The 55,903-nt window shown below is 70.7% G+C and carries 52 protein-coding genes and 3 pseudogenes (1 of these 55 cut by a window edge); 21 read left to right on the top strand and 34 right to left on the bottom strand.

All coding sequences use genetic code 11. The features are described 5' to 3' along the window. The 5 genes from F9B16_RS53845 to F9B16_RS02335 all read left to right on the top strand — a co-directional run. A protein-coding gene (locus tag F9B16_RS53845; RefSeq protein ID WP_318839212.1) for an SDR family NAD(P)-dependent oxidoreductase crosses the window boundary here: on the top strand, positions 1-299 show its 3' portion. 199 nt of this gene lie to the left of the window's left edge; the window shows 299 of its 498 coding nt (coding positions 200-498); its start codon lies off the left edge, out of view; it ends in the stop codon at positions 297-299. Beyond that, the gene (locus F9B16_RS53840; RefSeq protein WP_318839211.1) at positions 223-762 is read left to right on the top strand and encodes an SDR family NAD(P)-dependent oxidoreductase; all 540 of its coding nucleotides are present in this window, start codon (positions 223-225) and stop codon (positions 760-762) included. Before F9B16_RS53845 ends, F9B16_RS53840 begins: the two co-directional genes overlap by 77 nt. Before the next feature lie 1,174 nt (positions 763-1,936). Next, positions 1,937-2,584: an FMN-dependent NADH-azoreductase gene (locus F9B16_RS02345; protein ID WP_151538135.1), complete on the top strand. Its 648-nt coding sequence runs from the start codon at positions 1,937-1,939 to the stop codon at positions 2,582-2,584. 134 nt (positions 2,585-2,718) lie between these two features. Further along, a complete protein-coding gene (locus F9B16_RS02340; RefSeq protein ID WP_151538134.1) occupies positions 2,719-3,780 on the top strand; it encodes an LLM class flavin-dependent oxidoreductase in 1,062 nt (353 codons plus the stop codon). Further along, positions 3,777-4,391, top strand: a complete 615-nt coding sequence (locus F9B16_RS02335) for an NAD(P)H-dependent oxidoreductase (protein ID WP_151538133.1) — start codon at positions 3,777-3,779, stop codon at positions 4,389-4,391. The genes F9B16_RS02340 and F9B16_RS02335 overlap by 4 nt, the downstream gene beginning before the upstream one ends. Before the next feature lie 180 nt (positions 4,392-4,571). Here F9B16_RS02335 and F9B16_RS02330 read toward each other — a convergent pair whose 3' ends face one another. The 9 genes and pseudogenes from F9B16_RS02330 to F9B16_RS02295 form a co-directional block, all read right to left on the bottom strand. Beyond that, a complete protein-coding gene (locus F9B16_RS02330; protein ID WP_151538132.1) occupies positions 4,572-7,145 on the bottom strand; it encodes a CehA/McbA family metallohydrolase in 2,574 nt (857 codons plus the stop codon). Further along, complete coding sequence (locus F9B16_RS02325; protein ID WP_192808576.1) at positions 7,142-8,620, bottom strand: APC family permease; 1,479 nt, start codon at positions 8,618-8,620, stop codon at positions 7,142-7,144. Before F9B16_RS02325 ends, F9B16_RS02330 begins: the two co-directional genes overlap by 4 nt. A 124-nt stretch (positions 8,621-8,744) precedes the next feature. Then, positions 8,745-10,214 (bottom strand): PucR family transcriptional regulator, encoded by a 1,470-nt coding sequence (locus F9B16_RS53495; RefSeq protein ID WP_151538130.1) that lies wholly within the window; start codon positions 10,212-10,214, stop codon positions 8,745-8,747. Positions 10,215-10,261: 47 nt separating this feature from the next. Beyond that, positions 10,262-10,621 carry a cupin domain-containing protein gene (locus F9B16_RS02315; protein WP_151538129.1) on the bottom strand — a complete coding sequence of 120 codons (360 nt, stop codon included), beginning with the start codon at positions 10,619-10,621 and terminating at the stop codon, positions 10,262-10,264. 13 nt (positions 10,622-10,634) lie between these two features. Next, complete coding sequence (locus tag F9B16_RS02310) at positions 10,635-12,248, bottom strand: N,N-dimethylformamidase beta subunit family domain-containing protein (RefSeq protein WP_225991272.1); 1,614 nt, start codon at positions 12,246-12,248, stop codon at positions 10,635-10,637. 16 nt (positions 12,249-12,264) lie between these two features. Beyond that, the gene (speB, locus tag F9B16_RS02305; protein WP_151538127.1) at positions 12,265-13,227 is read right to left on the bottom strand and encodes an agmatinase; all 963 of its coding nucleotides are present in this window, start codon (positions 13,225-13,227) and stop codon (positions 12,265-12,267) included. Between the two features lie 38 nt (positions 13,228-13,265). Next, on the bottom strand, positions 13,266-14,717 hold the full coding sequence (locus F9B16_RS02300) for an aminobutyraldehyde dehydrogenase (protein WP_151538126.1): 1,452 nt from the start codon (positions 14,715-14,717) through the stop codon (positions 13,266-13,268). 200 nt (positions 14,718-14,917) lie between these two features. Further along, positions 14,918-15,074, bottom strand: a pseudogene (locus F9B16_RS53995) (IS256 family transposase); the annotation flags it as partial. Positions 15,075-15,191: 117 nt separating this feature from the next. Next, positions 15,192-15,938 (bottom strand): phosphotransferase enzyme family protein, encoded by a 747-nt coding sequence (locus tag F9B16_RS02295; protein WP_151538125.1) that lies wholly within the window; start codon positions 15,936-15,938, stop codon positions 15,192-15,194. A 167-nt stretch (positions 15,939-16,105) separates the two neighbouring features. On the opposite strand from F9B16_RS02295, the gene F9B16_RS53990 reads away from it, so the two are divergent. Continuing rightward, positions 16,106-16,375 carry an ATP-binding protein gene (locus tag F9B16_RS53990; RefSeq protein WP_404800473.1) on the top strand — a complete coding sequence of 90 codons (270 nt, stop codon included), beginning with the start codon at positions 16,106-16,108 and terminating at the stop codon, positions 16,373-16,375. A 16-nt stretch (positions 16,376-16,391) separates the two neighbouring features. On the opposite strand, the gene F9B16_RS02285 is transcribed toward F9B16_RS53990, so the two are convergent. Then, complete coding sequence (locus tag F9B16_RS02285) at positions 16,392-17,006, bottom strand: helix-turn-helix domain-containing protein (RefSeq protein WP_151538124.1); 615 nt, start codon at positions 17,004-17,006, stop codon at positions 16,392-16,394. A 367-nt stretch (positions 17,007-17,373) separates the two neighbouring features. Here F9B16_RS02285 and F9B16_RS53985 point away from each other — a divergent pair. Further along, positions 17,374-17,550, top strand: a pseudogene (locus F9B16_RS53985) (tyrosine-type recombinase/integrase); the annotation flags it as partial. Between the two features lie 150 nt (positions 17,551-17,700). Then, on the top strand, positions 17,701-17,979 hold the full coding sequence (locus F9B16_RS02275; protein ID WP_151538123.1) for a hypothetical protein: 279 nt from the start codon (positions 17,701-17,703) through the stop codon (positions 17,977-17,979). A 562-nt stretch (positions 17,980-18,541) separates the two neighbouring features. Here F9B16_RS02275 and F9B16_RS02270 read toward each other — a convergent pair. Continuing rightward, the gene (locus F9B16_RS02270) at positions 18,542-19,120 is read right to left on the bottom strand and encodes a TetR family transcriptional regulator (RefSeq protein ID WP_151538122.1); all 579 of its coding nucleotides are present in this window, start codon (positions 19,118-19,120) and stop codon (positions 18,542-18,544) included. A gap of 92 nt (positions 19,121-19,212) precedes the next feature. Between F9B16_RS02270 and F9B16_RS02265 the strand changes: the two genes are divergently transcribed. Then, positions 19,213-20,265 carry an NAD(P)-dependent alcohol dehydrogenase gene (locus F9B16_RS02265; RefSeq protein WP_151538121.1) on the top strand — a complete coding sequence of 351 codons (1,053 nt, stop codon included), beginning with the start codon at positions 19,213-19,215 and terminating at the stop codon, positions 20,263-20,265. Positions 20,266-20,785: 520 nt separating this feature from the next. On the opposite strand, the gene F9B16_RS02260 is transcribed toward F9B16_RS02265, so the two are convergent. The 4 genes and pseudogenes from F9B16_RS02260 to F9B16_RS02245 all read right to left on the bottom strand — a co-directional run bounded on the left by F9B16_RS02260 (position 20,786) and on the right by F9B16_RS02245 (position 23,627). After that, positions 20,786-21,850, bottom strand: coding sequence for a CU044_5270 family protein (locus F9B16_RS02260; RefSeq protein WP_151538120.1), 1,065 nt, complete (start codon positions 21,848-21,850; stop codon positions 20,786-20,788). Beyond that, positions 21,850-22,323, bottom strand: coding sequence for an RNA polymerase sigma factor (locus F9B16_RS02255; RefSeq protein ID WP_151538119.1), 474 nt, complete (start codon positions 22,321-22,323; stop codon positions 21,850-21,852). The genes F9B16_RS02260 and F9B16_RS02255 overlap by 1 nt, the downstream gene beginning before the upstream one ends. A 70-nt stretch (positions 22,324-22,393) precedes the next feature. Beyond that, a pseudogene (locus F9B16_RS02250) lies at positions 22,394-22,735 on the bottom strand (helix-turn-helix domain-containing protein); the annotation flags it as partial. Between the two features lie 139 nt (positions 22,736-22,874). Further along, the gene (locus tag F9B16_RS02245; RefSeq protein ID WP_151538118.1) at positions 22,875-23,627 is read right to left on the bottom strand and encodes a DeoR/GlpR family DNA-binding transcription regulator; all 753 of its coding nucleotides are present in this window, start codon (positions 23,625-23,627) and stop codon (positions 22,875-22,877) included. 328 nt (positions 23,628-23,955) lie between these two features. Here F9B16_RS02245 and F9B16_RS02240 point away from each other — a divergent pair, with 328 nt between their 5' ends. Next, complete coding sequence (locus F9B16_RS02240; protein ID WP_225991270.1) at positions 23,956-25,035, top strand: glycoside hydrolase family 76 protein; 1,080 nt, start codon at positions 23,956-23,958, stop codon at positions 25,033-25,035. Between the two features lie 64 nt (positions 25,036-25,099). Here F9B16_RS02240 and F9B16_RS02235 read toward each other — a convergent pair whose 3' ends face one another. Continuing rightward, positions 25,100-25,699 (bottom strand): TetR/AcrR family transcriptional regulator, encoded by a 600-nt coding sequence (locus F9B16_RS02235; RefSeq protein WP_151538116.1) that lies wholly within the window; start codon positions 25,697-25,699, stop codon positions 25,100-25,102. Between the two features lie 129 nt (positions 25,700-25,828). On the opposite strand from F9B16_RS02235, the gene F9B16_RS02230 reads away from it, so the two are divergent. Together F9B16_RS02230 and F9B16_RS02225 are read left to right on the top strand one after the other, a co-directional pair. Continuing rightward, on the top strand, positions 25,829-26,578 hold the full coding sequence (locus tag F9B16_RS02230) for an SDR family NAD(P)-dependent oxidoreductase (protein WP_151538115.1): 750 nt from the start codon (positions 25,829-25,831) through the stop codon (positions 26,576-26,578). 143 nt (positions 26,579-26,721) lie between these two features. Further along, on the top strand, positions 26,722-27,471 hold the full coding sequence (locus tag F9B16_RS02225) for an SDR family oxidoreductase (protein ID WP_151538114.1): 750 nt from the start codon (positions 26,722-26,724) through the stop codon (positions 27,469-27,471). Positions 27,472-27,741: 270 nt separating this feature from the next. On the opposite strand, the gene F9B16_RS02220 is transcribed toward F9B16_RS02225, so the two are convergent. The 6 genes from F9B16_RS02220 to F9B16_RS02200 form a co-directional block, all read right to left on the bottom strand. Continuing rightward, entirely contained in the window at positions 27,742-28,599 is an 858-nt protein-coding gene (locus F9B16_RS02220) for an alpha/beta fold hydrolase (RefSeq protein ID WP_151538113.1), read from the bottom strand. Next, positions 28,596-29,960: a zinc-binding metallopeptidase family protein gene (locus F9B16_RS02215; protein WP_151538217.1), complete on the bottom strand. Its 1,365-nt coding sequence runs from the start codon at positions 29,958-29,960 to the stop codon at positions 28,596-28,598. Before F9B16_RS02215 ends, F9B16_RS02220 begins: the two co-directional genes overlap by 4 nt. Then, positions 29,960-30,115, bottom strand: a complete 156-nt coding sequence (locus F9B16_RS50615) for a hypothetical protein (RefSeq protein WP_192808575.1) — start codon at positions 30,113-30,115, stop codon at positions 29,960-29,962. Before F9B16_RS50615 ends, F9B16_RS02215 begins: the two co-directional genes overlap by 1 nt. After that, positions 30,105-31,313, bottom strand: a complete 1,209-nt coding sequence (locus F9B16_RS02210) for a Rieske 2Fe-2S domain-containing protein (RefSeq protein ID WP_151538112.1) — start codon at positions 31,311-31,313, stop codon at positions 30,105-30,107. Before F9B16_RS02210 ends, F9B16_RS50615 begins: the two co-directional genes overlap by 11 nt. A gap of 68 nt (positions 31,314-31,381) precedes the next feature. Beyond that, positions 31,382-32,155 carry an SDR family NAD(P)-dependent oxidoreductase gene (locus F9B16_RS02205; protein ID WP_151538111.1) on the bottom strand — a complete coding sequence of 258 codons (774 nt, stop codon included), beginning with the start codon at positions 32,153-32,155 and terminating at the stop codon, positions 31,382-31,384. Further along, positions 32,152-33,171, bottom strand: a complete 1,020-nt coding sequence (locus F9B16_RS02200) for an LLM class flavin-dependent oxidoreductase (RefSeq protein WP_225991269.1) — start codon at positions 33,169-33,171, stop codon at positions 32,152-32,154. Before F9B16_RS02200 ends, F9B16_RS02205 begins: the two co-directional genes overlap by 4 nt. A 271-nt stretch (positions 33,172-33,442) precedes the next feature. Between F9B16_RS02200 and F9B16_RS02195 the strand changes: the two genes are divergently transcribed. Both F9B16_RS02195 and F9B16_RS02190 read left to right on the top strand, forming a co-directional pair. After that, entirely contained in the window at positions 33,443-34,135 is a 693-nt protein-coding gene (locus tag F9B16_RS02195; RefSeq protein WP_225991268.1) for a TetR/AcrR family transcriptional regulator, read from the top strand. Positions 34,136-34,410: 275 nt separating this feature from the next. Continuing rightward, complete coding sequence (locus F9B16_RS02190; RefSeq protein WP_151538109.1) at positions 34,411-35,355, top strand: DODA-type extradiol aromatic ring-opening family dioxygenase; 945 nt, start codon at positions 34,411-34,413, stop codon at positions 35,353-35,355. 69 nt (positions 35,356-35,424) lie between these two features. Here F9B16_RS02190 and F9B16_RS02185 read toward each other — a convergent pair whose 3' ends face one another. Together F9B16_RS02185 and F9B16_RS02180 are read right to left on the bottom strand one after the other, a co-directional pair. Further along, complete coding sequence (locus F9B16_RS02185) at positions 35,425-36,243, bottom strand: alpha/beta fold hydrolase (protein ID WP_151538108.1); 819 nt, start codon at positions 36,241-36,243, stop codon at positions 35,425-35,427. An 81-nt stretch (positions 36,244-36,324) separates the two neighbouring features. Next, positions 36,325-37,269: a PDR/VanB family oxidoreductase gene (locus F9B16_RS02180; RefSeq protein ID WP_151538107.1), complete on the bottom strand. Its 945-nt coding sequence runs from the start codon at positions 37,267-37,269 to the stop codon at positions 36,325-36,327. 272 nt (positions 37,270-37,541) lie between these two features. Between F9B16_RS02180 and F9B16_RS02175 the strand changes: the two genes are divergently transcribed. After that, positions 37,542-38,870: an MFS transporter gene (locus tag F9B16_RS02175; protein WP_151538106.1), complete on the top strand. Its 1,329-nt coding sequence runs from the start codon at positions 37,542-37,544 to the stop codon at positions 38,868-38,870. A 74-nt stretch (positions 38,871-38,944) separates the two neighbouring features. Continuing rightward, entirely contained in the window at positions 38,945-39,757 is an 813-nt protein-coding gene (locus F9B16_RS02170) for an alpha/beta fold hydrolase (protein WP_151538105.1), read from the top strand. A gap of 35 nt (positions 39,758-39,792) precedes the next feature. On the opposite strand, the gene F9B16_RS02165 is transcribed toward F9B16_RS02170, so the two are convergent. From F9B16_RS02165 to F9B16_RS02145, 5 genes are all read right to left on the bottom strand, one after another. Then, positions 39,793-40,935: an FAD-dependent monooxygenase gene (locus F9B16_RS02165; protein ID WP_192808574.1), complete on the bottom strand. Its 1,143-nt coding sequence runs from the start codon at positions 40,933-40,935 to the stop codon at positions 39,793-39,795. 29 nt (positions 40,936-40,964) lie between these two features. Then, positions 40,965-41,801, bottom strand: a complete 837-nt coding sequence (locus F9B16_RS02160) for a carbohydrate ABC transporter permease (RefSeq protein WP_151538103.1) — start codon at positions 41,799-41,801, stop codon at positions 40,965-40,967. Beyond that, a complete protein-coding gene (locus F9B16_RS02155) occupies positions 41,798-42,748 on the bottom strand; it encodes a carbohydrate ABC transporter permease (protein WP_225991267.1) in 951 nt (316 codons plus the stop codon). The genes F9B16_RS02160 and F9B16_RS02155 overlap by 4 nt, the downstream gene beginning before the upstream one ends. Positions 42,749-42,833: 85 nt before the next feature. Continuing rightward, positions 42,834-44,123 carry an ABC transporter substrate-binding protein gene (locus F9B16_RS02150; RefSeq protein WP_192808573.1) on the bottom strand — a complete coding sequence of 430 codons (1,290 nt, stop codon included), beginning with the start codon at positions 44,121-44,123 and terminating at the stop codon, positions 42,834-42,836. 196 nt (positions 44,124-44,319) lie between these two features. Beyond that, the gene (locus F9B16_RS02145) at positions 44,320-44,826 is read right to left on the bottom strand and encodes a PhzA/PhzB family protein (RefSeq protein WP_151538101.1); all 507 of its coding nucleotides are present in this window, start codon (positions 44,824-44,826) and stop codon (positions 44,320-44,322) included. A 227-nt stretch (positions 44,827-45,053) separates the two neighbouring features. Between F9B16_RS02145 and F9B16_RS02140 the strand changes: the two genes are divergently transcribed. Next, positions 45,054-45,728, top strand: a complete 675-nt coding sequence (locus F9B16_RS02140; RefSeq protein ID WP_151538100.1) for a TetR/AcrR family transcriptional regulator — start codon at positions 45,054-45,056, stop codon at positions 45,726-45,728. A gap of 100 nt (positions 45,729-45,828) precedes the next feature. Here the strand turns inward: F9B16_RS02140 and F9B16_RS02135 are convergent, their stop codons facing one another. From F9B16_RS02135 to F9B16_RS02120, 5 genes are all read right to left on the bottom strand, one after another. Further along, positions 45,829-48,531, bottom strand: a complete 2,703-nt coding sequence (locus F9B16_RS02135) for a beta-glucosidase family protein (RefSeq protein WP_151538099.1) — start codon at positions 48,529-48,531, stop codon at positions 45,829-45,831. Positions 48,532-48,978: 447 nt separating this feature from the next. Further along, entirely contained in the window at positions 48,979-51,276 is a 2,298-nt protein-coding gene (locus tag F9B16_RS02130; RefSeq protein ID WP_225991266.1) for a CaiB/BaiF CoA-transferase family protein, read from the bottom strand. Then, positions 51,273-51,446, bottom strand: a complete 174-nt coding sequence (locus tag F9B16_RS50610) for a hypothetical protein (protein WP_192808572.1) — start codon at positions 51,444-51,446, stop codon at positions 51,273-51,275. Before F9B16_RS50610 ends, F9B16_RS02130 begins: the two co-directional genes overlap by 4 nt. A 1-nt stretch (position 51,447) precedes the next feature. Continuing rightward, entirely contained in the window at positions 51,448-51,768 is a 321-nt protein-coding gene (locus F9B16_RS02125) for an indolepyruvate ferredoxin oxidoreductase subunit alpha (protein ID WP_151538098.1), read from the bottom strand. A 1-nt stretch (position 51,769) separates the two neighbouring features. Next, complete coding sequence (locus F9B16_RS02120; RefSeq protein WP_151538097.1) at positions 51,770-52,798, bottom strand: NAD(P)/FAD-dependent oxidoreductase; 1,029 nt, start codon at positions 52,796-52,798, stop codon at positions 51,770-51,772. A 147-nt stretch (positions 52,799-52,945) separates the two neighbouring features. Between F9B16_RS02120 and F9B16_RS02115 the strand changes: the two genes are divergently transcribed. The 4 genes from F9B16_RS02115 to F9B16_RS02100 all read left to right on the top strand — a co-directional run bounded on the left by F9B16_RS02115 (position 52,946) and on the right by F9B16_RS02100 (position 55,708). Continuing rightward, positions 52,946-53,962: an ABC transporter substrate-binding protein gene (locus F9B16_RS02115; RefSeq protein WP_225991265.1), complete on the top strand. Its 1,017-nt coding sequence runs from the start codon at positions 52,946-52,948 to the stop codon at positions 53,960-53,962. Continuing rightward, positions 53,959-54,477, top strand: coding sequence for an FAS1-like dehydratase domain-containing protein (locus tag F9B16_RS02110; RefSeq protein WP_225991264.1), 519 nt, complete (start codon positions 53,959-53,961; stop codon positions 54,475-54,477). Before F9B16_RS02115 ends, F9B16_RS02110 begins: the two co-directional genes overlap by 4 nt. Further along, entirely contained in the window at positions 54,467-54,874 is a 408-nt protein-coding gene (locus tag F9B16_RS02105; RefSeq protein ID WP_151538095.1) for a hotdog family protein, read from the top strand. Before F9B16_RS02110 ends, F9B16_RS02105 begins: the two co-directional genes overlap by 11 nt. A gap of 81 nt (positions 54,875-54,955) precedes the next feature. Continuing rightward, the gene (locus F9B16_RS02100) at positions 54,956-55,708 is read left to right on the top strand and encodes an SDR family NAD(P)-dependent oxidoreductase (protein WP_151538094.1); all 753 of its coding nucleotides are present in this window, start codon (positions 54,956-54,958) and stop codon (positions 55,706-55,708) included. The last annotated feature ends 195 nt before the right edge of the window (positions 55,709-55,903 follow it).

Raw genomic sequence — 55,903 nt, 5'->3', positions numbered from 1 at the left:
GGTTGGATCTGCTGGACCCGGCCTCCGTCGACGCCTTCACCGACCGCTACCTGGACTCCGGCCGCCCGCTCCACATCCTGCTGAACAACGCCGGCATCATGGCTCCCGCCGAACGGATCCTGGACGCGCGCGGCTGCGAGATACAGTTCGCGACCAACCACCTGGGCCACTTTCAGCTGACTCTTTGCCTGCTGCCCGCACTGCGCGGCCGGCGGCGCCCGCGTGGTCAACACGGCCTCCGGCGCGACCCGCATCTCCGACATCCGGTGGGACGACCCGCACTTCGCCACCGGCTTTGACGGCCACCTCGCCTATGCCCAGTCCAAGACCGCCAACGTGCTGTTCGCCGTCGAACTCGACCGCCGGTGGTCGCCCGATGGCATCCGCGGCTACGCCGCACACCCGGGCATCATCGTCGGCACGAATCTGGGCAACTCGATGCCCGCGGATCAGGTGCAGGCCATGAACCTGGCCATGGGCCTGGTCGACGAGTCCGGCCGGCCGATCATCGACCCCGAGAGCGGGAAGAAGACACCACAACAGGGAGCCGTCACCATCGTGTTCGGGGCCACCAGCCCCCTGCTCGCCGGCACCGGCGGCGTCTACCTGAGGGACAACGACATCTCGCCGCTGGACGCCGCCGCCGATCCCACCGCCCAGGGCGCCGACCTGATCCGATCCCAGAACGTCGTGCCGCACTCCATCGATCCCCTGTCCGCGCAGCGCCTGTGGGGGACGAGCGAACAGCTGATCAAGGTCTGAACGCTCGCTCAATGCTCTCCGGTGGCTGGGTTGCGACTGGCCTCGAGGGCGTCCAAAGGCCTGTCCGTCGCTCGGCCCTCCACAAAGAGCGCAACGTGGTCGAACGCCGCATCAGACGGCTTGAGCGTTGCCGCGGCATCGCCAGCCGGTTCGACGAACCTCGCCCGCACCTGGAGCACAGCGGCCGCGACGGGCGCAGCAGATCGCGGTCATGCTGACCGTCGGGCAGGAGACGCGCGTCGGGCTGGTCGCTCGGGACGAGGACGCGCTCGCGCGGACGGCGCACGAGCTCGGCGGGGGCCGCACGGCGAGGCTTCACGGGATGTGCTGGAAGACGTGCTCGGCGGAACGGTGCGCTTGCCGAGCAGCTCACCGAGGCGGCCGAAGCGGAGTTGGGGCCGTCGGAGGGGTGGTGATCAACGCGGTGGACGGCTCAGCGCACGCCGAGCATCTTGGCGGTGAGGACCGGGCTGCCGAGGGCCCCAGGGGGTTCTTCGTTCTCGCCCCGCTCAGGCGGGCGCCTCCTCGCGCAGCGAGATCCGGGTGCGCACCTGGGAAACCGCCGTCCGGCCGTGGCCCGGCCTCGACCTCGCCGCCGAACACCGCGCCCTCCGCCGTCGAGTGGGTCGCCGATCCGCTGACCGTGCCCTACCTGGTATTCCTCGCCCTGATGGCGGCCAGCGCGGTCGTGCTCGCCCCGACCCCGGGCGCACCCCGGACCTGGCCGACCGGCCCCGCTACCACCCGCAGGGGATCACGGCCCCGACGCAGGCCCGCGCGGCCTTCATCGGCGCCTTCGTCGCCTTCGCGGCCCTCGCGTTCTTCATGTCCCCGGTCCGATGGTCCTCGCCGGGCCGCCGAGGCATCCTCACCCGCCCTGGCCGGCGCCGCGGACTTCCTCGTCTTCGCCGCGACGGCGGCGGCCCCTGATCCTCCCCGCTCGTCCTCTTCGACCGGCGCCGCCGATTCGGGGCGTCCTCAGGGTGCCCTCAGGCCGTCCAATCCGGCCGTAAAGAGCCGGGACGGGGCGGAGATCGTACGGCCCCACGGTCGAGACCGGCGGGCTCGGCCGCTCGGCGATGTCCGCGTGGCCTGCCTCACAGCGACCATGACGGCCGCGGCGCGTATAGTTGCCTGCATAGGCAACTAGATTTCGTCTGAAGGGGCTCTGACCATGGCACGGCTACTCCACATCGACTCCAGCGTCCAAGGTGACGGCTCGGTCAGCCGGCGGCTCACCGCGCGCGCCGCCGACGTATGGCGCGCCGCCCACCCTGGAGGCACCATCGTCTACCGCGACCTCGGTGCCGACCCGGTTCCCCATCTCGATGCCGTCGCCGGCATCAGCAGGCTCGTTCCGCCCGAGCAGCACACCGAGGCGCAGGCCGCGTCCTGGGCCCTGACCGAGCGGCTCGTCGGCGAGGTCGCCGCCGCCGACACGATCCTGCTGGGGCTGCCGCTGTACAACTACGGCGTGCCCAGTTCGGTGAAGGCGTGGGTCGACCATCTGATCGCGCCCGGCCTGTCGTACCACCCGGAGAGCAGGGAGGGCCTGCTGGGCGGCCGCGACTTCGTCGCGATCGTCTCGCGGGGCGGCGGCTACGGCGTCGGCACCCCGAAGGAGGGGTGGGATCATGCGACGGCCTGGCTGCCGCACGGTCTCTCCCTGACGGGGCTGGAGCCGCGGTTCATCACCGCCGAGCTCACGCTCGCTCCAGAAAAGCCCGCGATGTCGAGTCTCGTCCCGCTGGCCGAAGAGAGCCGCCGCCAGGCCGAGGCCGCGATCGACAAGCTCTGGCCCCCCGCGGTGACCGGCGTCTGACCCGAACGCGGGGGACCGGCACCCGGTTTCGCTATCGGCGTCCCGAGGCGAGATGACGGTGGATACCCGGGGGCATCCACCGTCGCCTCGGCCACCGCTCGCACGGACTCACGGATTGGAAGAAGGAGAACACCATGTCGTTCGAGATCGGCATCATGACGTTCGGGGAGCTCACCGAGGACCAGGCCACGGGGGCCCTGCCGTCCCCGCGGCGGCGGGTCCGGGAGACGATCGAGCAGGCGCGGGTCGCCGACCAGGCGGGCCTGGACGTCTTCGGCGTCGGCGAGCACCACCGCTCGGACTTCGTCGGATCGGCGCCCGCCATCCTGCTGGCGGCCGCCGCCGAGAAGACCGAGAACATCAAGCTGACGAGTGCGGTCACCGTCCTCGGCTCGGAGGACCCCGTGCGCGTCTGGGAGCAGTTCGCCACGATCGACCTGCTGTCGGCCGGCCGCGCCGAGATCATCGCCGGCCGCGGCTCCTACACCGAGTCCTTCCCGCTGTTCGGCTACGACCTGAAGGACTACGCGGACCTCTTCCGCGAGAAGCTCGACCTGCTGCTCAAGATCCGCGACCAGAACCCGCTGACCTGGCAGGGCCGCTTCCGCGCCCCGCTGGTCGACGCCGACATCGCGCCCCGCGCCGACGGCGGCACCCTCCCGATCTGGGTCGGCGTCGGCGGATCACCCGCCTCGGCCGTCAGCACCGGACGCCTCGGCCTGCCCATGGCACTGGCCCTGCTCCTCGGACCGATGACCTACCACCAGGAGACCGTCGAGCTGTACCGGGCGGCCGCGGCCGAAGCCGGGCACGACGCGGACGCGCTGCCGATCAGCATCAACGTGCACGGGTTCGTCGCCCGCACCAGCCAGCGCGCCCGCGACGTCATGTACCCCTACTTCGCCAAGGGCATGATGGACAACAACCACCAGCGCGGCCGCGGCTTCCGGATGCCCCGGGCCGCGTTCGACGCGCAGGCCTCACCGCGGGCCGGCCTGCTGGTCGGCAGCCCGCAGGAGATCATCGACAAGCTCCTCGGCTACCACGAGCTGTACGGCCTCGACCGCGCCCTCCTCCAGATGGGCTTCGGCGGAGTGCCGCAAAAGGACCACCTCGAGGCGATCGAACTCCTCGCCACCGAAGTCGCGCCCGTCGTACGCCGGGAAGTCGCGCTGCGCCACAGGAGCGCGGCATGACCATCGCCGAGCAGGAGCGCACCGCCGAACCGGCCCCCCGAACCCCGGCCCTGCGGGTCGTCATCGTCAACGGCAGCCCCAGCCGTCCCTCCAAGACCATGGGACTCGTCGACGTCATCCTCGACACCCTGAAGGACATGCTCCCCATCGAGGCGTCCCGGGTCGACGTGTACCACCTGGGCGCCGGTTTCACCGGGGCGATCGAGCGCGAGGACGTCACCCCGGAGGTCGCCGAGGCGCTCCGGCTCGCCGAGAACGCCGATCTCCTCATCGCCGCCGCACCCGTGTTCCGCGGCTCGTACCCCGGCATGTTCAAGCACTTCTTCGACCTCGTCGAGCAGTACGCGCTCGCGAACAAACCCGTCCTGCTCGCCGCCACGGGCGGAGGCGACCACCACGCGCTCGTCCTGGAACACGCCATGCGGCCATTGTTCGGCTTCTTCCAGGCATTGACGATCCCGGTCGCGCTCTTCGCATCCGCCGGGGACTTCGACGGCACGACACTGCTCAATCCCCGCGTCCACGGGCGCATCGAAATCGGGCTCACCGACGTCGTGGACCTTCTCCGGGCCCGTGCCACGGGCGCGCCTTGGACGCGCGCCTTCGAGTGACGTTGGGAACCGCGTTCGACGAGTTCACCAGCCTTGCCATGACCACAGCCTTTGAGGACCTGGACGGACCGGTGCGCTCGCTAAGGCTGCTCACCCGCCTGTGGTCGGCTCTGACCGGTCGGCCGGGCCGGTACGGACCGGCCGCGCCATGACAGCACTCATCTCAACCCGGTCATTCCGTTAGGAGCTCTTAGGCGCGTCTGATTCGTTACCGGCGCGGTTGGTTCGGCGTACGGAGGCGGGTTCGGCAGGGCCGGTCATCGAGGATGCTCGGATCGCCTGTCTTGCCTCGGCCAGCGGTGCGAGCAGGTACCGGGTGTGGTCGGACGTCCCGTGGCGGTGGCCGACGGGGCCCGGCCACACGGTCCTGGCGCGGTGGCGGATGTGCTCCTCCACGCCGTCGATGAGGTGCAGCATCTCGGCGAGGACGCCCTCGTCGGTCCGCCGGTACGCGTCGTCGGCGGCGAGGTAGACGGGGGAGGTGTGGGCCATGATGGGCCGCTCCCAGACGTCCCGGTGGCGGGCGATGCCGTCGCCCGGCCCGTAGCACCGGGCCGCGACCCACGAGGACTCCTCGACCTGCAAGTCGAAGTCGAGCGAGCCGGTCAGGACGGGCTCGTCCCAGCGCCGCGATTCGACGACCGTGCCGTCGACCACGATCTCCAGGCGGTCGATGGGGAAGATCGAGCGGAACTCCGCCGCGCCGTGCACGGTCCTGCCGCCGGTGCCGGTGAGCACCGAACCGGGCGGGGCCTCGTCGACCGACAGCCGCAGGTGGGGGCCGCTGGTGACGACGGTGTCGCCCGAGCGGACGGCCTCGCACCAGTCCCAGTAGTCCATCGTCGCCGGGTCCGTGACGCGGGCGTAGGTGCGGACGAGGCCGATCGGCACCTCGCTGCTCATCTTGTCGGTGCCGCCGACGAGGGTGAGGCGGTATCCGGCGTTGAGATAGCGGTAGTACTGGGTGATGTTGTAGTCGTCGTAGGCGATCATCTCGACGCCGTCGAGCCGTCCGGTGGCGATCAGGGCGGCGGCCTCGCCGTTGGGGACGGGGAAGTGCGCGAGCAGGACGGTCCCGCCCTGGGCGTGGCACTCGTCGGCCCAGTGGGCGAGGGTGGTCTCCAGGCCGCCGCCGAGGTCGGACTCCTCGGCGCCGCCGGTGCACCAGGGGCGGATCGGCGCGCGCAGGCCGAGCAGGTTGATGTGGCCCAGCATCGCGGTCCGGTTCTCCTGGCCGGTGTGGACGTGGGTCGCGCCGTCCGCGGAGGTGTGCGGGTGCCCGGTGAAGTCCTCGACGTTGGTGTGCAGGTGGCCCCACTGGCTCAGCAGGAGGTTGGTGACCCGCACTCCCTCGCCGCGCGCCTCGAGCTCGGCGCCGTGCGTCGAGACGAAGTGGACGTGGGTGTCCCCGGCGACGTAGCCGTCCGCCTCCGGGTCGTGGAAGCGTTCGAGGCGCAGTTCGAGGGTTCGCTGCCCCGGCCGGATCGTCAGCTCCTCGCGCAGCGGGACGTAGTCGAAGCCGTGCGCGGCCTCGACGATGACCCGCCCGTGGGGCAGCCACCCCTCGAACTCGCCGTCGATGTAGGCGTACGTCCGCTGGCCGAGGCGGACGTCGCCGCCGATGTCCAGGTTCCAGGTGTTGCCGTCGGAGTTGATGTGCGCGTGGTGCCCATAGGGCGCGAGCGGGATGCCGTCGGGGGTGTGGAAGTGCAGGCGGCAGGTCAGCGGCTCGCCGGTGGCGGCGTCGACGACCGTCCCCCTGATCCAGGCGCGGCCCGGCTCGGTCAGCCGCCATTCGGTGCCGTCGCCGGTGGTGATCCGGCCCTGTTCGAGGAGGTCGCCCCAGGTGAAGCGGGCTTCGACGGTTCCGGCGACGTCGAGGGCGACGGTCGCGGACGGTACCGCGGCGACCCGGACGTACCCGGTGCGCTCGCTGGTCGCGCCTCCCCACGCCGGCGGGGTCGACAGGCCGGCGTCGTCGACCGTCCGGTAGGCGTAGGTGGCGGTGCCGCGGTCGACGGTCACCGCGACGTCCTCGTCCACCGATCCGCGGGCGAGCGAGAAGATCAGCTCGCGGGAGACCGTCCGGCCGAACGGCTCCTCGGCAAGCCGGCTCAGCGTGATCGCGCCGATCAGGACGGCCGGGCCGGCGGTCTCGATCTCGAGGGCGGCCGCCCGGCGCCCCGGGTGAGGGTTGCGCCACGGCCACAAGTAGAAGCGGTAGGGCAGGACGTAAGGGGAGCGCGCCTGCGGGTCGTCGATGTCGACGTACCTGGCCCCGGCGGCGTCGTAGCGCCCGCAGGTGCGGTGCATGAGGCGGTGCTGCGCGTCGGGCAGGGCGAGGAAGGGGGTCTGGCCCCAGTCCAGCGGGAGCGGGCGGCCCTCCCACAGCCGCGGGGTGGGGCCGATCTCGAACCGCTGCCGCACGGGGACGCTCTCCGCGCCGCCGTCGGTGTACCGGAGGGTGTAGCGGGCGACGGTCTCGCCGACCGGGGCGCCCTCGAAGAGGCTCGGTTCCTCGATGGCGTGGGCGAAGAGGATCCACTGGCAGTCCTCGTCCACGGGGATCACGGCCGGGGCGTCCTGCGTCACCCGGACGAGGGACGCACCGTCGAGGTCGGTGCCGAAGCGGAAGGGCAGGCCGTAGAGCGTCCGCTCCCCGGTGAAGGAGGCGTCCACGTCGTCGAGCAGGGTCAGGGGGGCGTTCCAGGACGCCGCCAGGTCGAGGGCCCGGTAACCGCGCTGCCAGGTCACGCGGGCTCCACGGCGACCGTCTCGGCGGGCTCGTCGACGCCGGCCTCGGCGAGGACGGCGTACCGTTCCGGGGCCCGCGAGCGCAGCGACAGCGCCGAGGCGATCCCGCCCGCGAACGCGAGCACGCCGAGGCCGAGCAGCACCGCGTTGGTCACCGTGCCCGCACCGGTCAGCAGCGAGACGTTGGCGAGCGCGAGGACGAGGATCACGCAGAGGGCGGCGAAGCTGAGACCGGGGGCGATCAGGGTGCGCCAGAGGCCCGCCTCGGGGGCGTTGCGCCGCAGGTAGGAGATCACGGCGAGGCAGCACAGGGCCCACAGGACGATGATCCCGAGGAAGCCGATCGCGCTGCCCCACAGCAGCAGCTGGAGGTAGGGGTCGAGGTCGAACGCGGCCCACAGCACCACGACGACGCCCGCCGCCGCCGTCTGCGCCGCGCCGGCCGCCAGCGGGGCCCGCGTGCGCGGGTGCGTGCGTCCGAACGCCTTCGGCATGAGCCCCTCGCGGCCCAGCGCGAACAGGTACCGGTTCGCCGCGTTGTGCAGTGCCAGCAGCGCGGCGAAGGCGCTGGTGAGCAGCAGGACCTGCATGACGGCCGAGACCCCGCCCGGGGTGTACCGGTCGAACACCCCGATGACCAGCCCGGCGGTGTCCTGGCCGGCGGCCGCCGCGATGCCGTCCGCGCCGACGGCCTGCACGATCGTCCAGGTGATCAGCGCGTAGAAGACGGCGATGAAGCCGACCGCGACGTAGGTCGCGCGGCGCACCGTCCGGATCCCGCCGCGCGCCTCCTCGCTGAAGATCGCGGTGGACTCGAACCCCATGAACGCGCCGAACACCAGCGCGAACATCGCCGCGTTGGACGGCGTGAACACCGTCGCGGGGGAGAAGGACGTGAAGGACGTCTCGCCGGCGCCGCCCTTGGCGAGCACGCACACCGCCATCACCACGAGCACCGCGATCTCGAGGACGAGCAGGATCCCGAGGATCCGGGCGCTGGTGTGGATGCCGCGGTAGCCGAGCCATGCCACCAGCACGACCGCGACCAGCGCGAAGACCCACCAGGGCAGCGACACGCCGGTGTACTTGTCGAAGGTGTCCGCTGCGTAGAGCCCGAGGGCCCCGTAGGTGCTGATCTGCAGGGTGTTGTAGGCGAGCAGGGCCAGCGTCGCCGCACCCGACCCGGCCGGCCGGCCCAGTCCGCGGGTGATCACGGCGTAGAACGCCCCGGCGTTGCGGACGTACCGGCTCATGGTCATGAAACCGACCGCGAACAGCGCCATCACGAGGCCCGCCACCAGGTAGGCGCCCGGGACGGCCGCGCCGCCCTTCAGGAAGTGCAGGGGCGCCACCGCGACGATCAGGGTCAGCGGCGCCAGCGCCGCCAGGACCGTGAAGACGAGGTCCTTCGTCCCCATCGCGTTCGCCGCAAGGCCGTTGCTGCCCGGGTGTTCGGTACCTGGGTGTGTCGACATGGTCATCCGCCTCCGGGAGTCCGCGGGAGCTCGCTGCGCCAACGCTAGGAAGCCCTCTCGCACGGCAGAAGTGGACGTTCAGCCCCATCCGGAGGTTCGGGTTGTGCGTATCGTCCCGGCCGGTTCAATGGATCTGGCTCCGCCATCGCAGCGCGAACCACAGTTCCATGCGCACGTCCGGGTCGTTGAGGTCCAGGTCCAGCAGCCCGCTGATCCGGCGGATGCGGTGCCGCACGGTGTTGCGGTGCACGCCGAGGTCGGAGGCGGTGCGGTCCCAGTTGCCGTGGTGCGCCAGCCAGCTGCGCAGCGTGCCGGCCAGCAGGGCGGGGTCCGGGGACGGGGCCGCGTCGAGGCCCGCGAGGAGCCGGTCGGCGTACCGGGACGCCTGGAGGGAGTCCAGCAGCGCCATGACGCCGTGGAGGCCGGCCCCCGCGACCACGGTCGCGCCGCCGACGCGGGCCGCGTCGAGCGCGGCGCCCGCCTCGCCCCAGGCGGGGTCGAGGTCCGCGGCGGGGTGGGGGCGGCTGATCCCCGCGGGCAGGCCCGCCTCGTCCAGCGCGTGCGGCAGCCCGTCCACCGTGTCCTCCGGGACGAGCGCGACGAAGGAGGAGCCGTCCTGTGCGACGAAGGGGGTCCCGAGCAGCGCCGACAGCCGCTGGACGATCGTCTCCCGGGAGCCGGGCGGTGCGTCGAGGGGGCCGCGGACGATCCGCCACCGGACGTCCGCCGCCCGGTCGAGGGGTGCGGCGAGGTCGCGGGCGAGGGCGGGGAGCCGCAGCAGCCCGGCGACGACGGCGGTGCCGAGCGCCTCCGGCGAGCTCGCCTCCGAGGGGGCGGTGAAGAGCAGGGAGAGGGCCGAGGCGGCGACGCCGACGAGGCCCCGGTCGGCGACGGTGAACGGGGCGCGCCGCGCGACGGCCATCGCGTAGCCGGTGGGGGCGGGACCGAGCAGCCGCTGGACCTCGACGTGCTCCTCGGCGGTGGTGAGCGCCGCGCTCATCGGCGACCGGCTCCGGCAGGCCTGGTCGAGCGCCGCGCTCACCTCGGGGTCGTCCCGGACCGGCCCGGCCGTCCAGGTCCTGTGCCGGTTGCGGTCCACGACCCGGACCCACCCGTCGAGCAGGTCGGCGGTCCGCTCCACCACGGCCCGCAGCGGGCCAGGGCCCGCCGCGGCCTTGATCAGCACCGCCTGTCCCTCCGAGATCCGCTTCAGGCCGCGGGTCTCGGCGCGGACCAGCTCGGCGTGGTGGAGCTCGACCACCGAGGCGAACGGCACCCGGGCCGGGACCTCCAGGACCACCATGCCGAACTCGTCGCACGCGGCGACGAGCTCGGGCGGCACGGCGTCGAAGACGGGCGTCACCCCGAACCCGAGCGCGACGACCCCCGTCTCGGCCAGCCGCCGCACGTAGTCACGGCTGTCGGCCGGGCGGAAGCCGGTCCCGGCGAGCAGCAGCAGCTCCCCTCCCCGCAGGAACGGGGAGGGGTCGGGCAGCTCGCTGACGTGGACCCACCGGACCCACCGCTCGGACGGGTCGGCGGCGCCGAGCGGCCGCAGCCCGAGCCGGGTCAGGAAGAGCCGGAGAGGAAGCACGACGCCAAGGTAGCCGCAGTACGGCCATGACTACGCAAACGGAGCATTCAGCGGGTGACGGCGACGAAAACCTTGCTCGTGGGCTCGATCGTCACCCAGTCGCCCGCGAAGCCCCGCGGGATGAAGAAGGCCTCGCCGGCGCCGAACTCGGCGCGGCCGCCGTCGAGGTCGGCGACGGCGACCCGGCCGCTGAGGATCACGCAGATCTCGTCGTAGGGCCACGGGTCGATCCGCACCGCGCCGGGTTCCCCGGTCCAGAACCCGCCCGTGTACTCCTTGGCGGGGCCGCCGTAGGCGAGGTACTCGGTCTCGCGCCACTGCGCGGAGAGCACCTCGTAGCCCTCGATGGGCGGGACGTTGGCCGTCCCGGTCTCCGGGGAGAGCCGGACGACGCCGGTGATGTCCATGATCAGCCTCGCCTCAGCCTTCCAGGTCGCGGGTCAGGAACCGGTCGAGCACGTTGCGGACGATGCGGTCGACGTAGGGGTCGCCGACGTGCAGCGCGTAGGGCCACTCCGTCGAGCCGCCGTTGAAGACCTCGCCGCGCCCGCGGGTGAACGCCGCGATCATCCCGGCGCCGCGCATCCCGCCCTCGTTCACGTAGTCGGGCAGGTCGTCGCCGAGCTCGCGGTTGTAGGCGTAGACCTCCTCCTCGGGCCCGCCCATGGGCAGCAGGCCGCCGAACCGGTCCTCCTCGCCGCGGACCGCCGGGGTCAGCGCGAGGATCTCCAGCGTCTCCGGCGCGCCGTCCTCGAACGTCGAGTACGGCAGGCCCCGGCGGAAGGTGTACTCGACCGAGTCCACCTCGAACGCGGCCAGGAAGGTCGGGGCCGCGCCGAGCTGGTCGCCGTAGTAGAGGTCGGTGCCCTCGAAGGCCCAGTGGTGGGGCCGGTAGACGATGAACCCGCCCGACGACCGCGGGGTCGCGACCCCGTAGCGCGTGTAGACGCCGCCGAGCCCGTTGAGGCCCACCGTGGTCGCGCCGGGCCGTCCGACGGACTTGGCCTCCCACATCGTCGTGGCGGTCCGCGGCGACCGCTCGGTGTCGGGGTCGAGCGAGGGGAGGCGGTAGCAGTACTGCGTGGTCAGGTCGTCGCTGAGCCTGACCTGCCACTGGTAGTTCCCGCCGAACCGGGCCAGGCCCCCGCCGCCGTCCACGAACCGGTCGACGGCGTCGCGCATCTCCCAGCTCCAGTACTCGTCGTGGCCCACCACGATCACGCAGCGGTAGCCGTCGAGCACGGTCTCGTCGACGTGCAGGTCGTGCTGGGTGAGGTAGTCCAGCTCGTAGCCGCGCTCCTCGGCCCACCGGACGAACAGCCGCTCGTAGGACGCCCAGAACGCGTCGCCGTGATGGCGGCTGTAGCCGTTCAGGCGGGCCCACTCGTAGGAGGCGTACCGGGGCGCGCCGTTCATCGGCAGCGTGAGGTGGTTCGCCTCCCGCGGCGCGCCCTCCGGCTTGCGGATCATGCCGCGCGCGATCGGGCGCTGCGTCGAGGCGAGCGGGCAGCCCGCGTCGTCGCGCGGGTCGTCGCCGAGGCCGCGGTAGTGGTTGGCGCCGCCCCAGTCGTTGTAGGCCAGCATGGTCCCCGTGGTCAGGACGATCGCCGCCTTCGGGCGCCGCCCCGCCGGGGCCTTCACCACGAAGAAGTGCTCGCGCTCCCAGAGCTCGCCGTCGCTCAGCACCGCCCGGACGGTGACGATGTAGAAGCCGGGGCGCCAACCGTCCGGGATCTCCAGCGTGAGGCCGGCGGGCCAGCCGCAGCCCTTCGCGTGGGCGTCGGCGGGCGCCTCGTGCCGCCCGGCCGTGACACCGTCGCGCCGCCAGACCGTCTCCGGCCGGGCGCCGTCGCGGACGATCTCGACGGTGAACGACGGGACGCTCGCGCTCAGGTGGAACGCGACGGTCTCGCCGGGGAAGTAGGAGAACCGGTCGGTGTAGCACCAGACCTCCTCGGCGTCCGGGACGGCGTACGCCCGCTCCGACGGCCAGGACCTCGGCGACCACGCGAAGGCCGGCTTCGTGGTGTGCACGTGTCTCACTCCTTCTTCATTGGGATTCGCCGGAACGGTCCAAGGCGAGCACGCTGAGCAGCTCGTACCCCACGTGAGCAGCGGCGATCCCGGTGATCTCGGCATGGTCGTAGGCCGGCGCGACCTCCACGATGTCGGCGCCGACGAGGTTCAGCCCGGCCAGCCCCCGCAGCGTGGCCAGCAGCTCCCGGCTGGTCAGCCCGCCCGCCTCCGGGGTGCCGGTGCCGGGGGCGTGGGCCGGGTCCAGCACGTCGATGTCGACCGACACGTACACCGGCCGGTCGCCCAGCCGGGCCCGCATCCGCTCCACCGCGGCGGCCGTCCCGCCGGTCTCGTAGTCGTCGGCGCGGACGATCTGGAACCCGAGCGCGTCGTCGTCCGCCAGGTCCTCCCGCGAGTACAGCGGGCCGCGGATCCCGATGTGCATGCAGTGCTCGGGGTCCAGCAGGCCCTCCTCGCCGGCCCGGCGGAACGGGGTGCCGTGGGTGTAGGGGGCGCCGAAGTAGGTGTCCCAGGTGTCGAGGTGCGCGTCGAAGTGCAGCACCGCGATCGGGCCGTGGTCGCGGTGCAGCGACCGCAGCAGCGGCAGCGCGATGGTGTGGTCGCCGCCGATCGTCAGCAGCTTCGCCCCGTCCGCGCGCAGCTCGTCCGACCGGCGCTCGATGGTGGCGATCGCCTCCTCGATGTCGAACGGGTTCACCCCCATGTCGCCGGCGTCGGCGACCTGCTGGGCGTGGAAAGGCTCGACGTCGAGGGGCGGATGGTACGGCCTGAGCAGCTTCGACGACGCCCGGACGTGGCCCGGCCCGAAACGTGCCCCGGGACGGTAGGACACGCCGGTGTCGAACGGCACCCCCACGATCGCCACGTCGACCTGGTCGACCTGGTCGGCCCGGGGCAGCCGGGCGAAGGTGCCCGGATCGGCGTACCGGGGGATCCTCGTCGCGTCCACCGGGCCGGTCCTCGGTGCGTCGGTCATGGTCTCGCAGCCTCCAAGCGCGGGGTCGGGGGGGCGGGTCACTCGGCGTCCTCGCCGAGCGCCGACAGGACGTGCTTGACCCGCGTGTACTCCTCGACGGAGTACAGCGAGAGGTCCTTGCCGTAGCCGGACTGCTTGACGCCGCCGTGCGGCATCTCGTGCACCGGCGGGAGGTGGCAGTTCACACCGACGTGGCCGGCGTCGACGGCGGCGGAGACGCGCAGCGCCCGTGCGTGGTCGCGCGTCCACACGCTGGAGGCCAGGCCGTACGGCGAGTCGTTGGCCTGCCGGACCGCATCGGCCTCGCCGCGGAACGTCTGCACGGTGACCACCGGACCGAAGATCTCGGTGCGGCTGAGTTCGTCCGCCGCGGTCACCCCGTCGACCACCGTCGGCAGGTAGAAGTAGCCGGGGCCGCCGGCCTCCCGGCCGCCGACGAGCACCTTCGCGTGCGATGGGGCCCGCGCGACCAGGCCCGCGACGTGTGCGAGCTGGTCCGGGTTGTTCAGCGGCGGAATGTCCAGGACGCGGTCCGCGGCGGGCTCGTCCCGCGACAGCCCGATCCGGCGGACCCGCTCGACCAGCGCGCCGACGAACGCGTCGTGCGCCTCCTCGGCGACGATCACCCGGGTGGCCGCGGTGCAGTCCTGCCCGGCGTTGAAGTAGCCGGCAAAAGCGATCCCGTCGGCCGCGGCCTCCAGGTCGGCGTCGCCGAAGACCAGCACGGGCGCGTTGCCGCCGAGCTCCAGATGGGCCCGCTTCACCGTGTCCGCCGCCGACCGAGCGACGGCGCGGCCCGCCGCGGTGCTCCCGGTGATCGACACCATCGCCGGAACCGGGTGTCCGGCCAGCGCCGCACCTGTTCGCCGGTCGCCGCACACCACGTTGAAAACGCCGGGCGGGAGCAGGTCGGCGAAGAGCCCGGCCAGGAAAACGGCGCTCGCGGGTGTCGTGTCGGACGGCTTGAGCACGATCGTGTTCCCCGCCGCCAGGGCCGGGCCGAACTTCCAGACCGCCATCATCGCCGGATAGTTCCACGGCGCGATCGCCCCGACGACGCCGACCGGTTCCCGGCGCACGGAGGAGGAGTGGCCGCGCACGTACTCCGCCGTCGCCTTCCCTTCGAGCATCCGCGCCGCGCCCGCGAAGAATCGGAGCTGGTCGATGATCGGGACGACCTCCTCCCGCATCGTCAACTCCGGCGGCTTGCCGGTGCCCCGGCACTCGATCTCGACCAGTTCGTCCGCGTTGCGCTCGACGGCCTCCGCCATGCGCAGCAGAACGGCCATCCGCTCGCCCGGCGTCGTCCGCCGCCACCCGGCGAAGGCCTTCTCGGCCGCCAGGCAGGCCCGGTCGACGTCCGCGGCCTCCGACCTCGGCGCCGTCGCGTACACCGCGCCGTCCGACGGGTCGACGATCTCCATCGCGCCGGAGTCCGCCGCTGCGGCGAACTCACCGTCGATGAAGTTGCGCAGTTCGACGCCGCTCATCGCACCTCCTGCAATCGGCGGGACACTGACCGGGGCGCCGCCCACCAGGCCGCGCTCCGCGGTCATGCTAGGAACCGGGCTCCACCGCCCGCCCTGTGCAGACCGACCCACAGGCCGGGTGCGTGAGTGCAGGTCGAACAACACCCCCACGTCGCCGTCCGTGCATCCTGGCGAACGGCCATGAGCGGTGGTCAAGGGGCGTAGACCTCGGCGACCAGGTGCGCCGAGATTTCTCCGTGCGCGAGGCCCTTGGCGCTCAGCGACGGCACCGTTCGCCCACGCCGGTCAGCTCGGTCTTGGCCGCGAGCCGTTGCGGCTGTCGCCGCTGCCCCGACCGGACGCACCGTGCTCGTCGTATCTGCACTCCACGAGTAGGCCGCCAGTGGGTGGCCGGACCGGTGCTGGTGAGTGGTCAGTGCGGGGTGCCGGTGTGCGGTCAGGGGTGGGGGCTGGTGGCCAGGAAAGGTGCAGGCCCTAGGCCGGTCGGACTTCGGCGAGCCGCTTGACTGCGAACTGGTCGGTCCCGCTGGGGTCCCAGCAGACGGCGGCTTCCCATGCGGCCTTCGCCTGCGTGGCGATGTCGTAGGCGTCGTCATCGAGACCGGCGGCGTTGTGCGGCAGTGCCAGGTCGAGGTCGGGAACGTCGACGTGCGACTCATCCCAGTCGATCATCGTGACGCGGTCCGCGGTCATGCGGATGTTGCCCGGGTTGGGGTCGCCGTGGACGACGCACGTCGTGCGATCGGTGAGTCGCGCCCACGCCGCCCGGCACCGGACGACGCCCTCAGCCGGCATTTCGCCGAGGTCGACCCTCGTCCCGGTCTCGGCGTGCAGAAGGTCGGTCGACGATCTCCAGCCCGGCCGTTGCGGCCAGCCGCGCGTGAGCCGATGCAGCCGGCGGAGTGTGCCGGCGACGCGACGCCAGTCGGCTTCGCTCGCGGGTGGCCGGCCCTCCACGTAGGTCATCACCACCAGACCGTCGGCGAAGTATCGGCCGTCGGTGGTCGGGATCGGCACGGGCACTGGCATCCCTTCCCAGTGGAGGTGTCGCAGCAGGCTGGTCTCCCACGCGAGATCGGCGTCGCTGCGCCGACCGAGACGCGCGACCGCGAGGTGCCCGTTGACCCGCATGCGCCACACCGCGTTGACACCGGCTCCGCCGGTGAGCGGTTCACCGCGAACGACGTCATCGCCCCACTGCTCGAGTGCCTCCCATCCCACCGGCCGCATCGTCGCAGAAGGCTATAGCGCGTTCAATGAAAATACTCTTCGGCCAGTAACGGCATGCCGTAGCGGACAGCGATAGGCCGCTTCCGCGGACTGCGTCACTGGTCTTCTTCGGGTGAGATCAGCGGGATGACGCCGCCGCCGTTCTCGGCCTCACGGAGCTGGAACTCGACAAACGCGGCGCCGACCTGCTCTTCCAGGTCCTCACCGAATGCGAGGAGAAGGCCAGCGGCGCGATCGCCTCCAACGAGAGCTTCGGCGGCTGGACCAACACCTTCACCGACCCCGCCTCTGCGGCGCCATCGTCGACCGCCTCACCTTCAACGCCAACGATTCCTACCGGATGGCCCAGACCCGAGCCCGCCAAGCCGCCGAACCCGCCTGACCGAGCGAACCAACAACTGGCCCCACCCCTGACTGCCCGTTTCTGAAGGCCGGGGGACCGGATCACTCGTCCAGTCCGGCGATGGCTCTGATGTCCGCTTCGGACATGTCCAGAGTTTCGGCGATCTCCTTGACGAAGGCCGCATCCGGGTTGATGCACCCGTCGCGCAGCATGTCGATGGTGACCCTCGATCGTCCGGTCTGCTCCGCCATGTCCCTGGTCGGGATCCCGCGCAGGTCCATCAGCCTGGTGAACACCGCGGCGAACGGATGCGGCTCCGGCCGGCCGCCAGGTGCCGTCGCGGGAACGATGACCATGTCGCCGATCTTGGCCTGGAACCGGATCAACCGGTCCCGCTCGAACCTGACCTGCGCGACGAAGGGAAGACCATCACCGCAGCCGTCGCTGACGGTGCCCGGCACGGACACCTCGGTGAACCCCGTGGCAGAACGGGCGTAGTCGCTCGCGATCTCCGAGGGGATGCCCGGCTTGACGTGGCTGACTTCCCAGCCGCGGTTCCACCAGGGCAGCTCCTGCAGCATCTCGTTGAAGAAGGAGCGCAGCACCATGATGTCCACCGGGTCCGGAGGGTTCTTCTGCCCCCCGTACACGATGCCGGGCCAGTAGGTCAGTGCCGCGAGCACTTCTGCTGTGAGCGTGCGGTTGACAATCTCCATTCCGTCACTTTCCCAGATGCCGTCTCAATCCCGCTGGGGGATCGAAGACAGCCCCTGACGGGGGTGGGGGCCAGTTCTCGTTCGACGGACACCCACCCGAGATCGCCAACTGGGGGCAACTCAGCTTCACATCTGGGCCCCGTTCTCACTCGCCGATTCACGGTGACCGCGCGCAGGGGCGAGATCCGGCTGCACGGCAAGGGCGACCAGGTGCGCGAGGTGCCCCTCCCGGCGCCGGCGCGGGCGGCGCTGCTGGACTGCCTCGCCGAGCGCGGCCGCGCCGACGGACCGCTGTGGCTGGGGCGGCGCGGGCCGCTGACGATCTCCGGCATCACACAGGTGGTGCTCGCGGTCGGCGAGGCGGCCGGGATCGCGGGGCCTGCGACCGCACCGGGTCCGGAACACCCAGACCACCCGACTGTGCCGCGCCGGCGTCGACCCCGCCCAGGTGCAATACGTCCTCGGATACCCCTCGGCGGCCACCTCCGGGCGCTACTTCCGCGCGGGCCGGCGCGAGGTCGCCGAACTCGTGGAGAGCGTCTAGGGGGATGGTCCGGGGGGCGGGGTCATCGGTGACCTCGACCGCCAGGCTGCCGAGCTGTCCTTCGCCAGGGCACGCTCGTCTGCCAATGCAACCTCGGCCGCGCGATATGCGTCCAACCAATTGGGTCGAGTTGGACGAGCGGAGACGGTAATGCGACACGGGTACCGGCACGGCTACGGCTATAAGTCCGACGGCAGTGGCTATGGAATGGGATTCACCTGGGGGCCAGTGCCCGACCGGCCGACCTACATCCCGCCCAGGACGATGGCCTCGCACACGCCGTCCCCGCAGCGAACCGCGCTGGCCACCGAGGATCTCGATGACCGCCACCCGGTCACGGCCATCGGCAACTTCTTCATCGCGGCCATCTTCGTCGCCGTCTTGGCGTGGATCGGATTCTGCGCACTGAAGATCGCTGGGGTGGTCTGAGAAACCCCCGTAACAATGGGGGCGCTCGGCGTCGCCCGGCGAATCTCCCGGGTGATGCGGGCCCCGGCGCGGGGCGAGCTGCGGGCCCCCTGGTTGCCCGGAGCCCGCTCTGGTCTGCTGTCATTCAAGGCCGGGAGCGGCCTTGAGACCTACTACCAGCGGCAGAACCTCACGGTGCTGACACAGCCCTGGCCCTGGAGATCCTCCACTGGTCCGGCCTACCGGCGGACGGGCACCTGTCGGATCAACGGGGTGGGGCGGGGCTGAAGGCGGGCTTGAGTCCCACCGCCTCGGTCTCAGCGAAACCCGACCGGCTGCTGCCGAGGCAGGCGCTGCGCGCACCGCGGGGCTCCGTCGGCTGGTCCCGCTCGCCGACATCGCCGCCGTCCCGCACGACGCCGATCCGGAAACCGTGATCGAAACCGCCGAAACCTGCCGCCGCCACCACGTATGCGTTACTGCGGTTCAGCGGGCTCTGACGACGCTGCCCGACGTTCCCTCGCCCAGTTCGATCCCCGGAGAAACGCAGTGATGGGCCCGGGGCAGGTGGGTGGGTGATCGGTCAGGGCGCGATGGCGCGGGCGACGCATTCGCGCAGGAGGGCCCGGCGGCGGTCGTGGTCGGTGGCGGGCTCATCGGCGGTGGCGGCATAGAAGCCGCTGGCCGGCGACCATGCGCAGGCCATGGCGATGACCAGGGCGATCAGGTCGAGAGGGTCGCCCTGGCGGAGCCGTCCGGCGGCCTGGGCGGCGGCGAGGGCGGCGAGTTTCGGTTCGTCGTCGGGATTGTCGGTGAGCCGTCCAGCCGGACGCCGTTCCAGCCGCAGCCAGGCCATGAGGCGGACCAGTTCGGGATGGCGCAGGTTCTCGTCGTACATTCCCACGGCCCAGCCGGGCAGGTCGTCGGCGTCGAACGCGACGGCGCTCATGAGCCGGTCGGCGTGGTCGGCGATCACCGCGTCGAACAAGCCGTCCTTGCTGCCGAAGTAGCCGTACACCTGAGCCTTGTTGCTGCGCGCGGCGGCGATGATGCGGTCGATCCTGGCGCCGGCGATGCCCCACTGGGCGAACTCCTCGGCGGCCGCGTCCAGAATCCGGCGCCTGGTCGCGAGGCCCTTCGGGGTGGTCGGTAGTTCGGGCACGAGCCCCACCCTAGCAGACTGACTAGTCGGTTTGTTTCTTGGCGGGACGCGGCCTACTCTGAAAAAGACCGAATAGTCTGTCTGGAGGAATCATGCGGACCACCACCGGCTGGATGAGCACCGAGGGCACCACCGCACTGCGCCGCGTCCCGGTCGAGCGCCGCGACCTGCGCGACGACGACATCGCGGTCCGCGTCGACTACTGCGGCGTGTGCCACAGCGACCTGCACCGGATCGCCGGCCTACTCGGCGAGGGCGCCCTGGTCCCCGGTCACGAGTTCACCGGTACGGTCACCGCCGTCGGCGCCGCGGTGACCGCGTTCTCGGCCGGTGACCGGGTCGCCGTCGGGACCATCGTCGACTCGTGCGGAGCTTGCGAGATGTGCCGGGCCGGGCAGGAGAACTTCTGTTACGAGGGCCCCGTCACCACCTACGGCGGCACCGACCGCATCGACGGCACCAGGACCCAGGGCGGCTACAGCCGCGAGTACGTGCTGCGCGACCGGTTCGCCTACCACCTGCCGGACGGGCTCGACCCGGCCGCCGCCGCCCCGCTGATGTGCGCGGGGATCACCGTCTGGGAACCCCTGCGCGCGGCCGGAATCGGGCCCGGGAGCCGGGTCGCCGTGGCCGGCCTCGGCGGGCTGGGCCACCTGGGGGTGAAGCTGGCCGCCGAACTCGGCGCCCAGGTCACCGTCCTCAGCCGCACACCCGCCAAAGCCGGCGACGCTCACAAGCTCGGAGCGGCCGACACGCTGATCGCCACCGACGACCAGCAGATCCAGCTCGCACGCGGCAGGTTCGACCTCATCCTGGACACCATCCCCGCCCCGCACGACCTGTCCCCGTTGCTGCGCATGGCGGCGCTGGACGGGACCCTCGCGCTGCTCGGCTACCCCCTGGAGCAGCCGGTCCGGATCCTCGACCTGGTTCAGGGCCGCAAGAAGCTGACCTCCTCGGGCACGGGCGGCCGCCGCCTCACCGCCGAGCTGCTGGACTTCTGCGCCGACCACGCCATCACGGCCGACGTCGAGGTACTGCCCTCGGCGCGCGTTCAGGAGGCGCTCAGCCGCCTCGGCCGTGGCGACGTCCGCTACCGCTTCGTGCTCGACCTGTCCGACCTCGACCAGCCCACCGACTCGTGAACCGCGCCCGCGCCACAGGCCCAGCCGGTAGGCGGGATCGACTCAGCTTCGCATGTGGGGCCCTGTTCTCACTGGCCGAATCAGCCCGACCGAATACGAAAGGAGATACGCCCACCAGCACGCTCACGCTGCCGTGTAAGCACGAGCCCCGACCTGTCCACAGAACTGGGGCAAAATCATGCTCCCGGTGAGTCACTCGGTTAGCGCCTGGTGCGGGCTTCGAGCTTGTCTGGGGCGCTGATGGGGTAGTTGGCCGGAGCGGCGACGTTAGGGTCGCTGGAATGCTCGCTGGATTGCTAGTGGCAGCTAAGTCGCTGATGCGGGGCTGCGGATTCGCGTCCGCGGAAGAACGTGCTGCTTGACCTGCACGGACGTTGTTTCCGGCAAATGCGGCGTCGCGGCGGCCTGCGCGGTCAGGACGCTGTGCTTGTCGAAACCTACGTCCGTGCGGGTGAGACGCGCAGGGAGTGGCGCCGGCGCGGGGCTTGATCAGACGCGGGTGAGTGATGTTGGGATCAGTTCACTTGGGCGGCTCAAGGCTCTGGGTGAAGGAAGACTTGAGGAACACCGTGTAACTGATAACCGAGGGAACTTTCACATTCCATCCCTTGACAGTCCGAGTGAGTACCTGCTCGCTGTCGAGCAGGCGACCGGTCTGCGGGTCGAAAATCAGCGTATACCGTTGGGGGATGGCCGAGCCGTTCCACTGTACGCTGACGGCGAGGCCGGTACGGGCCGCCCGATCGGTCGTCATGCCGTCATAGTGCAGGCCGGGGATGTCGGCGACGACACGGAGCGCGGCGGCGGCGACCGCGGGCCGGACGGGGCGTTCGCTGTAAAGATTCTCGATGTCGACGAGCCGTTCCACTTGGCCGTCTTCGGAGTTCGGATTCGCCGCGTACAGTTGCTTCTTCAGGATCTTCGGGTTGGTGGACAGCGCCTTCCATGCCAACCTGAACGGTATGCCGCCTGGGCCGAACCGCTGGTCGTCTTTGCCTGGCGCGACGATTCCACCGCCGTCCTTTTCTGTTTTCTCCCACACCTTGCGGTCACGTGCGGTCGGGAAGTACGGCGCGCCGTATTCGGAACGTTGGCGGCCCGAGCCGTCGGCGGCCAGCCACTGCTGGGAAGTCGTCGCGATGACCGCACTGCTCGTCTCGCCCTTCGCGTTTCCCTGATCGCTCAGCTCCCAGTTCCGGGTCTGTACATAGGCGTAGCGGCCTGTGCCGGCGGTGTCGGGCAGACGCTCGGTCCGCTCGGCCAGACCGAGGAGCACGTCACGGGCGCTTGTGGGCCCGCCGCCGTGATAGGTGAGCAGGGGCGGTGTCGCCGCGCGTGCCTCCGTCACCGGCTCGCCATGCCCGGGCAGGGTGACGACTCCCGCGATACCGACGATCGCCGCCGCGGCCACGCCCGCGCCCGCGAACATGGCGGTGCGCCGCCCGCGGGCCCGCCGGACCGGGCGGGGTCCAGGAGCATCGCCGAACATCGTCGTCAGCGACGTCTCCGGCACTGTGGGGTCGACGCCGACGGCCGGATCGTGGGGGCTCAGCAGCGTGCGAATGGTTTCGATGTCGGAGTTCATCAGTCGGTCCCCTCTCCCTGGTGGTCGTCGAACAGTTTCTCGAGTCGTTTGCGCAGGCGATGCAGGCGAATGTGGACCGCGGCGTGGCTGCACCCCAGCACGATGCTGATCTCCCGGCTGCTGAGGCATTCCCATGCGGCGAGACGTGCCAGCTCGCGGTCTTTGTCGCTCAGGCCGCGCAGCACGCTGATCGCTATCTGCCGGCTCGTCACGGCGTCCGCGTGGTCGGATTCGGGTTCCACGCTCAGAGCGTCATTGAGTTCTCGGTCGCGTTGTTCGCGTCGTGCGCTGTTCGCGATGACGTTTCGGGCGACGGAGTACAGCCAGGGCAGCTCATGGTCGGATGGAATGTCGGCGATCCGCCGCCAGGCGATGGTGAACGTCTCGCTGGCGATGTCCTCCGCCTGGTCCGGACCTACCCGCCGCCATGCGTAGCGCACGATGCTGCCGTAGCAGCGTTCGTACAGCGTCATGAACCGCGTCCGCCCCGCGTCCGGGTCGGGCGGCACCGCCTCGATCGTTTGTGTGTCTTTTCGGTACACATCACGCTTGTGTTGGGAAGAGCGCGATTCTTTCACGGTTCTCCGAGACGATTTCCGCAGCGCCAGGGGAAGGCTGTACCAGCAGCGTGGATGGTTGTTTCTGATCGGCGGTGAGGTCTACGTCGACGCGCTGCAACGCGCGATCGACGGCCGCGAAGCGAGCGGCCTGCCACTGCTCCGGCGTTGCGCTATCCCACACGCCTGCCATGGCCTGCACCGCCCGTGGGCTGAAGGGGTAGAAGGCCGCGAGAGTGACTTGCCACGAGAGTGCGCCTATCGGAGCCGACCGGAATGCGAAGTACGCTGGTCCGTACTCGGTCACGCCGAGCTTGGCGGCCACTTGCGGTGCCTTGGGTCAAGACGCGCTCCACGTCCACGTCGCGGCGACCGCGGCATAACAATCCCTCACCGACGACCGACCGGTCCGGCTCCCGGAAAGCGGCGTCTGGACAGCCGCAGCAGTTCAGCGGACGCCGAGCACCTTACGCCTCCAGCACCTGCACTCCGGCATCCGCGAGGGCCGCTCCCGTGTCCGGATCGACCGGGGCGTTCGTGATGACCACGTCCAGGTCGGTGGCATCGCAGACCTTCGCCATGCCGGTGCCCGGGAACTTGCCGGCGTCGGCGACGAGGACCACCTGCCCGCTGGCCGCGATCATGGCTCGTTTGACCGGCACCTCGACCACCGTCGTGTCCATGACGGTTCCGGTCGGCCGTATCCCGCTGGTGCCGAGGACGAGCCGGTCCGCGTGGATCTGCCGCAGGTTGTCCTCCGTCAGGTAGCCCACCAGCGACCGGTAGTCACGGCGCAGCATGCCGCCGAGAACGACGAGCTGGACGTGCTGGTCGTCGGCCAGCGTCTCGACCACCGGGAGGCTGCTGGTGACGACCGTCAGAGCCCGGCCCCGCAGGTGGCGCGCCACCATGTGCGCGGTCGTGCCGATGTCGAGCAGCACGGTCTCGCCGTCCTGGATCAGCTCGGCGCAGCGCAGCGCGACGGCGTCCTTCTCGGCGGGCCGGACCTCGGCGACGTCCGTGAAGGGGTCGTCATGGCCCTCGACCGGCATCGCGCCGCCGTGTACCCGTTTGAGCAGGCCCTCCTCGTCGAGCTTCTGCAGATCGCGGCGGATGGTGGCGAGGCTCGCCGCCAGGCGCTCGGCCAGCGTCTCCACCGTCACCGGCCCTTCGGAGCGCAGGACGCGGAGGATCAGCTCATGGCGTCGGTCCCGGAGCATGCGTCGACCGTACTCGCGCAAGACCGATCACCACCAGACATTCTCCATCACGCTCCTGCGCGTCGGCTCTCGTGGGCGCACGAGCCGACGCGCGCTCCCCACCTGCCCCGCCGTCGCGGAGAACCAACCGACGCCGCCGACAATTTCAAGCAAGAGCGCTCACCTATGTGAACGATCCTGCCTACTCTTGCGCGTCTCGTCCCACCCGGGGCACAATTCAGCGCACTGCCCGCCCGGGCGGAGGCCATGGGCTGGGGCGCCTCGTTGCCATGGAGGGTGCGCGATGACCGGACTGAAGCGACGTACGGGAAAGGGTCTGGTCTCCCTCGTGACGGGCGCGGTTCTGGCGCTCGCCGTGGGCACGTCCGCCGCAAGCGCGGACGCGGGCGAGAACAGGACCGCGCGGGCCCGTGCCACATCGGCCGTCGACGCGATGATGGGGTTCTACGACCAGGCGAGCGGACGCTGGCAGCCCGAGAGCCCCTGGTGGCAGTCGGGCAACGCGCTCCAGGCGCTCCTCGACTACATGGCACGGACCCGCTCGACGCGCTACCTGCCCCAGGTGAAGAACACCATCGAGCTCCAGCGCAAGCCGCTGCCCTGGTGGCCGCAGGGCGGCGGCGAGTTCCGCGCGGACTCCACCGACGACACCGGCTGGTGGGCGCTGGCGATGGTCCGCATGTACGACCTCACCCGCGACACCAGGTACCTGAAGATCGCCGAGACCGACGAGGCGTACATGCGCCAGTACTGGGACGACACCTGCGGCGGCGGCATCTGGTGGGACCTGCCCGGGAAGACCTACAAGAACGCCATCAGCAACGAGCTCTACCTCAAGCTGGCCGCCTCCCTGCACAACCGGATCCCGGGCGACACCAAGTACCTCGCCCACGCGCGCCAGACCTGGCGCTGGTTCGCCCGCAGCGGGATGATCAACGGAACCCATCTGGTCAACGACGGCCTGGCGACGCAGAGCGGAAACTGCGGCAACAACGGCGGCACCACCTGGACGTACAACCAGGGCGTGATCCTGGGCGGCCTGACGGAGCTGCACCGCGCCACCGGCGACCCGTCCCTGCTCGCCACCGCCCGGCGGATCGCCGACGCCGTGACCACCGACCCGGGGCTGTCACCGCGTGGCATCCTCACCGAACCCTGCGAGGCCGCCGCCACGTGCAACTCCGACCAGGCGGCGTTCAAGGGCATCTTCGCGCGGAACCTCGCCGAACTCGACCGCGCGCTCCCCGGCCGCCCGTACCGGAACTACCTGACGACCCAGGCCCGCTCCGCCTTCACCTACGACCGGAACAACGCCGACCAGTACGGCCTGCGCTGGACGGGCCCGTTCGACCAGGCCGACATCGCCCGCCAGGAGTCCGCGGTAAGCCTGCTCACCGCCGTCCTGTAACCACGGCGGCGGACAGGCCGACCCGCGTTTTCCCTGGTCAGGGGTGGTGGGTCGCGCGGGTCGATCAGGCGCGGAGGGCGTCGATCAGGGCATCGACGGCGGCGAGCGCGGCGGTCGTGTCGAGCCCGGTGCGGGAGACCAGGGACAGGCCCTGGACGGTGAACAGCAGTAGCTGCGCCTGGGCCTCGGGGGTGGCGTCCTTGACGACTTCGCCGCCGGCCTGCCCGCGCCGCAGGGCGTCGGCGACGATCTGGGTGAAGCGGGCGTGCGAGCGGGTCACGATCTCGGCGGCCTCGGCGTCCTGCGGGACCAGTTCGGCGGTGGTGTTGCCGATCATGCACCCGTGCGGGACGCCGACGTCGGAGGCGTGCTCCTGTGCCCGGGCCGGGTTGGCGAGCACCTCGCGCAGCGCCGGCAGCACCGGCCCGTCCTCCAGCGCCGCGACCAGCGCGCGCTCGTAGGTGTCCCAGTACAGCTGGACGGCCGTCAGGTAGAAACGCCGCTTGTCGCCGAAGGCGCCGTACAGGCTGCCTCGCTCCAGATCCAGCGCCTCGACCAGGTCCTGGACGGAGGTCGCTCCGTAGCCACGGGCCCAGAACAGCAGGAGCGCGCGCTCCAGGGCCTGGTCCTTGTCGAATGCGCGGGGGCGCCCCGTCCGTGCCATGTCCCCAGGTTACGACTTTTTGACCGCATGCACAAAAATCCGTATGGTGATGACCGGGCGACTTTTTGAACGTCTGCATAGAAGTCGGCGGCGCGCGGGCGGGCCGGCGGACACGAGAGGGCTGACCACATGGACTTCGAGGGCAGGACGGCACTGATCACCGGATCGGGTGCCATCGGCGGGCTCGGGCACGCGACGGCGCGGGTCCTCGCCGCCGGCGGGGCGAACGTGATCATCACCGGCACCGACCCGGGCCGCGGCGCCCAGGTCGTGGACGACGTCCGGCACGGCGCGGCCGGTTCCGCCGGAACGGTGCGCTTCATCCCGGCCGACCTGGCCGACCCGCAGGCCGTGCAGCGGCTGGCCGAGGACGCCGGCGCGGTGGACGTCCTCGTCAACAACGCGGGCGTGGTCCCGTTCAGCGCGACCGCCGACCAGGACATCGCCGACTACGACGCCGCCTTCGCGGTCAATGTGCGAGCGCCGTTCATCCTGGTCGCCCGGCTCGCGCCGAAGATGGCCGCCGGCGGGGGCGGCAGCATCGTCAACGTCAGCTCCACCGCGGCCGGCCTGGGCATGCCGCCGATGGCGGTCTACGGCGCGACCAAGGCGGCGCTGGAGTCCCTGACCCGCACCTGGGCGGCGGAGTACGCCGAGTCCAACGTGCGCGTCAACGCCGTGGCCCCCGGCCCGATGACCACCTCCAAGGTGGTGGCGGCCATGGGACCCGACCTCGGCGGCATGGGCCTGACCACCGCGCTGAAGCGCACCGCCGACCCGTCCGAGGTCGCCCAGGTGATCGCCTTCATCGCCGGCGACCGGGCCAGCTATGTAACCGGCGCCATCGTGGCCGCGGACGGCGGTCGAACCGCCATCTGACCCCCGACCGCCGGCCGCCGATACGGCGAGTGCGGTGCGGCGCTTTCACGAGATGACGGGGAACAGCCCGTCATCGCTGCCGGGACCACCGCCACCCCGACCAGAACCATGCGCCTTGGGCGCGAGTGAGGAGAACGAGTTCCATGGGTCGTCTTGAAGGCAAGCACGCACTGATCACGGGCGGGACGGGCGGCATCGGGTTCGCGACCGCCCGCGAATTCCTCGCCGAGGGAGCGACCGTCGCCATCACCGGGCGCTCGCAGGAACGCCTGGACGAGGCCGCCCGGCGACTGGACGGCCCGCTGCTGCCCATCCGCAGCGACGCCGGCGACGTGCCCGGGCAGGCGACACTCGCGGCCCGGCTGCGGCAGGAGTGGCCGCGGCTCGACATCGTGATGAGCAACGCCGCCGACGTCACCCACCTCCCGATCGAAGAATGGACCGAAGAGGCATTCGACCGGCTCCTCGCCACCAATCTCAAGGCGCCGTTCTTCCTGATCAAGGCCCTGCTGCCGCTGTTGTCCCGGCAGGCCTCGGTCATCCTCGTCGGCTCGGTCTCCGCTTACATCGGACACGACAACGCCGCGGTCTACGGCGCCTCCAAGGCCGCCCTGCTCTCCCTGTCCCGCGGACTCACCCATGAACTGAAGGAGCGACACGTCCGGGTCAACGGGCTCAGCCCGGGCCCGACCGTCACCGACACCTTCAAGCCGCTCGGCCCCGAACGCCAGGCCGCCATCTACGAGGAACTCCAGCGCACCGTGCCCCTCCACCGTCTCGGTACCCCCACCGAACTGGCAAAGGCAGCCGTCTACCTGGCCTCGGACGAGTCCGCCTACACCGCTGGCACCGTCCTGCGCGTCGACGGCGGCATCGGCGAACTCGCGTACTGAACAACGGCACCGCGAGTCCGCCGCGCCGCCCCGCTCGATCCCTACGTCGAGGACCGGCCGGGCTTTCAGCGGATGAAGTGGGTGTCGGGGTGGCAGGGTGACGGCTTGTTGACGATCGGGTGCGGCACCACGCGTCGCGCCGTCACGGCACGGGTCACCCGGTCGTCCCCATCGCCGTCCGAGGCGTCTTGCCACGACCCGGAACCACGTACGGCCAGCCAGCGCTAGAGCGTTCGGAGCCGGGACGGTCCAGGCGTGGAGCAGGGCACGTCAGTCGGCCGCCTTGGCCAGGAAGGCCATGCTGAGCGGGTTGTATCGGTCGGGCTGCTCGTGCTGCGGCCAGTGCCCGCAGTTCTCGAACAGTTCCAGCCGAGACCCCGGGATCGCGTCGTGCATGCGGTGGGCCTCCGGCACTTCGCCGAAGGGGTTCTGCCGGCCCCAGATGATCAGTGTCGGCTGAGTGATGCGCCCCAGGTGATCCGGGCGCAGCAGATTGCGCTCCCGGATCTCCATGTTCTGCAGCGACAGCAGGTTGTCGACGTTGGCGACGAAATCGGGCTGATGGTAGATGGCGTGCCGTACCTGCACCAGCTCTTCGGTGGCGTTCTTCTCGTCCGCCATCAGCAGCCGCAGCCGTTCGCGGGTCAGCGCGATGTCGTCGCCGGATACCGCCTGCTTGGTGCTGGTGCGGATCCGGTCCATCACCTCCGGGTTGGCGATGGTGCCGCCGGCGCACAGCAACTGCAGGCTGGCCACCCGCGCCGGGTGGTCGATCGCCGCCCGTGCACCGACCCATCCGCCCAGCGACTCGCCGACGATGTGCGCCCGCTCGACGCCCACGGCGTCCAGGTAGGCCAGGAGGTGCTCGACGTAGTCGGCGATCTCGTAGGGCCTGCTCGGCTTGCCCGTGTAGCCGTGGCCGAGCATGTCGATGGCGTGGCAGTCGTACCGCTCGGCGTGCGCGGCGATGTTGCGGGTGAACGCCTCCAGGTGCCCGCTGGTGCCGTGCAGGAACACGACGGCAGGCGTGCCCGACGTGCCGGCGCGCAGCGTGCGGGTGCGCACGCCGGCCGCATCGACGTACTCCAACCGGAAGGCAGCAGGGGTGAGTTCGGTCCAGATCGTCATGCTTTCTCCGTGGGCATCGCAGCGCACTCCGCCCGTTCGCGGGTGCAGGTGTTGATGATCATGTGTACGAGGTGCCGCGTGAGCCGCTCCATTTCGCGGACGTCGGCCACGTTCATTCCGGACGGGAAGTCCAGGGGAAGGGGCGCGCCCGGGCCGATGCGGTCCATTCCGATGCGCGCTGTCGGTATGCCCCGCAGCCGAAGGATGTTGGCGTCGGTCGCCCCGCTGGTGTCCGCGATCGGTTCGTGCGGCCGGCCGGTGATCTGCTCCCAGGCCGCTACGGAGGCCCGGCAGACCCAGTTGTCGACGGGGGTGGACGTCCCCGGGATGGCGAGCACCAGCTCCCAATCGACGTCGAGGCCGGGGTGCGCGGCCCGGATCTCGTCGATCGCGGCGCCGAACTCGCGACGAACGTCGTTGACCGAACTGCGCGGGTTCGTCCGCAGATCGACGCGCAGCCGGCACGTGGCGGGTGAGACGGCGGCGGTCTTCGTCCAGCCTCCGCGGATCGACCCGATATGGCCCTGCGGTGCCACCAGTCCGTCGGTGTGGGCCGCGCTGTACTGGGGGAACCAGCGTTCGAGACCCTCCACGACCTTCGCCGCGTCAACGATCGGATTGCGGTACGGCATGCGGTGGCGGCTGCCGACGTAGTGGTAGGTGCCGTGCACGGAGAGCTCGAACCAGCACAGGCCGACCTCCTCCCACGCGGTGGCCCAGCCCGGCTTGGCGATCACGGCGTAGTCGGCCCAGAAGCCTTGCTCCAGCAGGAACGAGCAACCGTTGCCCTGGCCGGCGTTGTACCGCCGGACGCGTTCGACCTCGCGCTTGTTGACCGGCATACCGCCGGCCCCCAGCCCGACCAGCAGGTCCCCGGTCAGCGGGATCCCGGCGGCCGCCACCGCTTCGGCGGCGGCGACGACGCAGGCGGCGTGCGCCTTGGGGTTGGCCGCCCCCAGGCCCATCACGTAGTCGCCTTCCACGACGGCTCGCGGACACAGGTCCGGCCTCAACTCGGGACCGACCCAAGGCACGTCCTCCTCGGCGGTCCCGACCGTGAGCGTGTCGATCGGTGCGTACAGCAGCAGGTCGGGTCCGGTGCCGCCGCCACGCAGCCGTCCGGTCGCGTTGCCCTGCTCATCGTCGATGGCCTGGTAGGACGCGTGCAGCCCGGCATCCTCCAGCCGGCCGGTCAGCCACTGCGCCAACACCGCCTCGGCGCCGGTGGGACTGGGGATGTCCACCATTCCGACGACGAGGTCGCGCAGCCGCTCGACCTTGATCTGTGCCCAGGCCTCGGTGAGCAGCTCACGCCGATGGTCTTCGAGCCGGGCGTCCGACGGGTCGGGCAGGACGGTCATCACGCGTCCTTCGTGGGCGGCAGGACGACTCGATGCACCTGGGTGTTCGACCTCCGGCCGAGCCACCGCACCAGTACCACCGCGGTCATGACCGCGGCGGCGGCGAAGATCCCCTTCGCGGGCTTGGAGGCCGTGCCTTTGCCCTTAGACGTCATAGTCCTGCCGCCTCGCCTTCGCCGCCCGGGCGGCCTCGTGGGTGGTCGTGGTCTCCTCGACGAGCTTCCGCCATGCGGTGAGCGAGGCATCCGGGCGGTAGAGCCGCTCCGGCGGGGCGTCCGTCTCTCCCACCATCCACTCGTCCTGCTGGGAGAACTGGCCGTGGAAGAACCAGCGGATGCCCCCGAAGTACTTGAGGTAGAAGGGAAGGGTGCTCAGTCCCTCCCGGTACTGGATCATGATCCCGACGTAGCGGTGGTGCCCGGGTTCGGTCGGCACCCACCACTCGTAGTGGATGAAGTCCGGGTACACGACGCGAAGCACGCCCGGCACAGAGATGGAGGTGTAGCCGGGGAACTCCTGGCGCCCGATGACCGGGTGGACCGGCTTGCCCAGGTCGCCCACGTTGCCGATGTTGAAGACGCGCTCAGGCGGCTTCTTCTTCCACCACCGGTAGTTGGTCCACACCCCCAGACCGGAGTGCTCGTCGCGGAAGTGAACTTCCTTCTGGACCCGGTGTATCCATCGGCCCTGGCGCTCGATCGAGGTGATGTTCCAGGTGGGCATCGTGCGGAAGAGCCGCCACAGCGAGGTCCGGTGGAGGTACTTGGCGTGGCCCTCGTCGAAGCCGTTCTCGCAGGCGTAGCGCCAGTCGCCCCGCCGGTCCTGCATGGACCCGCCCAGCACGAAAGAACCGTCCCGCCACTCTTCGGGCAGCTGCTCGTCGAGTGGATGCGGCTCCTCGCCGTCGCCGAGGTAGACCCAGACGATGCCGTGCCGCTCCTCGACCGGATGGGTCTTCTGCACGACCTTCCCGCAGATCGGCGACTTGGGCCCATCGGTGAGGACCGCGCAGAGCTTGCCGCTCTCGAGATCGAAGGTCCAGCCGTGGTACGCGCAGGTGAGGGTGCCCGGGAACTCCTGGCGTCCGAGCGAGAGCGGGACCCCGCGGTGCGGGCACCGGTCGGCGAGCGCGTAGACCTCGCCCCCGTCCCGGATCAGCACGAGCTTCTCGCCGCACAGCGTCTGCCGCTGCGGAGTTCCCGTCACCTTGCTCGACCAGGTCACCGGATACCAGTAGCCGCGCAACCCCAGTTCCGCGGCGTCGTACTGCGGCCACGCCTTCCAGTCCTGTCCGGGTCTGCGCCGCTTCGGCTGCGAAGGCGGGCTTGCCTGCGGCTGTTGTGCCTGCACCATGGGTGAGGGTCTCCCTCGATGTGTCGGATGGGTATGACGTGCTTGTCCGCGGCGCGTTCCGCCGCGACCTAGTGAGCGGTGTAGCCGCCGTCAACGGGCCAGACGGCGCCGGTGAGGAAGCCGGTGGGGTCGTCGACGAGGGTCATCACCACTCGGGCGACGTCGGCGGGCGTGCCCCAGCGGCCGACGAGCGTTTCCTGGTCGATCATCCGGCTCGGGGCCGGGTCGACCGCCGGGTCGGGCGGAGGCATCGGCGCGTCCTTGGCGATGGGGCCCGGCGCGACGCTGTTGACGGTGATGCCGGTGCCCGCGAGCTCGCCGGCCAGGCTCCGCGTGAACTGTGCGAGCGCTCCCTTGGTCGCGGAGTAGACCGAACGATGGGTGATCCCGACCGAGCCGAGCACCGAGGAGACGGTGACGATCCGCCCGGTACCCCTCGCTCGCATCCTCGGGACGACTTCGCGGCAGGCATAGACGGCGCCGAAGGTGTTGACGCGGAACGCTCGCTCGATGAGCTCGTCGGTCATCTCCGCGAGCGGCCCTTTGACGAGGGTGCCCGCGCTGGCCACCAGGATGTCGACGGGGCCCAGCTCCGCCTCGGTGGTCTCAACGAGCCGTGCGACGGCCGCGGAGTCGGCCACGTCGGTGGGAACGCCCAGGGCCTGTCCACCTCTCGCCCGCAGAGACTCTGCGGTCTTCTCGCATTGCTCCGCGCCGCGAGCCGCGACCGCCACCCGGACGCCCGCGGCGGCGAGGGCCTCCGCGACCGCCCGGCCGATCCCGCTGGTCCCTCCGGTCACCACCGCGGTGCGCGGTTCCGTCGCCGTCGTGTCGCCGGTCATGCCAGAACTTCCCTTCCGAAGTCGTCGATGAGCTGGAGAGGGAGGTCGTAACTGCCGACCCCCTGTACGTAGATCTCGTCCGCGCCGAACTCCGTGATCTCGGCGATCCGCCTGCGGATCTGCGCGCCGTCGCCGACGACGCAGAACCGCTCGGCGAACCGCACGGCGGCGTCGTCGTCGATGACCTCGCCGGCGACCTGGATCGCGTCGTCCCAGTTCTCGGCGTGGCGATAGTCGGGGTAGACCCGCGGGTCCTCGCGGGGGCGACCGGTCACGTCGATGCCTTCCTCGGCCAGCGCCTGGCCCGCCCCGCGAAGGACGAGGTCGGCGCAGAGCGGCTTGACGATCCCGCAGTCGCGCCGGATGTCGTGGGTCACGTGCGCGAAGGCCGCGACGATGATCCGCACGGCGTCCGGGTCGCGGCCGGCCCGGCGCGCGCCGGTCCGCACCCGCCCGATGGCGGCGGTCAGCAGCTTCTCCGAAATTCCGCTCAGCACCATGACGCCGTCGGCGACCTCGCCCGCGAACTCGAGGTTCCGGGGCCCGCTCGCCGCCATGTACAGCGGCGGCGCGCCGACGGCATCACGGAGCCTGCCCGCGCCGCTGCCGAAGTCGTAGGCGTCTCCCGCGAGCAGCGTTCGCAGGGCGTCGAACCCCGTCCGCAGGTGCGAACGGCGGGTGGGCGGGGTGCCGATGTGCTTGATCGAGCTGCTTCCGGCACCGACCCCCACCGCGAGCCTGCCGGGAGCCATCTCCTGGAGCGTCCGGATGGCCGAGGCGGTGACGGAGGGGTGCCGGGTCTCGAAGTTGGTGACGGCGGCTCCTAGCTGGATCCCGGTCGTGGCGCCGGCGGCGGCGGCGAGCGTCACCCACACATCACGCCAGAGAAGCTGGCTGTCGGGGAACCAGGCGGCCCCGAATCCGGCCCGCTCCGCTCTCTGGGCGGCGGCGGCCAGTTCGGGCGCGGGTGCGCAGGGCGGGATCCGGATCCCGATAAGCGGTCGGTCTTTGTCCACGAAAGGGTCCCCTCTTCGGAGAAGTGGCAGGGAGAGGGTCGTGCCAGGGACGGGTCTGGGCAGACGTCCTGGGCCGTCACACCCCGTCCTGCAACGCCGGTGGCACTACCGTGTTGTGCGCCAACGCTTGTACGGTACATTGTACGGGCAAGGCTGTCGAGGGGCCGATCTCGTGGTACGCGGTCCAGTAGGTTGTTAGGCGACCAGGAGGCAGTCGGGAATGATGGCCCTCAGCCGGAGTGGCCGAGACCGGAGATGGGAAGAGGCCGTGGTGAAACGCGAGCAGTCCACAGGCGCGACTCTGACGCCCGAACTGATCGTGACGACGGCGCTCCGTCTGGCAGACGCCGAGGGCGACCCCAACAAGATCACGATCCGCCGGATCGCCGCGGAGCTGGGGGTCGGCCCCATGTCGCTTTACACCTACTTCCGGAACAAGGACACGATCCTTGACGGAATGGCGGACCATGCGCTCGGCCGGATGAAGTTCGAAGAAAGCCCGGACGCCGGTCCGGCGGCGGCCATCCGGAGCCTGGCATCCGCCTTGCTTTCGACGATGCAGGAGCATCCGAGCATCGCCCGGCTGTTCGCGGCCCGGCAGACGGACAGCCAGGGAGCCCTGCACGGGTCAATGGAGATCCCGCTGCGCCGCCTCGTCGACGCCGGAATCCCCGGCCCGCTGGCGGTGAAGTGCTACGGCTTCCTCATCACGTTCGCCATCGGATTCAGTAGCTACCAGGCACCACGTCCTTGGGGGCTCAGCGAGGCCGGTGCGGAGGCACAGGAGATGCGGCGCCAGCGGCAACACCTGTACGCGGGCCTGCCGAAGACCGAATTTCCGCTGGTCGTCGAGCTGGCCGAGGAGATCGTCGATATCCCCAGTGCCCGGCTTTTCAACTACGGGGTCGAGGCGCTGATCGCCAGCGTCCTGCAGGAACTGCAGCACGCGGAATCAAGAAATTAAGGGCGCGAGGCACGCGAGGTCATAGCCGTACGGCCGCCGACCCGCGCTCGAGAAGAGTGCAGTCACCCTGATTGAGGGCCGGGCGGAACCGTAATCATGACCTGATTCAGTCAGGCTGACCGGATTGAACGCCTTCAGCAGTGCGCTGCGGCGTTCCTGCTCGCACGCGCCCTGAATGGATGAGCAGAGATTTCAGCTTGCCGAATGGAGCTCGTCGTGAATGTTTTGAGAATTGCTCTGACGCACCGGCTCGGCATGGTTCCGGAGGTGCGCTGATGGCCCGGATCGTGCTCGGGGTGGGCGCTTCGCACAGCACGCTGATGAACACCCACTGGGACAGCGTGGTCCATCTCGACAGGGCGGAGCGGTTCCGCGACGCCCTGGCGGCGGCGCGCGACACGCTGGCCGCGGCCCGGCCTGACGTGGTGGTGATCATCGGATCGAACCACTTCCGCGGCTTTTGGCTGGATATGATCCCGTCGTTCACTCTTGGGGTCGGCGAGGTCATCGCCTCCGGTGAGGCGGGCACTCCGAAGGGGGCACAGCCGACCGACCCGGAATTCGCCCAAGGTCTGGCGCAATGGCTGGTGGACGCGGGTACCGAGGTGGCCGTCTCCGCCCGGCTGCAGATCGATCACGGCCAGTCGCACGCCATCCAGTACGTGCTGCGCGGTCTCGACGTTCCCGTGGTGCCGCTCGTGGTGAACGTGTTCGCGGCCCCCCTGCCCCGGATCGACCGCTGCGTCGCGCTGGGCCGGAACCTGGCCGCCGCGATCGCCGCCGACCCCGGCGACCGGCGGGTGGCGGTGATCGCCTCCGGCGGGCTGTCCCACCGGCTGCCCTGGCCGTCGGACTGGCGAGCGCCCGACGGCGCGGACGAAGAGTTCCTGGTCGAGGCCTGGCTGAACGGCCGCACGGACTGGCAGCGCTACGACTCTCATCGGCGGCAGATCATCACCGCCGCACGGCCGCACATCTACACGGAGTTCGACGAGGAGTTCCTGGCCGCACTGGAGCGCGGGCAGCTCGCCGGCTATGCCGACATCTCCACCGCGGAACTGGAGCGACTGGCGGGCAACGGCGGGCAGGAGCTGCGCACCTGGCTGATAATGGCGGCCGCGCTCGGCTTCGCCCCTGGCCGGAAGCTGGCCTACGAGGCGATCCCCGAGTGGCTCACCGGGATGGGCGTCGCGGTGATCGAACCGGAGCACGCATCCTGAACCATGCACGGCCACGGACCCGCCGGGGCTTCTGAAGCGGTGCTCAGAAGCCCCGGCGGGATCGCCGGATCACGGCAACCGGGTCGGCTGCCCTCCCGACGAGAGGCACTCGGTCAGGAACTCGCCGACGACCTCGGCGAACAGGTCGGGCCGGTGGTCCACCAGCACGACGCCGGCGCCCGGTAGCACCGAGGCGCGCGCTCCGGGGATCGCCGCGGCGATCCTCGGCAGGTCCGGCAGCGAGTAGCCGTCCAGCTCGCCGCAGATCGCCAGCGTCGGCGTCCGGACGAGCGGGATCCGGTCCTCCATCCGGTAGCGGTTCACCGCGAGGTGCCCTTCCTCGACCCGGTCGATGACCCCGAGCGCGTCGCGGACCAGCCGATTCATCAGGTCGGGCCGATCGGCCGGGTAGTGGGGGAGGCGCTTGCGCCAGTGCTCCAGCAGGTGAGTGCCGTCCGCCTGGACGTCGACGTGGTCGATCGGGGGCCGCCGCCAGACGGTGCGGCGCCGCTCGGCATCGACGTAGGGAGTGCCCGACAGGACGAGGCCGGCGAGACGCTCCCCGGTGCGGGCGGCGACCTCCACCGCGATGACACCCCCAGTGTGGTGACCGGCGAGCGAGAAGCGACCGAGCCCGAGGTCATGGCAGAGGTCGAGCACCGCGTCCGCGAACAGTTCGATGCTCCACGGCTCGTCGGGACGGGCGGAGAGGCCGAAGCCGACCGTGTCCATGGCGATCGCGCGGAAGCCGCGCCCCAGGAGCGGCAGCACGTCGCGGTACTCATCGCTCGACCGGGGAGTCTGGTGCAGAAGGACGACGGGATGGCCCGACCCCTGCTCCACGTAGTGGACTTGGCCGTACCGGGTGTCGGCGAAGCCGTGACGCATGTGGGAACTCCAATCAGCGCTTGCGGGCGGGGACGAGCAAGGAGACGGCGTGTTACTCGCCGTCCGTAGGATCCGGGCTCCTCACAGGTCGAGGACGAGCTCCGCCGTCCGCGCCCTCGAGACGCACGGCAGCATGACGTCGACCGTGTCCGGCTCGGTCAGCGAGTCCAGGTGCAGCGGTACACCGGACAGCACCCCCGTGGTGCAGCTGCCGCAGATCCCGTCGCGGCAGGCGTTCGGCACCGCGATCCCGGCCGCCTCCAGCGCGTCGAGCGCCGAGCAGTCCGCGGGCACCGTGACCCGGCGCCCGGATCGGCCGAGGACCAGCTCGAACGCCATCGCTTCGGGGGCGTCGTCGCGGGCTCGGGCGGCGAACCGTTCCACGTGCAGGGTGCCGGCCGGCCAGGCCGCGCACTGATGCTCGGCAGCCGCGATCAGCGGTTCCGGGCCGCAACAGTAGACGGCCGTCCCGTCGGCCGGCTCGCGCAGGGCCGCCTCCAGGTCGAGGTGGCCGAATTCGTCGAACGGTCGTACGTCCACCTTCTCGCCATAGGCCGCCAGCTCATCCAGGAACGCCATCGACCGGCGAGACCGTCCGCCGTACAGCAGCCGCCACTCCGCACCCCGTTCCTCGAGTGCGCGGACCATCGGCAGCAGCGGCGTGATGCCGATCCCGCCGGCGATCAGGATGTAGCGGTCGGCGTCTACGAGCGGGAAGTGGTTGCGCGGCCCGCCGACCTCGATGAGCTCGCCGGGACGCAGCACCTCGTGTACGTAGCGGGACCCTCCCGAGGAGGCGGGCTCCCGCAGTACGGCGATCCGGTAGCAGCGCCGCTGTGCCGGGTCACCGACGAGGGAGTACTGGCGGACGACGCCCGGCAGGCCGAGGTCGATGTGTGCGCCGGGCTGCCAGGCGGGCAGCAGGCGCCGCTCGGGATCGGTGAGCTCCACGGAGAGCACGGAGTCGGATTCCCGCCGCAGGGCGGCGGTCTCGAGCTTCAGGACGTCGGTCTCACTCTTGCTCATACTTAGTACGGTACTAATTACGGACGCCGGTTGGGAAGCCCCGAGCGGCTGCCTCCATCGACGCGATTCACCCCCTTGACGGGCTATTGAGACGTACCGTACTTTGTACGAACCTTGCGGACGACCCATCCACCGTCCCAGCCATTCGCATCCCATCGCGGCGACGGAACCTGACGGAGCCGGCCTGCCCGCACCCGCCGGAGACCGCCCGCGTCTCCGGATCCCGCTGACGTTCCTCTTTCGACTCGGCCCCGCATTCCCGGAGGACGACCATGACCGCCTTGACCCGGACTGCGCGGCATCAGCGCACGAGGGCAGTGTTCGCGAGCTGGATCGGCACGACGATCGAGTACTACGACTTCTCGTGCTACGGCCTCGGCGCCTCGTTGATCTTCGCCAAGATCTTCTTTCCCTCGGCGAACCCGACCACGGGCACGCTGCTGTCGCTGTCCAGCTTCGGAGTCGCCTATGTCGCGCGCCCGCTCGGGGCGCTGGTCTTCGGTCACTTCGGCGACCGCATGGGCAGGAGAAGAACGCTCATCTTCACGCTCCTCCTCATGGGCGTCTCGACCATCGCGATCGGAGCGCTCCCCACCTACTCTCAGATCGGCCTCGCGGCCCCCGTGCTGCTCGTCGTCGCCCGCCTGCTCCAAGGGTTCGCCGTGGGCGGCGAGTACGGCGGCGCGATCCTGATGACGGTGGAACACTCCGCCGACAACAAGCGAGGCCTTTTCGGCTCTCTGGTCAACACCGGCACCACCGCCGGCCTGGTGCTGGCGAACCTGGCATTCCTGCTGGCCCTGCGGCTTCCGGACGAGCAACTGCTGTCGTGGGGCTGGCGGATTCCCTTCCTTCTCAGCACCCTTCTCGTGGTCATAGGGCTGATCGCACGGACCGTACTGGAAGAGACCCCCGATTTCGCCGAAGTGAAGCAGCGGGACGCGGTGCGCGAATTCCCGATCGTCGACGTGGCGCGCAACCACCTGGGCACCGTGTCGCTGGTCGCGCTGGGCATCATCGCCTCGGGAAGCACGTTCACGCTGACCACGGTGTTCTCGCTGACCTACGGAAAGCTCGGCCTCGGGCTCGGCGGCAGCGCGATGCTCGACGTGCTCCTGCCGGCCACCGTGGTCGTCCTGGTCGCCCTGCCGCTGTTCGGCAGACTCGCCGACCGCGTCGGGGTCCGGGCGCTGTTCCTGGGTGGGCTGGTGTCGCTCATCGTGCTGCCGTTCGTGTGGTTCGCCCTGCTGGACACGCGGCAGTACGGGCTGATGCTGCTGGGCTTCGCGCTGCTGTTCGTCGGCTATGCCGCCAACTACGCGGTGGTACCGGCCTACTTCGCGCAGGTCTTCCCCTCGGGGGTGCGGTTCACCGGACTGTCGGTCGGGTTCACCATCGGGCTCATCGCCAGCAACGCGATCGCACCCGCGGTCGCGACATCGCTGCTGGAGGCCAGCGGAGGCTGGGAGGCCATCGCGGCCTACATGGCGAGCACCGCCGTGATCTCGCTGGTGGCCGGCATCTTCCTGCGGATCCCGACCACTGGTTCGGAGCGAGTCGCGGCACCACGCCTGGTCGACGACAGCGTCACCGACAACTGAAGGCCGCGGCTTCGGGGACCGGCCTGCCACACCCCGGCCCCCGAAGCCGCCCTACCCTGCCAAGGAGACCGATCGTGAGCCTTCACCCTCGGGTGACATCCCTTCAGACGACGACGCTGTCGTACCAGGTGGCCAGACCGTCCGCCGCCGGAACCCCGGTGGTGCTCCTGCATCCGTGGTTCGGCTGCTGGCAGTTCTGGGCCCCCACGATGGGCCACCTCGCAGACCGCCCCTGCTACGCCGTCGACCTCTACTCGCCCGCCGCCGGCGACTGGTCCCCGATGGCCGGCCCGACCGGGCTCGCCAACGCCGTCCTGGCCATGATGGATGCGGAACGGCTGGACCGGGTGGACGTGGTGGGCAACTCCGTGGGCGGCATCGTCGCGCAAGTCATCGCTTCGAAGGTGCCGCACCGGGTGCGTCGACTCGTGCTGGTCGGCACCGGAGCGAGTACGGCCGGCGCACTGCCGGGCTTCGCCGGGGTCGTCGACCGATGGATCAAGGTCGTCCGCGAAAACGGCGCCGCCGACCGCGCCGCGGTCGAGGCCGCCGTCCGCATGCTGTTCACGATCAGCCCGGACGAGGACACCTGGGAGACATACGTCCAAGCGGTGCTACGCACGGACCCGGCGTACCTCGCGGCCGTCCTCGGCGCGGCGCGCGAGCTGGACCTCACACCGCGGCTCGCGGACATCACCGCGTCCACGCTGGTGATCCGGGGCAGCGAGGACTGTGCGCGCAGCGCCGGGCACTCCGCTGTCCTGGCCACCGGAATCCGCGCGGCCCGCTCGATCGAAATGCCCGGCGCCGGCCACTCGCCCATGGTCGACCACCCGATGGAGTTCGCCCGCCTGGTCTCGGACCACCTCAGCGCCCGGTTGCCCTGACGGATGTCAGCGGCCGGTTCGGATGACTCTGATCGTCAGATCGGTTCGCGGAGGTACTCCCAATACTCCTTGGCTTCCGCCGGGTCGATGGTGGGCGGTGATTCCAGCCCGGTTCCGTCGGCGGCGTTCTCGGCCAGGCACTGGCGGACCGACTGGCGGACCGCACGTTGCGTCCTGCGGAACCGGCGACCCATGAAGCGTTCCAGTGCCTCCTCCACGCAGGAGTGCTGCTTCAGTTCTTCGGCGAGGACATGGGCGTCCTCGATGGCCATGGCGGCTCCGCTGGAACCGTGCGGCGGCATCACGTGGGCTGCGTCGCCGATGAGCACGACGCGTCCGCGGTACCAGGGAGCGGGCATGAGGAAGGCACTGAATGGACCGAAGTGGATCTCGTTGGAGGGAGGCAGGTCGGCGCGGATACGGGCGGCTTCCGGGAAGGTGAATTGCTTGAGGGCCTCGATCATCTCCGTGCGGACGAGCCGGTCTGATCCGCGCACGATCCGTCCGTTGGGCTTGGTGACGAAGGCGTAGATGGTGTTGCCGGGGAGCGGGTAGAGACCGAGTTTGAGGCCGTCGGCGCCCAGGTACATCCGCCCATGGGTGATCGACGGGATTCCCATCGTCAGCCACCGGTAGCCGGCCTGGCCCAGTGCTCCGGTGCGGAACTCTTCGCCGAACACTCTGCGGCGGATCAGGGAATTGAAGCCGTCGGCTCCGACGACCAGGTCGAATGTGCCGCTCTCGCCATCGGTGAAGTCGGTGATGACCTGGTCTCCGGCTTGCCGTACCTCGGTGATGGTCACCCCGTCCTGGACGGTGATGCCTCTCTCGATGAGGGAGCCCAGCAAAATGTCGGCCAGTACCTTCCGGGACAGCACCACATTGTCGGGGTAAGGCTGCCCTTCGGGCTGAGGGCGTTCACTGTAGACGAGCGTGGTGCCGTCGGCTTCGCACATGTGCAAATGCATGCTGAGGCTGCTGCCCGCGAGGACCGGCTGGAGCAGGCCGTGCGCGTCGAGTGCCCGCAGGGCGTTGCCCGAGAGCCCGACCCCTGAGCCGATGGGCCGGGAATCGATGTCGACCAGGCGGATCTCGGCGTCGGTGTCGCGCAGCGCGTTGGCCAGGGTGAGGCCCGCGATCCCGGCGCCGACGATGAGGATTCTGCGAGGTTGCGGCATGAAGGTCCAATCGTGGTGTGGTGGGCCGGTCAGTTCTTGATGCCGCCGCTGAAACCGCGCATGAGGCGGCGTTGGGCGGCGATGAAAAGGACCAGGACGGGCAGGAGCGACATGGCGACCGCCGCGAACACCAGGTTCCATTTGGTGGCGACGCCGCCGATGTAGGTGTAGACCGTCAGCGGCAGTGGAGTGTTGGGAGTGCCGTTGAGGAAGATGATGGGGAAGAAGAAGTCGTTCCAGATCTGCACCCCGGTGAGGACGGCGACGGTTCCGGTGGCGGGACGCAGCAGGGGGAAGACGACCGAGAGGAAGGTCCGCAGGGTGGAGGCGCCGTCGACGCACGCGGCCTCTTCGTACTCCCGGGGCAGGCTCCGGGCGAAGCCCGTGTAGAGGAAGATCGCCAGTGGCAGCCACAGCCCGGTGTACAGCACGATCATGCCGGCGTAGCCGCCCACCAGGCCGAGCGACCGCAACGCGGTGTACAGCGGGATGACGCCGAGCTGGCTGGGCAGGATGATGCCGACGACCGACAGGACGAACACCAGGTTCCCCATCCGTCCGCGGGCACGGGCGATCGCGTAGGCCGAGACCGAGCCCAGCGCCACCAGCACCGCGACGCTTCCGGCGGTGATGACGACGCTGTTGACGGCGGCGCGGCCGATGCCGGCCTCGTTCCACGCCTTGACGTAGTTGCCGGGATGCCAGGAGTCGGGCAGCCCCGTCGGGTCGCTGAGAATCTGGGCCGCCGGTTCCAGTGACACCATGACCAGCAGGACGAACGGAACGATCCAGAGCGCGGCGCCGCCGAGCAGCAGCGTCTCCCGCAGCGCGGATCGCCAGGTATAGCGGTGATAGGCGGTGCTCATGGGGTGTCCTTCCGGGGGCGCACGGCCACCATCTGGACCAGTGCGACGACGACGATGATCAGGGTCAGGACCAGTGACAACGCCGTCCCGTACCCGTAGCGGCCGTTGGCGAAGGTCTGCTTGTACACCTGGGTGGCGAGGGTTTCCGTCATGTTGACCGGTCCTCCGCCGGTCAGGGACATCACCTGGTCGAAGGTGCCGAGGGCGACGATGGAGACCAGCGGTACGGCGATCATGGTCGCCGGGCGCAGCAGCGGCAGCGTGACGGCCAGGGTGCGCCGCCAGGGGGAGGCGCCGTCGACGGCGGCGGCCTCGTCGAGGTCGGCGGGGATGGCCTGGAGGCCGGCCAGGTAGATCACCATGGCCAGGCCGGTCATCTGCCAGATCATGACCAGGCAGACGCTCCACAGGGCGGTGGCCGGATCGGCCAGCCAGGACCGTGGCTGGTCCTGCAGATGCAGCCAGTGCAAGGCGTGGTTGATGATTCCGTCGGTCTGGAACAGGAACTTCCACACGTACGCCGTGGACAGCGAGCTCATCACCGCGGGGAGGAAGAACACCGCGCGGAGCAGGTACCGGGACTTCACCACCGTGTTGAGGCCCATCGCCAGCAGAAGCCCGACCAGGTTGCCGGCGCAGACGACGACCAGGGCGATCACGATGGTGTTCCGGAGAGCCCGCAGGGCGAGCGGATCGGTGAAGATCTCTTCGAAGTTGGCCGGCCCGACGAACCGCGCGCCCGACAGTCCGTTCCAGTCGGTGAAGGCGTAGCCGGCCCCTGCGAGCGTCGGCAGGAAGCGCGCGAGGATCAGGCACAGCAGTGCGGGCAACAGCCATGGCCATGGCACGCCGCCCGGCTGCCCCGAGGCGCGTTTCGCGGGTCGGCCGATGCGGGGATCGGCCTTCTTGCCTGATCGAGTCGGTATCTGATGGTCGGCGAGGTGCACGGCCAAGGCGGCCTCCCGGAGTGCCGGTACGAGTGGTTCGCGGTCGGCCTGCGGGCGGGTCGCGTCCACGCCCGCAGGCCGCAGGTCATCGGGTCGTCCAGGCGGCGTCCATGGCCGCCAGCACGTCCTCGGGCTTCTGCCTGCCGATCAGCAGCCCCTGGACACCGTCCCCGAGCTGCTCATAGACCTCGGAGTTGGGCCAGGACGCCTGGATCAGCGGAAAGGTGTGCTCGGTGTCGCGCAGCAGGCCGTTCAACGGCGCGAGCTCGGGGTTGGTCACCGGCTTCTTGCCTTGGCCTTCCTGGGTGGAGAGCCCACCGGACCTGGCCGCGTACAGGGGCGATCCGTCGCCGGTGGCGAAGAATTCGAGGAACTTCAGCGCCGCTCCGTTGCCGGCGGCCTTCCTGCTCAACGCGATCGCGTTGCCGGGGTAGGAATAGAGGACCTGCCGGCCGCCGGCGGGCGTCGGCACCGGATAGGCCCGCAGGTTCGCCTTCGGGTTGAGCGCCTTGATGGCGGCTATCGAGCTCACCGGGATGATCGCCGCCAGTGCCTTGCCGCTGGGGACCAGCGGCGCGAACTGGGCGAGATCCGCGCCTTCGGCGCCCTTCTGAAAGCAGCCCCAGTTCTTCATGTCGACCAGGCTCTGCAGCGCGGCCTTCCACTCGGCCGACCCCTTGAAGGTCACCTTGCCCGCCGCGCGCTCGGCGTCCCAGCCAGGGTCCTTGGCGAGGACCTGCGTGGCCGCGAGGTTGGAGGCGAACATGCCCGCGGTCTGGTTGTTCGCCCCGCCCAGCGAGTAGAGGGTCTTGCCGTGCGAGACGGCCAGGGCGCAGGCCTGCTTCACCTCGTCCAGCGTCTGGGGCGCTTTGGTGAGGCCGGTTTCCTTCATCGCGTCGACGTTGTAGACCTGGGCGGCGACCACCTGGTCCAGGGGCGTCGCCCACAATTGCGTGCCGGTGTAGAACAGGTCGTGGGAGGTCCGCGGGATGACGCTGGAACTCCACGGCTGGCTGGACAGATCGGCCAGGTGGCCGGCCTTGGCGAACGGCAGGACGGCCTGCTGCCCGCCCGAACCGGGGGTCACGTAGAACACGTCCGGTGGATTCCCCGACTGCAGGCGGGTCCGTAGCGTCTGGACGTAGCTGGGGCCGAGAGGGACGTACTCCGACTTGACCTTGATGTTGGGGTAGTGCTTCTGGAACGCCGTGACGATATCGGCCAGGGCGGTCTTCTCGTTGGCGTCGGACTGGGCGAGCAGCGTGAACGATCCGCTCTCGCCGGCCTTCCCTGCCTTGACCGAACCGGTGGTGGTGCCGGAACCGCAACCGGTCATCGTCGCGGCGAGGGTGACGCCGAGCGCGGCGACCGCCACGGCGAACCTGGAAGGGGGCATGAGTTGCTCCTGCAGGACAGGGGATGGAAGAAGCGGCGGGTGGCCGGACGGGGGCGTCCGAGGCAGAGACGATGACCGGGCCGGCGATGCGCGGGCGGGACGGCGGGGCCGCGTGCCCCGCCGTCCCATCGCCGCGCGGGCCCAGGTGAGGGGAGCCGGGGCGGAGGCCTGCCGGCTACGAGCCGGCGGGCGGGGTCCAGTCCGGGGGCTCCTTCCAGTCGGCCGGCGGCTTCCAGTCGCCCAGCGGCGGCATCTCGGTGGGCGCGCCCGCCTGGTCGGTGGGCTTGCTCAACGGGTTGGCGAACTCCCGGAACTCCTTGATCTCGCCGTCCTCGAGCCTGAAGCTCATCAGGTAGTGGTTGCCGTAGGTGACCGGTTCGTATCCGTCGACGCGGATGACGCCTCCGCCGTCGCACTCGACCCAGAACCGGTCGGGGTACTGGGTGTCGTAGACGGTGACGTCGCTCCAGCTCCAGCCGGTGAACAGCTCGATGTTGCGCAGGAAGTTGTACTTCAGCTCGTACTGGCCCCGCATGTCGATGGGGTGCCCCATCCCGGTCCACGGCAGGACCTTGTAGCCGTCCTCGGCGAACAGCGAGGCCCGCTCCAGCCCGTGGCACTTGAAGAAGCGCTCTACCGTCGCCCGGTTGCGGTCGCGCAAGGCGACGTCGTCGGTGCTCATGCCCGGAGGTCGTCCCTTCCCTGGTGGTGACGGTCCGTGTAACGCTCGCGAAACAGAACCATAATTACGATTATCGACCGTAGCTCAGCGCTGACCAGGGCGTCAATGGGCCGAGGAGGGGAAACGATAACGAGTGTTCTAGTCTGTGGGACGGACCAGGAGCCTCGACTCCGGGGCCGCGAGCGCGGCTTCCGGGCGGCACGACGACCGAGCGGAGACGACACCCGATGAGCAGGGACGAGACGGCCCCCACCACGCGACCGGAGGATTCCTTCTCCCGCCCGCCCCGGCAGTCACGCAGCCAGCAGTCCTTCAACAAGTTGCTCGACGCGGCCTTCGACCTGGTCAGCGAGGCGGGCTCCACGGCGGTCACCCTCGCCGACGTGGTGAAGCGGGCCGGCGTCAGCACCGGCGTGGTGTACGCCCGGGTGAAGTCCAAGGACGACCTGCTGCGCGCCCTGCTCACCCGCGAGATCAGCCGCCTGGACGAACACTCGCAACAGATGCTCGGCAGCCATATCTCGACGGGCGTCAACTTCGAGGGCTACGTCGCCCGCCTGCTCGAGCTCCTGGTGGAGCACCTGCGCAGCCGTGCCAAGGCCCTGCGGGTCGCCATACAGATCGGGTACGCGGACCCGGTCGCCGCCGAGATGGGGCACGCCGCCTACCAGAAGACCGAGCAGCGGTTCGTCCAGCGGCTGCTCGAACGCCGCGGCGACATCCGGCATCCCGAGCCGGAACGCGCTGCCGCGCGGGCGTTCGTCATCGTCTACAGCGTGGTGGGACGTCACCTCGGACTGCACGGCGAACGCGTCACGTCCCCCCAGTGGGAATGGAACGAACTGCTCGAGGACCTGTCCACGATGATCGCCCACTACCTGGGGCGGCGGCCACCGGCATAGGAGCCGGCTGCTTCGGCGTGTGGCGGCAGCCGCGGGCCTTTGACGGGCCCGCGGCCACTCACACAGATGATCTTCAAGAGCGGTGAGGCTCGGTCAGTGGTCAGCGGATCCGGACGGTGGTGGTGAGGGGCAGGTCGGTGGACGAGGCGCCGGCCTGGACCGTGCGGTCACCGGTGCCGCGGACCCAGGTCTGCTCGGCCGTGGACCAGGACGACAGGTCGCGGGCCGTGATGTGCAGGGTGACGGTCCGGGAGGCGCCGGGCGGCAGGGTGATCCGGTCGAACCCGGCCAGCTTCCGCTTGACCTGCTGGATGGAGGAGGGCAGGTCGGGGGAGGGGCCGAGGTACACCTGCGGCACGGCCGCCCCGGCGCGGTGTCCGGTGTTGCGAACGGTGAGCCGCACGTCCAGGCCGCCGTCGCGGGCGGCGGTGGCGCGGAGGCCCGAATAGGCGAACGTGGTGTAGGAGAGCCCGTAGCCGAAGGGGTAGAGCGGCGCGACGTTCTGGCTGGTGTACCAGCGGTACCCGGACTGGAGCCCCTCCGACCAGGTGATCTTGCCGTCCTGGCCGACGGATCGTTCGGGGTGGCCGGTGAAGGGCGTGGTGGAGTTCGGGAAGGTGATGGGCAGGCGGCCGCCGGGGTTGACCGTGCCGAAGAGGAGGTCCGCGGTCGCGGTGCCGCCCTCCTGCCCCGGGTACCACATCTCCAGCACGCCCTTGACCGAGTCCAGCCAGGGCATCTTCACCGGTCCGCCGGTGTTGAGCACGACGACCGTGTTGGGGTTGGCGGCGGCGACCGCGCGGACAAGCTCGTCCTGGTCGGCGCCGAGGGTGCCGACGTCGCCGGCGGTCGTGGTGGTGTTGGCGTCGTCGACGAACACCACGGCGGTCGGGGCCTTGGCGGCGGCGGTGGCGGCCGCCTTGATCCCGGCCTGGACGGGCGACCAGGCGAACCGCAGGGTCGGGTTCGCCGCGGTGTCGGCGGCGGGGGTGTAGGTGAAGGTGATCCGGTGCTTGCCCGGCTCGAGTTGCAGCTTGGTGCCGGCGTTGGTGAGCCCGAGGTACTGGCCGTTGACCGTCGGGCCGTTCGGGTAGGTGTTGGGCAGGATGGTCGACGGCTGGGTCAGCGTGCGGGTGCTGCCGTCGACCGACAGGGAGAGCGTTCCGGTCTCTCCCGTGCCGGGTCCTTGGGCGAGGCCGGGGTTGATCCCCTTGTTGTAGGCGGACGGGTTGCCCGAGGAGGTGCCGATCGGGCGCTGCAGCCACAGGTTGTAGGTGTCGGCCGCGGCGACGTCGATGTAGCCGTCCCAGGTGTAGGTATTGCCGCGGGTCAGGTCGGTCTGGTCGCCGCTCAGTGCGGCGTCGACCTTGGTTCCGATGACCGTTCCGGAGGCGTCCTTCTCGGTGCGGGTCAGGCCGGGGGCGCCCTCCGGCGTGGTGAGGGCGGTGGCCGGCACGGTCGTTCCGACGCGGTCCAGCCCAGGGGTCAGGACGGCGCGGGAGCCGATCTTCGCGCGGACGGCGTCGTAGGGGCTGACGCCGTTGCGGTCGCCGAAGCCCCGCGAGCGCTCGCCTCCGGGGCTGGAGGGCAGCAGGTCGGCCGTGGGCCCGATCAGCGCGACGCCTCCCTTGCCGCTCAGCGGCAGGACGTCGTCGTTCTTGAGCAGGACCGCCGCCTCCTCGGCGAGTTCGCGGCTGGTGGCGATGCCGGCGCTCTTGTCGACCTTGGCCGGGGCCTTGCGGATCGGCTTGACGTGGGTCTTGGCGGACCTGGGGTAGCCGGAGTCGTCCAGCAGGCCGAAGCGCTGGTACTGGTAGAGGATCCGGGCGACCGAGGCGTCCAGGGCGGTGGCGTAGGTCTTGTCGTAGGTGGCCGATGCGGGGTCGACCAGGGGTTTGAGCTTGGCCGGGGACAGGTTGGCGGTGATGAACTCCTGGTCCATGCCCGCCAGCAGGTCGCTGGTGGCCTTCGAGGCGGTGTAGTCGGACGTCACCCAGCCCTTGAAGTTCCACTGTCCCTTGAGGACGGTGTTGAGGGCGCCGCTGTTGGAGCACGCGTAGTCGGGCTTGGACTCCAGCGGCGTGATCTGGAAGGTGGCGTAGGAGCACATCACCGAGCTGACGCGGCCGTCCTTGACCGCGGTCTCGCTCGGCCGCAGGTAGAGCTCGCGCGCGGTCTGCTCGTCCACGATCGAGGGCGTGGCCTGGTTCTGGCCGTTGTACATGGTGAAGTGCTTGACCTGCGACAGCAGGCCGGTCGACTGGATCCCGTTGATCTCCTCGTCGAGCATCTCGGAGGCCAGGTAGGGGTCCTCGCCGAGGCTGGTCATGTTGCGGCTCCAGGTGGGGAGCCGTGCCAGGTCCACCTGGGGTCCGTAGATCAGGTCGACGCCGAGGGCGCGTCCTTCCGTGCCCACGCTCCGGCCGAACACCGAGAACGCCCCGCGGTCGAACGAGGCGGCCAGCCCGAGCCGGGTGGGGTAGGCGGTGGCGTCCTTGTAGACGTTGATGCCCTGGGCGTCGGCGTGCCGGACGGCGGGGATCCCGAGCCGTGCGATGCCCGGGATGTACCCCGCCTCGCCGTGCGGGTCCGGGTCGGTGCCACCGCGTACCAGAAGCAGCTTCTCGTCCACCGTCAGGTGACCGACCAGCCACTTGACGGTGCCGGTCCACGGCGCGTCCGCCGCGATCGGCGGCGAGCCCGCCTGCCCGGCGAAGGCCGGGGCCTGGCCGGTGCCGACCAGCGACAGGCCCAGGCCCAGTGCGACGGTGGCCGCGAGGGCCCTTCTTCGGAACAAGGGCATGGCAGATCCCTTCGGGGGTGGGAGGCGGCCGGTTCGCAAACGGAGTCGGCCGCGATCCGGGCATGCGAATGCCCGGGGCACTGGACGTGCAGAGTCGGTGGGGGCGGGGAGAGCGGCGCGCGCGGCACCGGCACGGGGGTGGGCAAGCTGGGGGGTGAGCAAGTGGGGGGGTGAGCGGCAGGACCGTCACGTCTGACGTTCGCTGAGCCCGTCGTGAGCTGTGTGGTAACCGGAAGTTAAGACACAGCGCCGCCCTCCGGTCAAGAGGCCGATTCGGGTCCGCCGTTTGTTACCCGGCGCACCAAATGCCTACATCCGATCTCGATCGAGCAGGTCAGAAGGCATTTTGTTGAGGGCTCCAACAATCCTGGCCGGATGTGGAATCGCCGCACCGCGCCATGGCCGGAGGCCTCAGGTGGCGGTGTCCAGGAGGCCCCGGTGGTGGGGTCACTCGAGGACGCCGTTCGCGCGCAGTGCCGCCTGCTCGGTCTCGTCCAGGTCGAGGAGGTCGGTGAGGAGTTCGGCGGTGTGCTCGCCTAGACGCGGCGCCGGCGTCCGGACGCTGCCCGGTGTGCGGGTGAGCCGCGCCGGCAGTCCCTCGTGCAGGAAGGTGCCCGCCGCCGGATGGGCGAGCGGCACGTAGAACTCCCAGGCGCGCAGCGCGGCGTCGTGCTCGACGAGCGTGCGTCCGTCGCGCACTGGGTAGGCGGGAACGCCGTTGCCCTGGAGGATCTCCGCGACGGCCTCGGCGGGCCGGGACCGCGTCCAGGCGGCGATGTGGTCCTCCAGTGCGGACTCGTTCGCCTTGCGCCCGGTCAGGGTCGTCCAGCGCGGGTCGTAGGGGAGGCCGGCGACGGCTGCCAGGCGGGCGTACTCCTCGTCCGTCCGGGCAGCGATGGCGACCCAGTTGCCGTCGCCGAGGCAGGGGAACACCCCGTGCGGAGCCATCCGCGGATGCCGGTTGCCGAGCGGCTCGACGGTCTCGCCGCGGTCCGCGCGCAGGATCGCGTCGCCCAGGTGCGCGGCTGCCGTCTCGAGTTGGGACATGTCGACGTGCTGCCCGGCGCCGGTGCGGTCGCGGACGGCCAGGGCGGCCAGCGCGGCGAGAGCGGCATGATGGCCGGCGATGATGTCGGCGAGGCCGTACACCACCCCGACGGGCTGCTCGCCCGGCTCTCCCGTGAGCGCCGTCCAGCCGGACAGAGCGGAGACCGCGTCGGCGTAGGAGACGTAGTCGCGCCAGGGACCGGTGTGGCCCATGCCCGACATGCTCACGACGATGATGTCCTCGCGGACCCGGCGCAGCCGGTCGTAGCCGAGTTCGAGCCGGTCGAGGACGCCTGCCGCGAAGTTCTCCACGACGACGTCGCAGTGCGCGGCGAGCCGGAGCGCGAGGTCGCGGCCTTCCTGCGTGCGCAGGTTGACGGTGATGCTCTTCTTGTTCCGGTTGACGTTGTTGAAGTAGCCGCTGGTGTCGGGGTCGGTCTCGTCGGACCGGGACAGGTGGAAGCCGGGGGAGAAGCGGGTCGGGTCGGGCCGGTGCCGTGATTCGATCTTGATGACCTCCGCGCCGTGGTCGGCGAGGGTCTTGGTCGCGTACGGCCCGGCGAGCACCCAGGTGAGGTCGAGGACGCGGATCCCCTCCAGGGCGCCGCGCCGCCGCGGAGTGGCTGCGGCGTTCCGTGCCCGCGGCTCGGCGGCCGCCGGGACGGTGTGCTCGCAGGGTTCGGGGACCCGCAGCCGGGCCGGTGGGGCCGCTCCGCCGACGCGGGCCGCGAAGCCCGCGTCGCGCGCCGGGCCCTCGGGCGTCATGACATCGACGAAGAAGCCGCGGTCGACCAACTGGGCGTTGCCGGCCAGCTCCTCCGGGCGCAGTACGGCGGCCCAGGGGAGCCGCCGGGCCTGCCCCTCGTGGAAGAGCTGGTCGCGCTTCATCTCGCCGACGATGCCGGCGAGCAGGTCGAAGACCTCCTGGCGGTGCCGGACCCGGTACGCCGGGTCCTGCCACCGCTCGTCGGCCAGGTCGCCCGCCGTGCCGTTGTCGACGAGCCAGGCGAGCGTGGCGTCCCACATCCGCGGGCTGCCGCCCAGGCCGCCGGCGATGAGGCCGTCCGCCGTGGTGAACAGCGTGTGCGGGGCCATCGGGTGCGTGCTGCCCGTCCGCTCCGGGACCCGGCCGGTGTGGATGTAGGTGATCGCGCCGAACTCCAGGCTAGCCGCGACCGAGGCCTGCCCTGAGACGACCACGCGCTGCCCGCCGCCCGCCCGTGCGGCGACCAGGGTCGCGATCGCCGCGTTCAGCCCGGCGAGCTGGTCGGCCTGGTCGCCGTACGGGCGCAGCGGCGGGCGGTCGGGCCGGCCGATCAGCGCGAGCATGCCGCCCGCGGCGGCGACGGTGAGGTCGGTCGCCGCCCAGCCGGCGGCCGGACCGGCGTCCCCGTACGGCGCCAGCACGACGTGGACGGCCCCGTCTCCGGCGGCTTCCGCCAGGTCGGCGGCGACCCGCGCGAGCGGACCGCCCCACGTGCCGTCGAGGATCACATCGCACTGCGGTGCGAGCGCGAGCGCGTCCTCCGGCAGGGCGGAGGACTTCCCGGCCGCCCGGTGCGCGAAGCCGACGGGGTCCGTCCGGCGGGCCGCGACGCCCTCGGGCGGCTCGACGATCGTCACCTCCGCGCCGAGGCCGACGAGCATGCGCCCGGCGTCCGGCGCGGCGTAGTCGCCTATCTCCAGGACACGGATCACGCGAGCACCTTTCCGAGCGATTCCATAAGTTCATGGGGGAGGGTGGAGGTGCGGACCCCAGCTGAGACCGTCACCTCGGGCGACGTGCCGTGCCGGCGGACGATGCTCAGCGCGGCCTCGGCCACCGCGTCGACGGGACGGCAGGGCGGGAGGCGGATGCCGGTGCGCACGTCAGCCCGCCTTGGTCAGCTCGGTGTCCACACCGATCGGGCCGATCTTGGCCGCGCCGCCCGGCGAGCCGACGGCCTCCTCCCGCCCGGGCAGCGGCTCCTCGAAGAACCGCCGGTTGTCCACCCGGTGATCCGGGTCGGCGGTCCGGTCGGCGGAGATCGCCTGCTCCGGGCAGACCTCCGCGCAGGCGCCGCAGTCGATGCACTCGACGGGGTGGATGTAGAGCTTGCGCGCTCCCTCGTAGATGCAGTCGACCGGGCATTCCTCCATGCACGACCGGTCCATGACGTCCACGCATGCCGGGCCGATGACGTACGCCATGTCACTTCCTCTCTGCCGGGCCGTCGGTGGAGTGCCCGGGGAACAGCTCCGCCTCCGGGTCGATGACGGTGGCGGCGTTGTTGACGGCGGTCGCGACCTCGCCGAAGCCGACCGCGATCAGCCGGACCTTGCCGGGGTAGTCGGTGATGTCGCCCGCGGCGTACACGCGGGGCAGGTTGGTGGCCATGTCGGTGCCGACCGCGATCCGCCGCGACCGGAGTTCGAGGCCCCAGCCGAGCAGCGGCCCGAGATCGGCGGTGAAGCCGAGCGCGGCGATGAGAGTCTGCGCCTTCAGCTCCCGCGTGGTCCCGTCCGGCAGGTGGGTGACCTGGACGGTCTCCAGGCCGTCCGTCCCCGACGCGGCGGTCACCGCGCTGTTGACGAGGATCTCGACGCCTGCGTCGCGGACGCGGTCGACCGTCGCGGCGTGCGCCCGGAACCGGTCGCGGCGGTGGACCAGCGTGACCGAGCGGGCCAGGGGGACCAGGCTGTCGGCCCAGTCGAAGGCGCTGTCCCCGCCGCCTGCGATCACGATGTCTTGGTCGGTGTGGTCTGCGAGGTGCCGCACGAAGTAGACGAGCCCGCGCCCCTCGAACGCGCGCGCGGCGGGCAGCGGCCGCGGCGTGAACGTCCCGATCCCGCCGGTGACGACGACCGCCCCGGCCCGTACGGTCGCCCCCTGGGCGCTGCGGACGACGGGCAGGCCGTCGTCGTAGGACAGTTCCACGGCCTGGTGACCGAGCAGGTACTCCGGTCCGTACGGCGCCGCCTGGGCCACCAGGTCGTCGACCAGGTCGCGGCCGCGGACCGAGGGCAGGCCGGCGATGTCGAGGATGGGCTTCTCCGGGTACATGGCGGTGATCTGGCCGCCCGGCTGGGGAAGCACGTCCATGACCGCCACCCGCAGGCCGCGGAATCCCGCGTAGTAGGCGCCGTACAGGCCGGCCGGGCCGGCGCCGACGATCAGGATGTCGGCCTCGGTGGGCGGGCTCTCGTCCGTTGGCGTCGAGATCTCGGCAAGCGTGCTCATGACAGGTGACCGTAAGGACGGCGCCTCGTCCCACCAACGGATCCGGTCCGGTGAGCAGGACGTTCGGCTGTCCACCAGGGGAAAGCCGCGGAATCCTCACCGCGTGGCACAGCCGGACGCCCTCGAACCTGCTGAGGAGAACAACGGATGTTCGTCATGAGAGGCGCTCGCTCGGCGAGCACGGTGCGTCGGAACCCGGGCAGGGCGGCGGGAGCCCTCATCGCGATCGCGGCGCTGGTACCGGCCGCGTCGTGCACGTCGGGATCGACGGACAGCGGAGGCGCGAACGCCCAGGCCAAGGGACCGGTCATCCGGATCGCCGCCGGTGTCGACCCGTCGTACGCGCCGCTCTACCTGGCCGTGCAGCGCGGGATGTTCGCCAAGGCGGGGCTGAACGTCCAGCTGGTGCAGACCGAGGGCGGGCCGACCGCGTCGCAGGCCGTCATCGCGGGAACGGCCCAGATCGCCGCCAACGCGGACTCCACCGCGCTGTCCCTGATGGCGAACAACGCGAACCTGCGCGCCCTGGGCGTCTTCCAGTCCTCCGACCGCTACCTCAAGGTCGTGCTGCGCAAGGGCATCGACGGGCCGAAGCAGGTCAAGACCATGGGGTCGATCCAGGGGATCGGCCTGTACGCCACCCATGCGTATCTGAAGCACAACGGCATCGACCCCGGCAGCATCAAGATCGTCAAAGGGTCTCCGCCGGACATGCCGGGCCTGCTCGGCCGCGGCTCCATCGACGGCTACATCCTGTTCGAGCCGTGGGCGGCCAACGGCGTCAAGGAAGGCGGCCACATCGCCGGCCGCATCGGGGACTTCGGGGTCGGCTACGTTCAGTGGCTCCTCGCCGGCCAGAAGTGGCTGAGCGGGCACAACGAGGTGGCCGGCAAGGTCTTCAAGGTCGTCGCACAGGCCGACCGGATCGTGACGAGCGACCCGAAGGCCGCGGGCGAGGCGACGCAGCAGCAGGTCAAGCTGCCCGCCGACACGGCCGCCCAGGGCCTTCCCGATATCAACTTCGCGGCCAGGGGCTTCACCGGCGCCGACTACGCCTCCGCCGGCAAGCTGCTGGACTTCCTCCTCGCGCAGAAGCTGATCAAAACGCGGCCCGACCTGGAGACCGTGATGATCCGCGGCTGGTACGAGAGGTATGTCGGGTGAGGGGCGACCCTTTGGCGGAGGTCTGCGCCCGCGCCGCCCGGCTGCGCGGTCGCGCCGAACGCGTTCGCCTGGGCGAGGTCACGGTCCGGGACCTGTGCCGATACGCCATCGCGGTCGGTGACGACGAGTACGCCGCCGCGGCCCGCGCCGCCGCGGCGGCGGGCCGCCCGGTCGTCGCGCCGCCGATGTTCCTGACCAGCATCCTGAGCTGGCAGGACGGCCCGCCCGAAGGCGAGCTGCGACCGGACGGCCTGGGCGCGCAGGAGTCGCCCTGCACCGAGGGGCTCCCGGTCCGCCAGGTCCACGGCGGGCAGGCCGTACGGCTCCTCGCCGCCGTGGCGGCCGGCATGACGATCCACGCGGAGCGGTCCCTGACCGGTGCGGACCGCAAGCGCGGCCGGGCCGGGGACTTCGTGGTCCTCGGGCTCCGCACCGAGTACTTCGACGGCTCCGGCACGCCGCTGGCGGTGTCGGACGAGTCGGTCATCGTGCTGGGAGACGCCGATGAAGCCTGAACCGGGCACGGTGTGCCCGCCGCTGGAGGTCACGCCGACGCGCGTGCAGCTGTTCCGCTTCAGCGCGGTCACCTGGAACTCCCACCGCATCCACTACGACCAGGAGCACGCACGCGCTGAGGGATTCCCGGACGTCGTCGTCCAGTCGACGCTGCACGGGGAGATGTTCGCCCGTACGGTGCTGCGCTGGGCCGGCCCCGGCGCTGCGCTGCGCCGCGTCGAGTGGCGCAACCGCGCCAGCGCGTACGCCGGAACACCACTGATCTTCGCGGCGACGGTGACGGAGGTCAGGGAGGCCGGCGACGGGCACCTCGTCGAGCTGGCGCTCACCGGGACCGCGGCCGACGGCACCGTCTGCTCTACCGGCACCGTCGAGGTCCACGTCCCGTCCAGCTGACGGCAGGACGCATCGGTGGCCTGTTCCGTTCACCAGACCGGATCGGGTGAACGGAACCCGGCCGGCTCCTACGCTCGCCGCATGACTGACTTGTTCTCCCTCACCGGCCGGACGGCGCTGGTCACCGGCGGTGCCTCCGGGATCGGGCTGGCCGCGGCGCGCGCCATGGCCGCGGCCGGCGCCCGCGTCGCGATCACCTCCCGGGACCCGGACCGGGCCGCAGCGTGCGCCGAGCGGATCGGGCCCGGGGCCGTCGGGCTGGGCTGCGACGTCTCGTCCGAGGACCGGGTGCGCGCCACGGTCGAGCAGGTGGCCGACCGCATCGGCGGCCCGGACATCGTGGTCACCAGCGCCGGCACCCTCGCCCGGGGCAGCGTCGCCGACCTCGGCACGGAAGCGCTGCACGCCTGCATGGCGACCAACTTCTTCGGCACCTGGTACACCGTGCGGGAGGCGAGCAAGCGGATGACCGCCGCCGGTTACGGCCGCATCGTGACGATCGGCTCGGTGCTCGGCGTCGTCGGTGCCCCGGAACGCGCCGGGTACGCCGCGTCGAAGGGCGCGGTCGTGCAGCTGACCAAGTCCCTGGCGCTGGAACTGGCCGGTACGGGCGTCACGGCCAACTGCCTGCTGCCCGGGCCGGTGCTGACGGAGATGAACGAGGCGTCCCGCGACGATCCGGTGGCGCTCGCCATGGTGCGCAAGGAGGTACCGGTGGGCCGCTGGGGCGAGACCCATGAGCTGGCCGCCGCGCTGCTCCTGCTGGCCGGCGAGCATTCCGGCTACCTGACCGGTGCCACGCTGCCGGTGGACGGCGGCTACCTCGCGCACTGACGGAGCGGCCTCAGGCCCGGGCCTGGACTTGCCAGGCCCGGGCCTGACCTAGGCCTGGACCTCCAGGCCTAGAGCCTGTCCGGTAGATCTTGGTGTTTTGCTGAGGACGATCTGGTGGGTGTGGGTTGATGGTGTGTCGTGGTGCGACGGCATGAGTTGACCGATGCGGCGTGGCGGCGGATCGAGCCGCTTTTG

This window comes from Actinomadura montaniterrae (genome assembly GCF_008923365.1).
In the GTDB taxonomy this organism is placed as follows: Bacteria; Actinomycetota; Actinomycetes; order Streptosporangiales; family Streptosporangiaceae; genus Spirillospora; species Spirillospora montaniterrae.
This window is presented reverse-complemented; position numbering and strand designations above follow the sequence as displayed.

Excerpts from the sequence above, each read along its gene's own strand:
- F9B16_RS02160 (WP_151538103.1), bottom strand. The coding sequence starts at position 41,801 with ATGAGCACCGCCTATCACCGCTATACCTGGCGATCCGCGCTGCGGGAG.
- F9B16_RS02190 (WP_151538109.1), top strand. The coding sequence starts at position 34,411 with ATGGCCCGGATCGTGCTCGGGGTGGGCGCTTCGCACAGCACGCTGATG.
- F9B16_RS02245 (WP_151538118.1), bottom strand. The coding sequence starts at position 23,627 with ATGCTCCGGGACCGACGCCATGAGCTGATCCTCCGCGTCCTGCGCTCC.
- F9B16_RS02125 (WP_151538098.1), bottom strand. The coding sequence starts at position 51,768 with ATGGCGTACGTCATCGGCCCGGCATGCGTGGACGTCATGGACCGGTCG.
- F9B16_RS02345 (WP_151538135.1), top strand. The coding sequence starts at position 1,937 with ATGGCACGGCTACTCCACATCGACTCCAGCGTCCAAGGTGACGGCTCG.
- F9B16_RS02145 (WP_151538101.1), bottom strand. The coding sequence starts at position 44,826 with ATGAGCACCGACGACGTCGCCTTGCGCGACCGCAACCGGGCGACGGTA.
- F9B16_RS02140 (WP_151538100.1), top strand. The coding sequence starts at position 45,054 with ATGAGCAGGGACGAGACGGCCCCCACCACGCGACCGGAGGATTCCTTC.
- F9B16_RS02180 (WP_151538107.1), bottom strand. The coding sequence starts at position 37,269 with ATGAGCAAGAGTGAGACCGACGTCCTGAAGCTCGAGACCGCCGCCCTG.
- F9B16_RS02165 (WP_192808574.1), bottom strand. The coding sequence starts at position 40,935 with ATGCCGCAACCTCGCAGAATCCTCATCGTCGGCGCCGGGATCGCGGGC.
- F9B16_RS02315 (WP_151538129.1), bottom strand. The coding sequence starts at position 10,621 with ATGGACATCACCGGCGTCGTCCGGCTCTCCCCGGAGACCGGGACGGCC.
- F9B16_RS02300 (WP_151538126.1), bottom strand. The coding sequence starts at position 14,717 with ATGAGCGGCGTCGAACTGCGCAACTTCATCGACGGTGAGTTCGCCGCA.
- F9B16_RS02135 (WP_151538099.1), bottom strand. The coding sequence starts at position 48,531 with ATGCCCTTGTTCCGAAGAAGGGCCCTCGCGGCCACCGTCGCACTGGGC.
- F9B16_RS02235 (WP_151538116.1), bottom strand. The coding sequence starts at position 25,699 with ATGGCACGGACGGGGCGCCCCCGCGCATTCGACAAGGACCAGGCCCTG.
- F9B16_RS02175 (WP_151538106.1), top strand. The coding sequence starts at position 37,542 with ATGACCGCCTTGACCCGGACTGCGCGGCATCAGCGCACGAGGGCAGTG.
- F9B16_RS02205 (WP_151538111.1), bottom strand. The coding sequence starts at position 32,155 with ATGACCGGCGACACGACGGCGACGGAACCGCGCACCGCGGTGGTGACC.
- F9B16_RS02120 (WP_151538097.1), bottom strand. The coding sequence starts at position 52,798 with ATGAGCACGCTTGCCGAGATCTCGACGCCAACGGACGAGAGCCCGCCC.
- F9B16_RS02275 (WP_151538123.1), top strand. The coding sequence starts at position 17,701 with ATGCGACACGGGTACCGGCACGGCTACGGCTATAAGTCCGACGGCAGT.
- speB (WP_151538127.1), bottom strand. The coding sequence starts at position 13,227 with ATGACCGACGCACCGAGGACCGGCCCGGTGGACGCGACGAGGATCCCC.
- F9B16_RS02260 (WP_151538120.1), bottom strand. The coding sequence starts at position 21,850 with ATGAACTCCGACATCGAAACCATTCGCACGCTGCTGAGCCCCCACGAT.
- F9B16_RS02115 (WP_225991265.1), top strand. The coding sequence starts at position 52,946 with ATGTTCGTCATGAGAGGCGCTCGCTCGGCGAGCACGGTGCGTCGGAAC.
- F9B16_RS02255 (WP_151538119.1), bottom strand. The coding sequence starts at position 22,323 with ATGACGCTGTACGAACGCTGCTACGGCAGCATCGTGCGCTACGCATGG.
- F9B16_RS02100 (WP_151538094.1), top strand. The coding sequence starts at position 54,956 with ATGACTGACTTGTTCTCCCTCACCGGCCGGACGGCGCTGGTCACCGGC.
- F9B16_RS02185 (WP_151538108.1), bottom strand. The coding sequence starts at position 36,243 with ATGCGTCACGGCTTCGCCGACACCCGGTACGGCCAAGTCCACTACGTG.
- F9B16_RS02285 (WP_151538124.1), bottom strand. The coding sequence starts at position 17,006 with ATGGAGATTGTCAACCGCACGCTCACAGCAGAAGTGCTCGCGGCACTG.
- F9B16_RS02225 (WP_151538114.1), top strand. The coding sequence starts at position 26,722 with ATGGGTCGTCTTGAAGGCAAGCACGCACTGATCACGGGCGGGACGGGC.
- F9B16_RS02340 (WP_151538134.1), top strand. The coding sequence starts at position 2,719 with ATGTCGTTCGAGATCGGCATCATGACGTTCGGGGAGCTCACCGAGGAC.
- F9B16_RS50615 (WP_192808575.1), bottom strand. The coding sequence starts at position 30,115 with ATGACGTCTAAGGGCAAAGGCACGGCCTCCAAGCCCGCGAAGGGGATC.
- F9B16_RS02335 (WP_151538133.1), top strand. The coding sequence starts at position 3,777 with ATGACCATCGCCGAGCAGGAGCGCACCGCCGAACCGGCCCCCCGAACC.
- F9B16_RS02215 (WP_151538217.1), bottom strand. The coding sequence starts at position 29,960 with ATGACCGTCCTGCCCGACCCGTCGGACGCCCGGCTCGAAGACCATCGG.
- F9B16_RS02220 (WP_151538113.1), bottom strand. The coding sequence starts at position 28,599 with ATGACGATCTGGACCGAACTCACCCCTGCTGCCTTCCGGTTGGAGTAC.
- F9B16_RS02325 (WP_192808576.1), bottom strand. The coding sequence starts at position 8,620 with ATGTCGACACACCCAGGTACCGAACACCCGGGCAGCAACGGCCTTGCG.
- F9B16_RS02105 (WP_151538095.1), top strand. The coding sequence starts at position 54,467 with ATGAAGCCTGAACCGGGCACGGTGTGCCCGCCGCTGGAGGTCACGCCG.
- F9B16_RS02230 (WP_151538115.1), top strand. The coding sequence starts at position 25,829 with ATGGACTTCGAGGGCAGGACGGCACTGATCACCGGATCGGGTGCCATC.
- F9B16_RS02265 (WP_151538121.1), top strand. The coding sequence starts at position 19,213 with ATGCGGACCACCACCGGCTGGATGAGCACCGAGGGCACCACCGCACTG.
- F9B16_RS02210 (WP_151538112.1), bottom strand. The coding sequence starts at position 31,313 with ATGGTGCAGGCACAACAGCCGCAGGCAAGCCCGCCTTCGCAGCCGAAG.